This window comes from Aggregatilinea sp. (assembly GCF_036822615.1).
GTDB lineage: Bacteria > Chloroflexota > Anaerolineae > Aggregatilineales > Aggregatilineaceae > Aggregatilinea.
The window spans coordinates 63,851-120,028 of sequence record NZ_DAISHJ010000004.1 but is presented as its reverse complement, the minus strand read 5'-3'; the positions used below and the strand labels follow the sequence as shown (position 1 = coordinate 120,028).

Here is a 56,178-nt window from a genome sequence, read left to right as displayed (position 1 = left end):
CCATCCCCTGGCCCCTTCCCCCACGCAAGCGGAGGGAAGGGGAAACCACCCTGCGCAACCCTGTTGCGCGGGGACCCCGGGGGAAAAACGGGCGGAGCAAGCCCCGCCCCTACGGATCCCGGGATAATAAACGCACGAGAAACCCTTTTTCTCGCTCGAAAAGTGCATAACAGCCACCAGAGACGCATGCGCCCGCGTCGATGCTGGCGCGGGCGCTGCGAGTGTAAGGTTGTTCGGAACGTGCGAGGTGTGGAGCCAGTTACTGCGCGGCTTCCACCAATTCCTGCACGGCATCGATTACGATGTCCGGCTGCATGAGATAGACGTAGTGCGTGCTCTGATCCGCGACGACCAACTGGCTGTTGGTCGAGCGCGTCGCCAGATCTTCCTGCAGCCCGCGCCAGATTTCATCGAACGTGTCCATCGCCTCGACGGTGATGCCGTAGGCGTCCAGCACTTCGGCGGGGATCATTTCGCTGTTCTTCGCGCCGTGCGCCACGACGATCAGCGGGGTATCGCCCAGATCGTCGCTCTCGACCACCTGCGTCATGCTCTCATCGAGCGCGTCAAATTCTGCGACGGGCGCTAGCAGCGACTTGGGCTGGATGAACAGCGCGGCCCAATCGGCCTGCAAATCCTCGGCCAGATCCTCCGGCATCATCGGCAGCACGTCGTCCACGGTCAGCTCACCCGCTTCGGCCTGCTCCGCCAGCGTCGCGTACATGTCCATTTCCATCGCGTCGAGCGCCGTGATCTCGGGGATCTCGCTCATGGCGTCCATCTGCTCGGGGTGCGACGAATCGACCAGGACCACACCCGCGACCAGATCGGGGTGCTCGCTGGCGAACAGGTTCACGTTCAGGCCGCCGAAGGAGTGGCCGACGAGCACGAAGGGACCTTCCAACTCAGCGCCATCGAGCAGCAGGGCCAGCTCGTCCACGATCTGCTGGCTGGTGCGCGGTTCGGGACCGGCGTCGCTCCAGCCGTATCCGGCGCGGTCATAGGCGCACGCCTGCGTAAATTCGGAGATCGATTCTTGCAGCGCGCGGACGCGCAGCGAACTGTCGCCCAGGCCAGCATCGATCACGACCGTGGGGCTGCCCTCGCCAATGCAGTAGATGTGCAGCGAATACCCGCCGACATCGACCATCTCGCCGGGCGCAGCGGGAATTTCCGGCCCGTCTTGCGCCGACACCACACCGGCAACCATCAATAACGCCAACAGGATTACGAACGATTTGCGGAGCATGATACTTCCTCGATTTTGGTACGCACAGAAAAAAAACAGTGGCATCGATGTCTGTCCAAATGCACATTTACCAGATCACCCGGTGAGCACCGCGACCTCACCCCCGGCCCAGACAAGCACGGCCTCCACAGTTCGCAGGGGCGAGAGCTTGCTCCGCCCATTTTCTCCGGAGTTCCAGCGCAACATATGCTGCGTGGGGGAAGGGGTCAGGAGATGGGGCAGCACGGAGACTGCCGGATTTTAAAGTTAAGGTGCATGAAGGCAGAGAACAGCAGCGGGTCATTTCATTATAGACACGAATCGGGACTAAAAGACAGAGGTTCACTATGATAGTTTGTACAAATCTTGCAGCGCCGCGCGTGCACGTTGCAAAGCCGCAATCACGATCCGGTTGACAACGCGTAAGATCCGCCATTATAATAAAAGCAGTTCATGGAACCGTTTCCATAGAGTTTTGCGGAATACTTTTTATGCGGACCCCAACGATTCGTGATGTCGCCAAACACGCCGGAGTAGGCGTCGGCACGGTGTCGCGCGTGCTCAACGGCAGCGATCAGGTACGCGAAGACACCCGCAAACGCGTGCTTGAGGCGATCAATGCGCTGGGCTTCAGCCCCAACAGCGCGGCCCGCCAGCTTTCGGGCGGGAAGACCTTCACGATCGGCGTCGTCAGCCCCTTCTTTACATTCCCGTCGTTCGTCGAGCGCCTGGCCGGTATTCAGGACGTGCTCGACGGGACCGACTACGACCTGACCCTCTACAGCATCCGCTCAACGGCGCAGCTCCGGCGGCGGCTCGGCGCGCTGATGCTGCAAAACCGCGTCGATGGCCTGTTCATTCTGGCGCTGCCGATCTCCGAAGACGAAACCTTCAGCGCCAATCCTGCCCTGCCGATCGTGGTGGTAGACGACACGGTGCACGTGCGGCGCTACCCGCACCTGCTGATCGACAACGTGCGCGGCGGGCAGATGGCGACCGAATATTTGCTGCAACATGGACACACCCGCCTGGGCTTCCTCGGTGACCGGGTAGACGAATCGTTTGGCTTCACCAGCGCACAGGATCGCTTCAAGGGATTCCAGAACACGCTGGAAGCCGCCGGGCTGCCGGTCAACATGAACTGGTGCCAGTTCTGCCTGCACGGCGAGGACTATGCCCGCGATGCCGCCCGCGACATTCTCATCCAGCCGGACCGCCCCACCGCGATCTTCGCCGCGATCGATACGCTGGCGTTCGGGGTGCTCGACGCGGCGTCCGACCTGGGGCTGCGCGTACCCGAAGACCTGGCTGTGATCGGATTCGACGATATTCAAGCGGCGGGCTTTGCCAAGCTGACCACCGTGCGCCAGCACCTGTTCCAGAGCGGCCAGCGCAGCGCGGAATTGATGCTCGACTGGCTGCGCACGGGACATGTGCCGTCTGAAAACTGGTCCACGGTGATGCCGCTGGAAATCGTCGAGCGTTCGACTGTGTGAGAAATCCGCTGTGTTATTTTATCGACTCGTGGAACCGGTTCCACGACGTCATTTAGCCAGTAAAGAGAGCTATCGTGCTGTATCGACCGCCTGATCCGACATTGAGACTATGGGATACCTGGATCTACCGGGACAACGACACGGTTCACCTGTTCCACCTTCAGGGCCGAGAGGGTGACGTGGGCTGCACGTCGATTGGACACGCCACCACCCGCGATTGGGTGCATTGGGAGACGCTGCCGCCCGTGCTGGCGCAGGGTCACGGCACAGCCTGGGACGCCGGTCCGCTGATGACGGGCATGGTGGTGCGCCACGAGGACCGCTATTACCAGTTCTACGGCGCGATGATCGATCGCGTGCAGCGCATCGGCGTGGCCGTCTCGGACGACCTCGTGCACTGGACCAAAGTCGGCGACAGCCCGATCCTGGAAGCCGGAGGGCCGTGGTACGAAACCGATCCGGCGCAGGCGCTCAATTACGAAACGGCGTGGCGCGACCCGTACGTGTTTTATCACGCGCCCGATGACTGTTATTACGCCACCATCTGCGCGCGAGCGGCCCATCACGGCGACACGGGCGGCGGGTGCATTGCCGTGGCTCGCAGCGAGAACCTGCTCGACTGGTCGCTGCTGCCGCCCGCGTACGTGTCGGACGCGCACGTGTGCCTGGAAGTGCCGGAATATTTCGCGCTGGGCGGGAAACATTACCTGACGTACACCACCAGCTATCACTTCGGCATCCCCTACCCGGTGAACGACCCGTATCAGGCGGCGGGATCATTTTACGTCGTCTCGGACGACGCGCTGTCGGGCTATGAAGCGCCGAAAGACAGTAGCCGGTTGAATACCAGCATGCCGTTCGGCACGAAAAACTACGTGGGACGCAGCGTCCCCGATCCTGAAGACGACACGCGCCGGATCTTCTATTACCAGCACGTGCTGCCCTCCGCCCCGCAGGACCCGCCGCAGGGCGCGCTGAGCGCGATCAAATACCTGAAGGCGGACGACGGCGGCGAACTCGCGCTGCACTACGCGCCGATCCTGGATCCGTTCGCGGACGATGCGCAGCCGGTCGATCGGCCCGTGGAGCCGGACTGCGCGCTGGCGCTGCTGGCCGAGGACGCGCCGGAGGGAATTTTCGAGGCGACGGTGAGCGTGCCGTACGCCGGGATCTGCTTCCGCATGGCGACCCCGGCGGGCGGCATCCCCAGCGGGCTGGCCGTCTGGCTGGCACCGCGCCGGGAGGGGGATCCCGATCTGGTCCTGATGATGGGCGGCATCCGCTTCCCGCCCGGCCTGAGCGGCAACCGGCCTTACTTCGGCAACCCGCTGGCGATGGCGCAGATCGAGCGCGGCGCAGGGTTCCCGTACCGGCTGCGCGTCGTGTGCCGGGGGCCGTTTATAGATGTTTATGTCGACGACCGGCTGAGCGTCTCGTACACCTTCGACCCGGCGGATCTACCGGCGGGCCAGGGCGCGGGCGCGTTTTACGCCGGATACCCGAAAGAAGGCACGGTGGAAACGATCACCGTACGCCGGATCAACCCGTAATTTACATATCTCTACACGTCACTGCCGGCTTTGACACGCTTTAAAGGAGGTGATGCGATCGTTCAGCGTCAGAAAAACCGGTCTACCCAACAACTAGCAGCTTTTAAGATCTACTACTGGAGGAACAAGGATGAAAGCTAAGATTTTGGTCTTCCTTCTGATCGCGGCCCTGGTGCTCCCGGCGACCGTGATGGCGCAGGACAAAGCCGAAGTAACGCTGTGGTTCCACTCCGGCCAGGGCAGCGAGCGTGACGCGCTCTCCGCCCAGATCGACGCCTTCAACGCGTCGAGCGCCGACTACACCATCGTCCCGCTCGAAGTGCCCGAAGGCAGCTACAACGATCAGGTCCGCGCCGCCGCGCTGGCGGGCGACCTGCCGTGCGTGCTCGACTTCGACGGCCCGAACATCTACGCCTACGTGTCGTCGGGCGACCTGATCGCGATCGGCGACATGATGGACGCCGACATGGTCAGCGACGTGCTGCCCTCGATCATCGCGCAGGGCACGGTCGGCGACCAGCTCTACAGCCTGGGCCAGTTCGACAGCGGTCTGGCATTCTGGGGCAACCGCTCCATGCTCGAAGAAGCAGGCGTGCGCATCCCCGAAGGCATCGACGATCCGTGGACGCTGGATGAACTCAACGCCGCGATCGAAGCCCTGGCGGGCGTCGTGCCGGAAGACGGCTACGTGATCGACTTCCAGTTCACCAATACGGGTGAATGGTACTCCTACGCGTTCGGCCCCTGGATTCGCAGCTTCGGCGGCGACACCATCGACCGTTCCACCTACGAGACGGCTGAAGGCTTCCTGAACGGGCCGGAAGCGGTCGCGTTTGGCGAGTGGTTCCAGAGCCTGTTCGACAACGGGTACGCCACGGCGACCCCGGTCGATCCGAGCGCCGACTTCATGGAAGGCCGCGTGCCGCTGAGCTACGTCGGTCACTGGATGTACCCGAGCTACAGCGAAGCGCTGGGCGACAATCTGGTCCTGATCCCCTCGCCGGACTTCGGTAACGGCGCGGTGACGGGCATGGGTTCGTGGAACTGGGGCATCACCAGCTCGTGCGCAAGCCCCGAAGGTGCGGCGGCGTTCATCAACTTCCTGATGGAGCCGGATAACATCGTGGCGATGACCGAAGCCAACGGCGCGGTTCCGTCGCGCCTGTCAGTGCTTGCAGCCGACGAGCGTTACGCTGAAGGCGGCCCGCTGTACATCTACGTGCAGCAGCTCGAAAACGGGATTGCCATCCCGCGCGCGCAGACCCCGGTCTACCCCGCCATCTCCACCGCCATGGAAGACGCGATCAATGCCATCGCCCGTGGTGAGGACGTGCAGTCCACGCTCGACAGCGCCGTCGATACGATCGATTCGGCCATCGAGAACCTGGGCAGCTAGCGAGTAAGAACAGAGCACCATCGTTTGTGTCCGGGGAGAGCAATCTCCCCGGACGACCTCTCAGGAGAGACTCCGATGCACACGTTTTATCAACAGCATTTCGGGGGACAGCGTGGGCGCGACTTTCTGATTGCTATGTTCATGGGCGGCCCGGCCTTCCTGCTGTTGGGCCTGTTCATGATCTGGCCGGTCATCCGTGGCATCGACCTGAGCCGCACCAACCAGCGTTTCGACGGCGCGCAGGCGGCCAACGTCGGGTGGAGCAACTACGACAAGATCCTCAGCGTGAACGTGATCCGCCTGCCGGATATCCCCGATCCGCTGCCGGAAGAAGCGCCCGCCGCGGGCTGGTATCGCAGCAACGACGGCGAACTGATCTTCCGCTGGCGCGCGCGCGGCCTGGAGGAAATCGGGCTGGGCCAGTACGCCGACTACGAGATCGCGCGGCAGTTTTCCATCAGGGACAACCAATACGCCGTCATCGCTAAAGATCCGCTTTTTTGGAAAGCCCTGCTCAACAACTTTTATTTCGTGCTGATCGTCGTGCCGGTGCAGACGGCGCTGGCGCTGCTGCTGGCCCTTTTGATCAACCAGAAACTGCCCTATCGCAACGTCTTCCGCACGCTTTATTTCAGTCCTGTCGCCACAGCGATGGTCATCATCGCGGTCGTGTGGCTCTTTTTGTACAACCCGCAGTACGGCCTGATCAACCAGATGCTCGACACGCTCAGCGGCGGCCAGTTGGGGCCGTATAAGTGGCTGCAAAGCTCGAAGATGGCGATGCCCGCTATCATGATCATGTCGATCTGGCAGGGCGTGGGCTTCCAGATGATCATCTTCCTGGCCGGGCTGCAAGACATCCCTGAGGACCTGTACGAAGCGTCCGGCATCGACGGTGCGAACGCGTGGCAGAAGTTCCGCTTCGTGACGCTGCCCATGCTGCGCAACACGACGATTTTCGTCGTGCTGACGACCACCATTCTGGCCTTCCGCCTGTTCGATCAGGTGAACGTCATGACGCCGGACGGCGGCCCGAACGAGTCCACCGCGACGATGGTGTGGTATGCCATCCGGCGCGGCTGGGGCCAAAGCGAGGTCGGTTACGCCTCCGCGGTGTCGATCGTCTTCGTAGGCATCGTGCTGATCATCTCGCTGATCCAGCGCGGCGTGATCCGGTCCGGCGACGCGGCGGAATAGGAGGAGGATGTCATGACGACTGGCACGCTTTCCCAACAACAACGATCCGAGGCGGAGCGCCGCGCGACCCTCGCACGGATACGCAAAATCGCCCGGCGTACGCTGGTGTACGGCTTCATGCTGGCGCTGGGCTTCCTGTTCCTGTTCCCGATCATCTTCATGATCGTGGCCGCATTCAAGCCCAACGACCGGGTCATCGCGGATCTTTCCAGCATCCGCGCCTTCTTCCCGAACCCGTCGATCCTGACCACCGCCAACATCAAGGACGTGTTCGAGCGCGTCCCCTTCGGGCGGCTGGCGTTCAACTCGGTGTTCACCACATTCGTGACGGTCATTGCGGGACTGTTCGTCAACAGCATGGCCGCGTACGTGCTGTCGCGGCTGCGCTGGATCGGGCGAGGGCTGGTGCTGGGCATCATCGTCTCGCTGATCATCATCCCACTCGAAGCGATCGCCGTGCCGCTCATGATGGAAGTCAACGAGATGAATACCGCGCTGAACCTGATCATCACGGCGCTGATGGCGATACTGACCGGGCTGCTGTGGGCCGCGCTGTGGAACGCTTCGGGGACGTGGGTGGAGGACGCGGGCGGCGGCAGTCTGCCCGCCCCGGCAGCCTGGGGGCTGCAAGCCCTCTTTACGGCGATCGTCGCGCTGCCGCTGGAAATTCTGACCGTGATGATGATCCGGCAGACGATCGACGGCGGCACGTGGCTGAACACGTATCACGTGCAGATTCTGCCGTTCATCGCGGAGCCGTTTTCGATCTTCCTGTTCTACCAGTTCTTCGTGGGCATTCCGAAAGACTTCGACGAGGCCGCCTACGTGGACGGCGCAGGCCCGTTCCGCATCTACTGGCAGATCATGGTCCCGCTGTCGCGCCCGGTGTTCGCCACGGTCGCCATTTTGAAGTTCCTGCAATTCTGGGCCGCGTACCTGTGGCCGCTGATGGCGACGCGCAGTTCCGATTTCCGCCCGCTGATGGTGGGCATGGACTTCTTCCAGACGCAGGCCCCGATCCGCTGGGGCAGCATCATGGGCTACGCGGCGATGGTCACCATCCCGGTGCTGATCATCTTCCTGCTGTTCCAGAAGTGGTTCGTGCAGAGCGTCAGCAGCAGCGGCGTGAAGGGGTAAACAGCGGTTTTAAGTCGATCGTTTTTAATGGTCAGTCAAGGCAAAGACGTGCGAGCGCACGAGGGGGATTGTGCCGGGGCAGATCGTTGGTTATCCGCCCCGGCAACCTCACCCCCGGCCCCTCTCCAATCAAGTTGGAGAGGGGAGCAAACAGCACCAACGGGGGTTGTGGTGGGGCTAGCGCCCGGCGCTGGCCCCGACCAGCCGACGGTTGATCTCCTCGCCGCCCAGCAGGCGACCGTCGCGGACTTCCTGCACGCGCGGCACCTTGCCCGCCAGATCCTTGTCGTGCGTGACCATCACCATCGTCTTACCCTGCGCCACCAGATCTTCGAACAGGCTGAACATCAGGCCGGACGATACCGAGTCGAGGTTGCCGGTCGGTTCGTCGCCGACGATCAGCGGCGGGTCGTTCGCCAGGGCGCGGGCAATCGCGGCGCGCTGCTGCTGCCCGCCCGATACCTGGCTGGGATACTTGTCCGCGATATCGACCAGATCGACCAGCTCCAACAGCTCCATCGCGCGCTCGCGGCGACCGTTCTTGTACGTGCCTGCGTAGGTCATGGGCATGATCACGTTTTCGATCACGGTCAGCGACGGCAGCAGCTGGAAGAACTGGAAGACCACCCCCACGTTCTTACCGCGCCACTCCGCGACCTGATCCTCGTTCATGTGCGTCAGGCGCTGGCCCGCGACGTACACCTCACCGTTCGTCGGGCGGTCGATGCCGGTGATCATGTTGATCAGCGTGCTCTTGCCGCTGCCGGACGGCCCTACCAGCGCGACAAACTCGCCCTGCTCGACTTCAAAATCCACGCCGTTCAGCGCGCGGATCAACCCGCCTTTGATCTTATAGGTCTTGTGGACCTGCTGGAGCGAAATCAGCTTATCCATCGTGCAATCCCTTATCGATGAACGTGGGGGCCGCACCCGCGAGCACGGCCCCAACGCGGTTGGTTACTGGTAACGGAGAATGTCGGACACCGTCTTGCGCGCCGCCGACACCGACGGCCATACGCTGGAGATGGTGGCGATGATCAGGATTCCGACGAAGCCAACCGGCAGCATGACCGGCGGGTAGTCGAACTGGATGAACTCGCCGAAGGGCAGGATCTCGGTTATGCCCCAGGCCAGCCCGACGCTGACCGGCGCGGCAATGATCCAGGCGATGATGCCCACCAGCAAGCCTTCCACCAGGAACTGCATGATGATCGTCGGGGACTTGGCACCGACCGAACGCATCACGCCGATTTCCTTCTGGCGCTCGAAGACGGCGATGGACAGCGTGGTGATCAGACCAATCGCGCCGACCGCCGCCATGATGAACGAGGCCATGTTCAGCACGATGCCGATGCTCAGAATGGCGTCGGACGCCTGATCCGCGATCTCGACCATATTGGTATAGGACGCGGTGATGCCGTTGTCTACCAGCAGATCGTTGACGTTCTCGATGAGGCCGTCCACCTCACGCGCGGTCGGATCGGCGGCCTGCGTCAGCACGAAAAACGCGTTGGGGACCGGCTCGCCGTTCAGGTTAAGACCTTCCATCGTCGCCAGATCTTCCCAGTAGATCGCCATCATATCCTGCGGGATCTGCGAGGAGGCCATCTGCGACGGCGGCATGAAGATGCCGGTAATGGGCACGGTCGCCGTGCACACGGCAGGGTCCGCTGCGTCCGGGTCGCCGGTCGCCATGCAGTCCCCGGCGCGCACGGTGATCGTATCGCCTACCGCGTAGCCGCCCGCGTCCGCCGCAGCCTGCGTGAGCATGACGCCCGGCTGACCGGGGGTGATCGGAGATCCGTCGAGCATGGTGACGAAGCCCGCCGCCTGAGAATCGACGCCCCAGGCCGTGATCGCACCACCGGGCAGCGTGCCGGAATAGTCGTCAATCTGCACGCCGGTAAAGTACTGGTTCGGCGTGGGCGCGCCCAGCGTAAAGCCCGTCAGACGCGAGAGATCCTCCCAGGGCATGATGCCCATCGGGATCGGGTAGTTCACAACGCCGATGATCTCCTGCTCGAGACGCTGGCCGTTGGCGATGAGCGTGACCGTGTCACCCACACCCTTGCCGATGCTGTTCGTGATTTCGTTGGTCAGCACGATGCCTTCGCGTTCGGGATCGTTCTCCCAGGCCGTGCCCTCGACCAGCGTCGAATCCGTCATGGCCGTTTCGGGCACGATGCCCTGTACCAGCATCTGGCTCGACTGGTTGCTCTCGGAGATGTAGCCCTCAAGCTGCACGATGCCACCCGACCCCGGATAGACCTCCGCGATGCCGTCGATGTTGTCCATCAGCAGAGTCTGGATCGGCTCGAATTCCTGGCTTTGGGTGGTCTGGAAGATGATCTGGTAGCCGAACGTGTCGAGGATGTCTTGCAGCACGGAATTGATCTGCACGAAGACCGCCGAGACGCCCATAAACGCGGAGAGCGCCAGCGTCAGGGTGATGACCGTCAGCGCGAGACGCGCTTTCTTCTGCGTCAGGTTGTTCAGCGACTGCTTGATGTTCAGCGGAACGGGCAGCGCCTTGATCGTGCGGTTCAGCAGGCCGACGTTGTAGCCGCCGCCGATGCCCAGGTCGGTCATGGCGTCGAGGATGCTGACGCGCGTGCCGATGTAGACCGGGATCACCGCCGAGATGACCGGCACGGCCAATCCCAACACGATGCCCAGCGCAATGGCCGTGGTCGAAACGGCGAAGGTGTCGATCAGCGTGTTGGCGAAGTCGCCAATCAGCACGGCCATCTCGTAGCCGAGCGGGATGCCCAGCAGCACGCCGGGAATCACGCCGATCAGCCCGTACGAGACTGCGATGCCGCCGTAAATGACGAACATCTCACCGCGCGTGGTGCCCAACGACTTCATGACGCCGATCTGCCGCCGCTGCTCGGTGACGAGATTGTTGATCACGTTGAGCACCAGGAAGCCGGAGACCAGCATCGACACGATCGCCAGCACGCTCAGGATAAGGGCGAAATCTTCGCTGCTCTGGATGGCGGCGTTGTCCGCCGGATCGGTCGCCTGGACGATGAGCGCGGAATAGGGCGTGTTGTCGTTGACGAACGTCTGGAAGGCGTCTTTGTTCGCTTCCGCCTGCGCAAAATCGTCAAAGCGGGCCGAAATCGTGCTCAGGCCGGAGACGCCCGTCGCCGCCGGGGCCTCGTCGTAGAGCGCATACATGGACTGGTCGCTAAGCTGGTTGTAGGCGTGGAAGACGATGCCAGAGATCGTCCACGTCTCGGTGGGGAACTCGTCCTCGCCCAGCATGCGCACGTCGATCGCGTCGCCCACGCTCAGGTCGAAGTCGTCGGCCATGCGCTGCTCGACGACAAGCTGGTGCTGGCCCGGCTGGGGATAATCGCCCTCGACCAGCCGCATCGGCTCCACCGGCTTGTCGCTCATCGCGTCGGTGTAGGCGAACAGGCGCGCCTCGCGGAAGCGCCCTTCGTCGGGCAGCTTCCAGTAAAAAGGATTATTCGACGAGCCTTCGATGGCGGTGATGTCGGGGAAGGCTTCGGTGAGCGCGTCCAGGTAGGTCGCGTCGTCGAGCGTGACGTCGCCCTCGCTGGGCGGCACGACGACATTGGCGGCCAGCATCGGCAGCTCGCTTTCCTTCACGTCCGCCTTCAACTGGCGAACGAGCAGGTCGCCCGCGGTGATGAGCGTCACAACGCCCAGCACGCCGATAAAAATGCTGACCGATACCAGAATGGTGCGACTCTTGCGAGTCCATAAGTCGCCCCAAATTTTGCGGAATGTTGACCGATTCATGCGTTCCCTCGTTGTGCGATCCGGTAAGTATCCAGGTGAATGGCAGCCAGTGGCGGCAGGCGGGGCTAGGCCAGCGCGCGCCGGTCGGACTTGACCTCGTGCAGCACCCCGTGCTTCAACTCGTAGACGCGCGGCACGTTGGCGACGATTTCGCGGTCGTAGGTGGTGATGATCACCGCCGCGCCGCGTGCCGCCGCATCGCGGAAGATGTTGAAGACGTTTTCGGTGCTCATGCGGTCCAGGTTGGCGGTCGGCTCGTCACCGATGATCAGCGGCGGCTCGTTCGCCAGCGCGCGCGCAATCGCCACACGCTGCTGCTGGCCGCCGGAGAGCATATCGGGGCGCTTCACGGCCTGATCTTCGATGCCCAGCCGCGCCAGCAAGCTCAGCGCGTAATCGCGCCGCTGGGCAGGCTTATGCACGTTGGCGTAATCCATCGGGAAGACGATATTGTCCGCGACGGAAATGGTGGGCAGAAGCTGGAAAAACTGGAAGACGATGCCGATCGTCTGGGCGCGCCACTTCACGAGCTGCGGCTGGGGCGTATCCGTCACGCGGCGATCCCCGACCACCACCTCGCCACCGGTCGACTTATCGACCCCGGTGATCATGTTCAGCAGCGTCGTTTTGCCCGCACCGGAAGGGCCGATAATGGCGACGAAATCCCCGCTCTGGATCTCAAGGTTGACGCCCTTCAACACTTCCAGGCTGCCGGTCGGCGTTTCGTAGTTCTTCACCAGATTGCGACACGTCACGAATGGACTATTCATAGATTTCCCCTGTTCCCCTGGCTGTGAGCGCGGTGCTCACTTCCGTATTCAGTGCTCGTCGGGCGGTCCCGGCGCGGCGCGACAAACACGCGGGCATGGCCGGGCACTCTGCAACCCGGTACTCACTGTAGCCGATGAAGGGGGTCGGACCGTAGTAACGGCAATCACGATCCACCGGGGGCGGTGTCATGACCTGTGTCACCACTCCATGACACGTGTCACAAACGGACATGACAGCGGACAATGGGACTGGCACGGTGGACCGGGTAAGATCGGGGCATGAAGAACAAACCGGTCGAGCCAGGGCTTTTCTCCGTTTTCCGGCTGTTCACCGGCCTCCGGTTGGTGTTCGCCGTGCTGCGCTATGTCTCCCCGCCAGAGCGAGGCATGCTGGTCGAAATCATCGAGCCGAGCGTGCTGCTGCTCCTGCTGATGATCCCGGTCGTGCACACGCAGTACGAGTCGATCCTGCTGCCATTCATCCTGATCATCAGCGGCACCGGCCTGTTCGTCACCGAAGCCATGAGTTACGCAAACCGCCCCGACGAGATCTCGGTCGAAATGCTGCTGCTCGTTCACATGTGGGGCAGTATGATCATGCTGCTGATCCCGGTGGTGATCACCGCCGTACAGTACCGCTTCCGCACCGTGGCGATCTTCACCGTGACCATCACGATCATCAATATCAGCATGATGCAGCTCATGGTGGGGAACGTATGGCACGAGACGGCGCTGGTTACTGCGTCGCTGGCCTTCCGGCTGGTGCTGTTCCTGTTCGTGGGGGCGGTCGTCGCGCGGCTGATGCAGGGCCAGCGCGCGCAGCGGCAGGCGCTGACGGAAGCCAACCTCAAGCTCACCAATCACGCGGCGATGCTGGAACAACTGGCGACCACCCGCGAGCGCAACCGGCTGGCACGCGAGCTGCACGATACGCTGGCCCATACGCTGAGCGCGATGGCGGTGCAGCTCGAAGCGGTGGACGCGCTGTGGACCGCCAAACCCGAGCAGGCGCACGAGCGGCTGCAACGCTCGATCGAAACGACGCGATCGGGACTGACCGAAACGCGGCGCGTGCTGCAAGATCTGCGGGCCAGCCCGCTGGAAGATCTGGGACTGGCGCTAGCCGTGCGCAGCCTAGCACAATCTACGACGGCGCGCGCGGGCCTGACGTTGGATCTGCACGTCGAGGAGGTGGGCAGCTTGAGGCCGGACATCGAGCAGACGACGTACCGCATCGCGCAGGAAGCGCTCGCCAACGCGGCCAATCACGCCGACGCACATCACCTGACCGTCCAGTTGGGGCAGTTCGATTCGCGCCTGACGCTAACCGTCTCGGACGATGGCCGGGGATTCGACCCGAAGCAGATCGCCACCGCGAAACGGTTGGGCGTGAAGGGCATGCAGGAACGCGCGGACATGGTCGGCGGCACGCTGACCGTCGAGAGCCAGCCCGGCCAGGGCACTATCGTCATGTTTTCCGTCGAGGTCCAAAAATGATTCGTGTTTTGATTTGTGACGACCAAGCGATCGTATGCGACGGCCTGGAAGCCATCCTCAGCACCGATCCTGAAATCCAGGTCGTCGGCCTCGCGTCGGACGGCGCGCAGGCCATCGAGATGGCACTGGCCCTGCGCCCGGATCTGGTGCTGATGGACCTGAAGATGCCGGGGGTGAACGGCATCCAGGCCACGCACGCGATCCGCGAACAGCTTCCCGACACGCGCGTGCTGGTGCTGACCACGTACGACGCCGACGAGTGGGTGTTCGACGCGATCCGCAGCGGGGCCGCGGGGTATATGCTGAAGGATACCCCGCGCAGCAAGTTGATCCCGGCCATCAAGGACACCGTGCAGGGCAAAACGCACGTCGATCCGGCGGTGGCGGGCAAACTGTTCAATCGCATCGCGCAGGACAGCATGGGGCAGGTTCCGAGCACGCTGGCGCACGAACTGAGCGACCGCGAACGCGAGATTTTGCAGTTGATCGCAAGCGGGCTGTCGAATGTCGAGATCGCGGAACGGCTGCATCTTTCGGACGGAACCGTGCGGAATTATGTCAGCGCATTGTTAGGAAAGTTAGGAGTTGCAGACCGCACGCAAGCCGCCGTGTTGGCCCTGCGCTATGGGCTGGTTGATTAAGTATGTCCAATTACGAGGATCAGTAAGAGATAAAATAACTAATAGAATTTGTTAGGAAATTGTTTGGTGTGGCTTAAATCCAGGTAAAATCCCCCGCCACGAGCACGTCATTTCCTGTTCATTCCACGATTAAGGCGTCCCCAAAAGCGTAAAGTTGGACCGTCCAGGCCCATGATGAAACAATCTCCATATCCCAGTAATTTGACTGATAGTACATAAAAAAATATTCAGCCATAATGACACTAATTGCCTCCCCTCTTCAAAGTGCTTGAATTTGGTGTAAACTTGACTTCTTGTACTGTCGTCAAATTTTAAGTGGCGATGTACAAGCCCATCCGGATTCTAATTCATCATCGAACTCATAAGCCAGACGTTTATCTTTAATACACTATCTTTAGATCCATTAATTGGACTTTGATTCAGTCCTTGTATCTTTAACATGGGTATGCAGCGAGGCTGATCCGGATGCTTCTAACAGAACAAGCGGGGAAACATGTCTCATAGATCGTTCAAGCACTCATTCCTATCGTTACTCACTATCATCACCCTAAGCGTCACCACCTTTTCGCCATTGATCACGTATCGCAGTGTGGCATCGGCCAGCGCTGCATCGCGTGAAAACACCGTCTCAGACAGCCCTGCCGAACCAGAGCAGGCAGCGGCGCCCGATCCTGCCGCGCAGGTGGCGCAGTCTACCGCCGCGCCAACGGAGCCTGCTCCGACAAGCGATCCGACCGCAGCGGACCCCACGGCGACCGATCCCACCGATCCGCCGCCCACGGAGCCGACGGCAGAACCGACAACCGACACGCCTGCCCCCGCTCCCGAAGCCACACAACCCGCGCCAACGCAGGCCGCGACCGCCGAACCGTCGGTATCACCAAGCCCAGAAGCCACTGAAACGGCAACGCCGCTCGGCACGGAAGAACCCACCGCCCTGCCGACCGCATTGGCTACCGACCCGGCGGAATCGTTGAGCACGGACGTGCCGACGGAAGAACCCCTGAGCACCGAAGCGGCCCCCGAGCCGCTGGCAACGGAAGAACCTGAAATGATGCTGTTCGGCGCGATGGACGCCAGCGCCGCGGTGTCGTGCTCGATGGGCATCACCGCCGACACCGTCGCCCCGATCGATCCGTATACGTTCACGTTCTCCGCGACGGGAACCAACATCGATCATTACGAATGGGACTTCGGTGACACCACCACCGCCCTGGGCGCAACGATCGACCATACCTACGCCACCGACGGCACGTACAACATCATACTGACGTGCGTGCCCACCGATACCGGGAGCAACCTCACCGTGACCGGCACGGTTATGACCGGCATCACGATCATCCCGGTCGCCAGCTTCACGGTCGATAACGATTACGGCATCACGCCTCTGATCGTGCAGACGACGAACAGCAGCGTCGGCGAGAACCTCACCTACAGCTGGACCGTCACCGGACCGGAAAACTACACCAGCAGTGCGTTCGAGCCGTCCTTCACGCTGACCACCCCCGGCACGTACAGCATTTCGCTGACCATCACCGACACGGTCAACCACCTGAGCAGCACGGCGTGGCACGAGATCGAGGTGCTTCAGGTCCCGCCGGACGCCTATTTCACCGTCAGCCCGTCCAGCATCGGCGAAGTGCCGTTTACCGTTTCGGTCGAAGGACTGCTGCGCGCAGGCTCCGGCCCGGTCGTGACGTGGACGTGGGATTTCGGCGATGGCAGCCCCACCGTCAGCGGGCAGGGGCCGCACAGCCACACGTATAACGCCAAGGGCACGTACTGGATCTCGATGGATTACGTGGGCGAAAACGGCTCCGGCACGGAAGCCCACCAGGTATACGTCGACGAGCCGGGCGGCACCGTCGCAGCGGACTTCACGTACGTTTCCAACGGCAACGTTGCGGGCGGGGTGGAAATCTGTTTCACCAACACCAGCACAGGCGTCGTCACGCAGAGCGTATGGGACTTTGGCGACGGCTCCGCCCCGGTGAGCGATAACAGCAGCGTCGTCTGCCACGTCTACGCGACGACGACCCAGGACAACTATACGGTCGTACTGTCGATTCAGGGCGTGACCCCGGCGGTCACCTCGCAGGCCATCAAAACGGCAACCGTGATCGCGGGGCCGGTGGCGAGTTTTGCGTCCAGCGCCTCCACGATCACCTGGGGCGACGGGCCGATCGATTTCACCGACACGAGCACGGGTATCATCACGGACTGGCTGTGGGACTTCGGCAATGGGGCCACCAGCACGCAGCAAAACCCCAGCTACGAGTTCCCCGGACCGGGAACCTATACCGTCACGCTGACCGTCACCGGACCGGGCGGTAATTCCAGCGCGCAGGAAATCATCACCGTCAACGTGCTGCCGATTACGTGTACCTTCTCCGGCAGCCTGAACACCTATCCCGGGCAAACCATCGGTTATACCAGCGCCATCACCAATCTCGCGGGCCGTGACGTCACCTACCAGTGGCTGGTCGATGGCGTGGAAGTCGCCACGACGAAAGACCTTTCGCAGTTGTGGAGCACTGCCAGCGACGCAGACGGCTATACGCTGACGTTCAACGCGCTGACCGATGACGGCGCGGACTGCACGCATAGCGAACAGGTCGTGGTGGCGTATGCCGCGCTGGGATGCAGCCTGAGCGGCGACCCGGCCCCCGCGCCTAACGGCGAAGCGGCGGTTTATACGGCCAACGTCAGCAACCTGCAGGACCGCACGCCGGTCTATGCGTGGTACGTGGACGGCGTCTTGCAGTCCGGCGAAACGGGCAGCAGCCTCTCGCGCTCATGGACGGCGGAGGGAACTGAAACCATCAGTTACACCGTCACCGCCACGCCGGAAGGAACCTGCTCCGCTTCGCAGCCCGTCACGATCGATTGGCCGATCCTGACGTGCTCGATCTCCGGCGAACCGAGCCCGATCCCGCAGCTTCCCGATAATCCCAGCCGCAGCTACACCTATACGGCGAACGTCAACGGGCTGGCGAGCCGTGGGGTCACCTACGCATGGGTGGTCGACGGGATCACGCAGGCGGGAGAAACCGGCGACAGCATCACGCTGGACTGGGCATGGAACGAAACCGGCGCGCACACCGTCAGCTTCAACGCGACAACCACCAGCGGCGAGATCACAAGCTGCAATGTCGTGCCGCAGCAAAACCTGAACGTGCAAGTGCCGATGCTGCAATGCGACACGCCGCAGGGTGACAGCGACCCGGTCATCGGGGACAACGTTAGCTATCAGCCCGTGATCTCCAACCAGTATGGCCGCACGATCACGGATTACACCTGGGAACTGCTCGACGCCACCGGCACGACCGTGCTGGAGACGGGCCACGGCGGCACGTTCGACCGCGTTTTCACCGACCTGGACGCGGGCATGACGTACATCCTGCGCTATTCGGTCACGGTGACGCAGCCGGACCAGACCTGCGCGCCCGCGAGCAAGACGATCACCGTGGCGACGCCCGGCGAATCGTTCATGTGCGGCGACCAGGGGAACTTCTGGGACACCGCAGACTTCACGCCGGAATCGGCTTCCACCGACTATACCTATGGCATCCACGTCGATAACTACACCAACATCCCGCTGACCTATACGTGGTCGCTGGTGCCTGACGGCTGGACCGGGACGACCAACGTCCTGCAAACCACGCCCGGCATCACAACCGACGGACTGATCCAGGCCACGTTCAACGGCGCGAGCATGGCACCGATCGGCCCGTACACGCTGGTGGTGGATGTGGTCGATCCGAGCGGGACCGCCGTTCCGTCAAGCTGCCAACTGACACACGCGCTGGTCGTGGGCGCGATCACGGTCGATTACAGCTATACGGTCGATGCGAACGCCGTGCCGATCAATCAGGAAATCTGCCTGACGAACATCTCGGACACGAGCCACGGCACGATCGATGACATGACCTACGAATGGGATCTGGGCACGGATCAGAACAGCCTGGGCGTCCAGATCTACAGCGGCAAGACCCTGCCCTGCTTCACGTACAACAACCCCAACAGCAGCGGGTACGCCGTCAAGCTGACCGGGACGCAAAACACGCTGAGCGCCAGCAAGACCTATACCTTCAAGGTATACGGGCTGCAAAGCATCGCTATCAACAAGTCGAACCAGACCGTCGCTCCGGCCAACATAACCTTCTCGGCGGTGGGCGTCAACATCACGCCCGGCACGTACCAGTGGACGTTCTACGACGGCGCAACGGTAATCGGCACGCGCACCGGCCAGAACGTGAGCTACTACTTCGCCAATGCGGGCACGTACCGGGCCGTCGTCACGGGCCAGGGGCCGCTGGGCACAACGAGCGCCGATGTCCAGTTCGACCTGATCTCCAACGACGCCATCCGCGCCGCGTTCACGCCGTCGCAGTACGGCGGCATGGCCCCGCTGGAAGTGTGCTTTACCGACGAGAGCGTGGGCAGCACGATCACGTCGTGGGAATGGGACTTCGGCGACGGCTCGCCTCACCTGACCTATACCAAGAGCAACAAGCCCGGCTCGATCTGCCATACCTACACCACCGGCGGCCAGGGCTACCCGGTTACGCTGGTGGTCAAAAACTCGACGCTGACCGCTTCGGCAACCAATACCATCCACACCTACAGCCTGCTCGAAAGCCAGTCGTCCTTCAGCATCACGCCCAAGGGCAACGGCGAATACTGCTTCCAGGCAACCCTGCCCAGCGGCGTCAACATCGCGTACTGGGACTTCGGCGACGGCACGCACATCGACGGCGCGGGCGCGACGATCACGATCTGCCACAACTTCCAGGTGTCCGGCAACTACGTGATCCGCATGGGCATCCAGCAGGGATCCGAAACGGGCGAAGTCAGCCGCCCGCTGGTGGTGACGACAGGTCCCACTGCGAACCCGGTGCTCAACGTCTCGGCCACCTGCTCCGCGACGCGCATCGCCAGTTTCACGATCAGTAACACGGGCGACAGCATGCCCGCCGCAGACGAGATCCGCGTCCTGGACCGCTTCAACGCAGTGGTGTACGTCGGGACACTGAAGCTCAACAACGGCCAGAGCACGACCATCAGCGTGCCGAATATGTCCGGGCCGGTGACGATCATCGCCATGGACCACACGCTAACCGGCACCACGACGACCACCTGCGAATACCCGCCGGACATCAGCGTGGCGGGGAGCTGCGTGGCCGACCACGTCACCTTCACGGTCAGCAACCGGGTCGATCCTGAAGTCGGCCCGATGATCGCGCCGCAGAGCTACACGGTCACCGACAGTACGAGCGCGGTGGTGGCGTCCGGCAATTTCGAGATCGCACGCGGCGGGGCGGACGTGATCGTCACGATCCCGAACCCGTACGGCCCGTATACGTTCAACAGCAGCGGCGACGTGGGCAGCTTCACCGTCTCGCATACGTGCAACGCCCAGCCGACGCTGGCGGTCACGCACAGCGATTGCAGCAGCGCCACGGTGTCGTTCACGGTCGAAAACACCAGCGATAACCCGATGGTGGAGGCGCAGAACTACACCGTCACGAGCGGCAGCAGCACGGTCGCTTCCGGCTCGTTCACACTGGCCGCACACGCCACCACGACCATCACGCTGCCCGCAAGCAGCGACCCCTACGCGGCCTACGCGTTCAGCAGCAGCGGGTACGCGGGCACGATCAGCGACGCGCGCGACTGCGCCAACCCCAGCCTGAGCGTGACGAACAATACCTGCGGCGCGAGCAGCGTGATCTTCACGATCACCAACGCGGCGGGCGCGGGCGATATGGTACTGCCGCAGGACTACAGCGTCACGCGCGACGGGGCCGCGTTCAGTTCAGGCTCGTTCCAACTCGCGGCGGGCGCGTCCACCACGGTCAACCTTCCGCTTGGCACGACCGCCGAGCAGTACATGTCGTATATCTTCAGCACGAGCGGGCTGGCCGGAAGCGCAACCGGCACGCGCGCCTGCGCGCCCGCACTGACGGTCAACAGCACGTGCGGCGCAACGGTCGCGTTCACCGTGACCAACAACGGCGGCTCGATGCTGGAAGCGCAGTCCGTTTCCGTCACGCAGGGCGGCGTGCCGCTCACGGTGGATACGCCGACCATCCAACTGGCGGCGGGCGCGTCCACCACGGTTACGGTGACGGATCCTGACCTCGATCCGTACGCGGAATACGTCTTCACTGGCAGCGGCGGCGCGCTTCCCAACACGACCTACACGCGCGACTGCGCGGACCCGGTCATCAACGTGACGTTCACGTGCGGCGCGACGGTTACCGCGACCATCACCAACAGCGGCGGCGCGATGTATCTGCCGCAAAACGTGAGCATCATGCAGGGCGCGACGTCTATGCCGCTCAGCGCCAGCACGTTCCAGTTAGGCGCAGGCGGCACGACCACGATCTCGGTGACCGGCAGCCCGAACCCCTACCTGGCGTACGATTTCGAGGCCAGCGGCGGCCACCTGGCGACCGTCACCGAATCGCGCGACTGCGCGGACCCGGTGATCGAAGTCACCAGCACGTGCGCCTATCCAGTCGCGTTCACGGTGCGCAACACGGGCGGGCAGATGTTCGCCGCGCAGACCGTCTCCGTGAGCAGCGGCGGCAGCGCCGTCACGACCAACCCGACCTCGTTCACACTGGCGGCGGGCGCTTCGACGTCGATCGCCGTGTCGGGCATACACGATCCGTACGCGCAGTACGACTTCAGCGCGACGGGCGGCTTCTTGCCTGACGCGAGCTTTACGCATACGCCGTGCCCCATGCCCAACCTGAGCATCGTGACGAACACGTGCGGCGCGACGGTATCCTTCACGGTGAGCAACGCGGCAGGCGCGGGCAATATGCTCACGGGACAGGCGTTCACCGTCACGCGGGACGGCACAAACATCACCAGCAGCATGACGCCCACCAGCCCGTTCACGCTGGCTGCCGGGACGTCGCGGACGTTCAACGTGCCCAGCACCTCCAACCCCTACGCGGCATACGTGTTCAACAGCAGCGGCTTCGCGGGCACAATCAGCGAGACGCACGACTGTCCTAACCCGTCGCTGAGCATCGTGACCAATGCGTGCGGCGCGACGGTGTCCTTCACGGTCACCAACGCGGCGGGCGCGGGCAGCATGCTCATCTCGCAGGCATTCACGGTGACGCGGAACGGCACAAACATCACCGCCACAATGACGCCCACCAGCCCGTTCACGCTGGCCGCCGGAGCGTCGCAGACGTTCACCGTACCCGCCGCATCCTCACCTTACGCGACGTACCTGTTCAACACGAACGGCTTCGCAGGCACGGTGACCAGCACACACGACTGCACCGACCCGGTGATCGATGTGACGTTCACATGCGGCGCGACGGTCACGGCGACGATCACGAACACCGGCGGGGACATGTACCTGCCCCAGAACGTGACCATCATGCAGGGCACGACATTCATGCCGCTCGACGCGAGCAGCTTCACGCTGCTGCACAACCAGAGCATCACGATTGCGGTGACAGGCAGTCCGAACCCGTATCTGCCGTATACTTTCAGCGCCAGCGGCGGCAGCCTGACGACTATCACCCGGACGCGGAACTGCCCCGACCCGGTACTGAGCGTCACTACGAATACGTGCGGCGCGGCGGTAACCTTCACCGTGACGAACGCGGCAGGCGCGGGCGCTATGCTGCTCTCGCAGGCGTTCACCGTGACGCAGAACGGCACGGACATCACCGCAAGCGTCACGCCGACCAGCCCGTTCCAACTCGCTGCCGGAACGTCACAGACGTTCAGCGTGCCGACGACGGCCAACCCGTACGATACGTTCGTCTTCAGCAGCGGCGGCTTCGCGGCGACACTCAACCGGACCCATGACTGCGCCGAACCCGTGCTGAGTGTGGACTTCACGTGCGGCGCGGCGGTCACGGCGACGATCACCAACTCCGGCGGCGCGATGCTGATCCCGCAGGACGTGAGCATCATGCAGGGCGCGACGGCCATGCCGATCAGCCAGAGCACGATCCTGATCGGCGCGGGCGGCACGGCGACCGTCTCCGTGACGGGCGATCCCGACCCCTATCTGGCCTACACATTCGCATCGAGCGGCGGCTTCGTCGCGCCGCTGAACGCCTCGCGCGACTGCGCCGAACCGGTGATCCAGGTCACCAGCTCGTGCGCCTACCCGATCACGTTCACGGTAAGCAACACCGGCGGCGCGATGCTCATCGCGCAGAACGTCACAGTCACCAGCGGCGGCAGCGGCGTGACCGTCAGCCCGGCCTCGTACATGCTTGGCGCGGGCGCGAACACCAACATCGTCGTGTCGGGCACACACGATCCATATGCGCAGTACGACTTCAGCGCGACGGGCGGCCACCTGCCGGACGCAACCTATACGCATACACCCTGCCCCACGCCAACCCTGGAAATCGAAACCAACACGTGCGGCGCGACGGTGACCTTCACCGTGAGAAACACGGGCACGGGCGACATGCTGACCGGGCAGGCGTTCACCGTCACACAGGACGGCACGGACATCACCGACAGCATCACACCGGCCAGCCCGCTCCTGTTGGGCGCCGGAATCTCGCAGACGTTCAGCGTGCCGGGCACTTATGACCCGTACGCGGCGTACGTGTTCAGCAGCGGCGGTTATGCGGGCACGATCAGCGAGACGCACGACTGCGCCAACCCGTCGCTGAGCATCGTGACCAACACCTGCGGCGCGGCGGTGACGTTCACCGTGAGCAACGCGGCTGGCGCGGGCGACATGCTGATCTCGCAGGCGTTCACCGTCACGCAGAACGGCACGGACATCACCGCCAGCATCACGCCCACCAGCCCGTTCACACTGGCGGCGGGCACCTCGCAGACGTTCAGCGTGCCGACCACGGAAAGCCCGTACGCGACGTACGTCTTCAGCAGCAGCGATTTCGCGGGCACGATCAGCGAAACGCACGACTGCGGCAGCCCGGCGATTGACGTGACCTTCACCTGCGGTGCGACGGTCGAGGCGACGATCACCAACACCGGCAGCGACATGCAGACGCCGCAGAACGTGAGCATCATGCAGGGCGCAACGGCCATGCCGCTCAGCGCCAGCACGTTCCAACTGGCGCACAACGAAAGCACGACCATCTCGGTGACGGGCAGCCCGAACCCGTACCTGCCCTACACCTTCACGGCCAGCGGCGGCAGTCTGGCGACCATCACCCGGACGCGCGACTGCGCCGACCCGGCGTTGAGCATCGTGACCAATACCTGCGGCGCGGCGGTGACCTTCACCGTGAACAACGCGGCGGGCGCGGGTGACATGCTGCTCTCGCAGGCGTTCACCGTCACGCAGAACGGCACGGACATCACCAGCAGCATCACACCTACAAGCCCGTTCATGCTGGCGGCGGGAACCTCGCAGACGTTCAGCGTGCCGACCACGGCGAATCCGTACGACGCGTACGTGTTCAGCAGCGGCGGCTTCGCGGGCACGATCAGCGAAACGCACGACTGCGCCAACCCGGCGATCAACGTCAGCTTCACGTGCGGCGCGACGGTCACGGCCACCATCACCAACACGGGCGGCGCGATGCTGATCCCGCAGAACGCCAGCATCATGCAGGGCACGACAGCCATGCCGCTCAGCGCGACGGACTTCACGCTGGGCGCGGGCGGCTCGACCACCATCGCGGTGACGGGCGATCCGAACCCCTACCTGCCCTACACCTTCACGGCCAGCGGCGGCCATCTGGCGACTGTCACCGAATCGCGCGACTGCGCCGACCCGGTGATCCAGGTCACCAGCTCGTGCGCCTACCCGGTCACGTTCACCGTCACCAACACCGGCGGGCAGATGTTCGCCGCGCAGACGGTCGCTGTGACCAGCGGCGGCAGCAGCGTCCCGGCCTCCGTCTCCAGCTTCACGCTGGGCGCGGGCGCGTCGACCACCGTTTCGGTCACGGGGACGCACGATCCGTACGCGCAGTACGACTTCAGCGCGACGGGCGATCACCTGCCGGACGTGAGTTACACGCATACGGCCTGCCCCGCACCGGCCCTGAGCGTGGCGACCAATACGTGCGGCGCGGCGGTCACCTTCACCGTGAGCAACGCGGCGGGCGCGGGCGACATGCTGCTCTCGCAGACGTTCACGGTCACCCGCGACGGCACAGACATCACCGGGACCATCACGCCGGGCAGCACTTTCCAGCTTGATGCCGGAACCTCGCAGACGTTCAGCGTGCCGACGACGGAAAGCCCCTACGCGGCGTATGCGTTCAGCAGCAGCGGCTTCGCGGGTACGATCAGCGAAACGCACGACTGCGCCGAGCCGTCGCTGAGCATCACAACCAATACGTGCGGCGCGACGGTGTCCTTCACGGTGAGCAACGCGGCGGGCGCGGGTGACATGCTGCTCTCGCAGGCGTTCACGGTCACCCGCGACGGCACAGACATCACCGGCAGCATCACGCCTGCCAGCCCGTTCCAGCTTACTGCCGGAACCTCGCAGACATTCAGCGTGCCGGCCACGGAAAGCCCCTACGCGGCGTACGCGTTCAGCAGCACCGGACTGGCCGGAACGATCAACGAAACGCACGACTGCGCCGACCCGGTGATCAACGTCACCAGCTCGTGCGCCTCACCGATCACCTTCACCGTGACCAATACGGGCGGCGCTATGTTCGCCGCGCAGAACGTCACGGTGAGCAGCGGCGGCACACCGCAGACGATCTTGGCCAACACCTTCACGCTGGGCGCGGGCGGGTCGACCACCATCTCGATCACCGGCGCGCACGACCAGTACGCGCAGTACGACTTCAGCGCGACGGGCGGCAGCCTGCCGAATGTGAGCTATACGCATACGTCCTGCACGCTGCCTCACCTGGGCGTGACACACAACGCCTGCGGCCCGACGGTCGAGTTCACGATCACCAACACGGGCGGCCCGATGCTCGCCGCGCAGCCCTTCAGCATCATGCAGAACGGCACGACCGACGTCACACCGCCAGCGAGCGGCATCCTGCTCGCCAGCGGCGCGTCGCAGACCTTCAGCCTGCCCGCCACCAGCGATCCGTACGCGGCGTATGACTTCGCCAGCACGGGCTACGCGGGCACGGTGAGCGATACGAAGGACTGCGGCAACCCGGCGCTGAGCGTCACCACCAACACCTGCGGCGCGACGGTCGAGTTCACCATCACCAACAGCGGCGATCCGATGCTCGTGCCGCAGAGCTACACGATGACGCGCAACGGGACCAACATCAACGCGGAGGTGTCGCCCGCCAGCCCGTTCCAACTGGACAGCGGCGACAGCGTCACGCTGGCCCTGCCGAACACGGCCAGCCCCTACGCGAGCTACCTGCTCAGCAGCAGCGGCTTCGCGGGCGCGATCAGCGAAACGCACGACTGTGCCGACCCGGTCCTGCACGTCGCGGCGATGTGCGACAGCGGGAATGTCACGTTCACCGTGACCAACAGCGGGGCGGATATGCTCAGGCCGCACGACTTCAGCATCAAGCCGACGACCGGGTTCATCCTCAGCCCTAGCACGCTCAGCACGATCGAGCTGGCGAGCGGCGAAAGCCTTAAGCTGACGATCAGCAACATCAACAACGACACGACCTACACCTTCAACAGCGACGCGTTTAGCATCGCGGGCACGGCCTCGGCCATGTGCCAGACGCAGTACGTCGGATCGACGGGCGACGGCACGACGCCCACCCCGACGCCGACGTCTGAACTGTCCGCAACGCCCGCCGCTGTCGCCAGCGGGCAGACCTTCGGCTGGGGCGGCGTCCAGAACGGCGAGGGTTTGGACACCCTGCCGCTGTGGAGCAGCGTGCCGACCTGCCAGGTCGGGTGCCCGGACTGGCTGATCTACCACACCAACGAAACCGGCGACTGGGAGATCTTCCGCCTAGACGGGTTCGATCCCGAGGCGCGCGAGACGTATAACGTCAACCTGTCAAATGGTGAGGACGTCGAAGACATGGCCCCCAGCCGCTCGCCCAACAACGAGTGGGTGGTGTTCACCAGCAACCGCGACGGGAACTGGGAACTGTACGTCGCACCCTCGGACGGCGACGCGTCGCAGATCGAGCGGCTGACATACAACGCGATCGCAATCGATACCGACCCGATCTGGGGCCCCAACAACTACGTGGCGTTCGAAACGACGCGCGACGGCAACTGGGAAATCTACCTGATCGACATGACCACGGGCCGCGAATATCGCGTGACGGACGATCCCGAAAGCGACCTGAACCCATTCTGGTCGCCGGACGGGGCGAAGCTGGTGTTCCAGAGCAACCGCTCCGGCATGTGGCAGCTCTACGAACTGGATCTGCGCAGCATGCGGTTGACCTTGCTGAGCGATGGCAGCGGCGACGACGTCGATCCGCAGTACTCGTTCGACGGGCAGCACATCATCTTCCGGTCGTACCGCGACACGGGTGACAACGGCAACAGCGTGATCTACATGATGGACGCCGACGGCAGGAACCCGCACCCGATCTCCGATCCGAACGGGGACGCCACCAACCAGGTGTGGTCGCCGGACGATCAACTGATCGCGTACCAGTCGGATCTGGACGGCGACCTGGACATCTACGTTTACGACGTAGCGAGCGGCGAGACACGCAAGCTCACGGGGAACGACATTCCCGACTACGCGCCGATGTGGCGCTGCGACGCCGAAACGCTGGTGTTCACGTCTGACCTGCCGGGCAACCCCGACATCTACGAGGCGGACGCGCTGCCCATCAGCGCCGCGCCGGTCGATCTGAACGTCGATGGCGCGCAGATGACGTACGAAGAAGCGGACGATATCTATCCTGAGATCACGCCGTCGGAAGAAAACGCCAGCCGCGAGGGTCACCTGCCGCCGCTCACGCCGGACGAGGGCGATCCCGACATCACGATGGGCCTGCAGACGGACCTGCTGAAGCCGCAGGCGCCGCTCACCCCGATCGATCCGGCCCGCGACGGCCTGATCCGGGACGACTATCAGGCGGTCGAGGGCTGCCCGGTGCAGTAAGCCGGGTCCAGGCTCCGCACGAGAATCACCCAGCACGGGAGGACGGGATCAACCGCCCTCCCGTGTTTTTGTTTGAAGCGACGTTAAAAACAACGGCAAGGGCAAAAAGCAGACCTCACCCCCGGCCCCAAAAAGGCAGGGATCGGGGACCAGGAGTCAGGGAACAGGGAAAAGCAAGGGCAAAGGCAGACCTCACTCCCGTCCCCTCTCCAATCAAGTTGGAGAGGGGAGACAAGCGAAAAAACGGGCCGGAAGTAAATCGTGAATTGCACCGATGGGGAGAGGTGGGGATCCAGGATTGCAGGGGCGGATTGCGATACGGCAGGGCGCAGGCTCAGCCGCAGGTGAGGGCCTGGACGGGAATCACGGCGAAGGTGCCGTTTTCGTAGGCGGGATCGCCCCGGATGCCCCACGCGCGGACGGCGACGACGTGCGAGACGCCGTAACGCGCGGCGGCATCGCACAGGTGCGCCTGGGTCATGGGCGCAAAGGTGAACGACTCGGGGTCGAAACCGAGGTCCAGCATGCGCTCGTACCACTCGATCGCCCAGCCGTTGTGGAAGATCCCGACCGTGCCGTCCTTCCAGTCACCCACATAACCGCGCCGGGCCACCATGCGGAAGCCGTCATACTCCGGCGGGGTGAGGAAGTAGGCGTCCGGCGTGGTATTGGCCTCGATCCAGACCAGGGCGGCACGCCAATCGTCTGTGGTGCGCTGCTGCGCGGTGGGCAGCGCCGCGGGGATGAACGCGGGCAGCGCCAGCCCGATCAGGCCCGCCGCGAACCACCCGAACGTTCCGGCGGACGTCTCACGGCGCAGCACGTAGACAGCTCCCAGCAGCGCGACCAACGCGACGGCCAGGATCGCGGCGACCAGCACGCCGTGGGCGTCGATCCAGGGCGTGTCGAGGTCGATCACCAGCGGGTACGGTGTCGGCTGGCCGGGCGGGAAGAACTCGATGACCAGCCGGGGCAGCACGAACGCCAGCAGCAGCGCAAACGCGATGCCGCGCCGCCGGGCGTCGGACGATTCGAGCAGGTGGGCGAGCATGTGCGCGACGTAGGTCAGGATCAGCAAATTGATCAGCCACGTGCTGCGCACCAGCTGCAGCTCGATGATGAACTCGACCGGGACGATCTCCGCGAAAACGATGCCGACCGCGCACAGCAGCGCGATGCCGCCCACCATCGCTAAAATCTGCCTGTGCTGCGCGGGCCGTCCGGCGCGCCACGAGAGCCGCCACAGGAGCAGCATCGCGCCGAACCCGGCCCACAGCAGCGGCGAAAACGAAAACGGGAAGACCGCATACCACAGCCGCAGCCGCACGATGTCCACGAACTCGTCCAGCGACGCCTCGGTGAAGGGCAGCGTCAGCCGCCAGATCAGCACGGGCAGCGCAAAAACCAGCAGCAGCGCGTAAATGCGCACAATCTGTTTCAGCGAACGGTGCGGATCGGCCAGCAGCGCCATGCCCCACATCACCGCGACAAAAAAGCTCGTCATGGCGTTGATGTTGGCCGCGACGCCCAATACGACCGCCGCCAACAGGGGCCGCCGCCGGAAAAACAGGACCAGCGCCCACACCTGAAGCGCAGCGGCGAAGGTGGTGTGCGTCACGAAGGGGGAATGGATGAAGTCGCCGCCGGGGTTGGGCCAGTAGGCCATCCACAACAGCGCCGCGACCATCCCGGCCAGCGGCTCGCGGAAGATCGCCACGGTCAGCGCGCAGACGCCTGCCAGCGTCGCGGCGGAGGCCAGCACGTAGAGCGCCAGCATCAGCGGTTCGAGCGGAATCGTGCGCGAAAGATAGCCCAGCGCCGGGTAAAACAACGTCACGTAGCTGGCGCGGACCTCCAGCAGAAAATCGCCGGGGAACAGGGACGGATCGGCGTAGGAGTCGATGACGGGGATCTGCACGGCCTGATCGCGGAAATTATTGGGGTTGGCGTGCTCGATGCCCTGCACACCTAAAACAAGAAACAGCGCCGCCGAGACGAGGAACAATAGAAGGACGAGGGGGCGGTGATGCGCGTCAGCGAGTGCCTTCAAGAGAACATCCCATCTGTGCGGTGACCCGGCGCGACAAATCACCCCGCGCAGTATGGGTGCGCGGGGATCCCTGGAAAAGCAGAGGTGCGCGCCCGGCGCACCCCGGCAATACTGGCTCGATTGGATTTCAACCGCCCGGTGCGGCTGTGGTGATTAACGCGGGTGACAGGCCCGGGCACGGTCGCGCAGGTGCGCGTTGGCGTGCAGGATGCGCCCAAGATCGTAGCTTTGCAGCACCGAGCGCTGCGCTGCGTCCGCGCGAAGCTGCCACTTGATCAGCCGGATCTCGCCGCCCTCGATCTCGATGCCGGTGATGCCGTCGGAGTGCACGCACGCGCCATCGTTGAGGTAGGGCAGCGCCGCGCCCGACGCCGGAGTTGGGAAGTGAGGCCGGTGCGTGTGACCGCAGATCAGCAGCAGGCCGTTATCGCGCGCCCAGGCCGACAGGTGATGGTCGCGGGCGGAGAGCCGCGCGCTGTTTTCCGCGTCGTGGTTCAGCTCAAGGCCGGTGATGCGCTGGATGGGCCGCCAGCCGTAACGAACGGCTTTGCGGCTCAGCCACGCGTAACGATCGGAGTAAAAATCGCCCTGGTGACCGTGCGCAATGACGATCCGCCCGCCCAACACGATGGCGGGATGCACGCTCATCGCGCCGAAGACCGGGCCGAGATAGCGCCGGACCAGCAACGGATTCGCCAGCGCGTCGTCGTGGTTGCCGTAAACGCGCAGGTAGTGCGTGCTGCTCAGCGACGCGAACTCACGCTCGGCGGCGACCGCCGTGTCCGCGTAGACCCGCGACACCGTGCGGTAATTCGTCTTCCAGCCTTCCTCGACGTCGCCGTTCAGCACGAGGCGGTAGTCCTGCCCCAGATAGTGGGACAGGGCGTGGCAGTAGACGTCGCGGTTGTGCAGAAAGTCGTCGACGTTCTTCTGGCCAGAGCCGCGATGCAGGTCGCTGAAGATGATGTAGCGATCGCGCGACAGCGAAAAATCGGAGATATGAAGGCCGCGCCGGACCGCTTCGTCCAGGCCGCGATAGGTTTTGGTGCGCTCAATGCGCGCGCTCAAGGCTCTTGTTCGCGCCCGCAGCCCGCCCGTGAGCGGCAGCGCGGGCGCGGGCTGAGCACCGACGAGATCGCCGTATTGAGAAGCTATTTCCATGAGAGTCCCACACTCCCCTACATCCGCTAAAACCAAGTCCACTGTAACCAGTACACGTTAAGACCGGGGCGCGGTTATACCAACAAAAGGTTAGAAGAACATTAAAAGTTGTTCTGAGAGGACTTATTCGATGAATTTAAGTGGCAGGGACAATTCTATTTTACTCAAAACACAACGCCGAGGCGAATCGTAATGGTCGCCCCGGCGCTGCTTCCTGACAAACCCGAACAGGAATCGATCAATCCTGCGGCAAAAACTCCGGGCGGATGGGCGTGAAGGTATCCACCAGCCGCGCGTGAGCCGTTAGAATCTGCACGGTATGCGGCGCGTTGGCCGGGATCGTGATCAGGTCGCCGGGGCCGAGACGATGCGGCTCGCCGTCGATGAAAAACAGCAGCTCGCCTTCCGCGACGTAGGTCACCTGCCGGTGCGGGTGGCTGTGCGGCGGATCGGGCTCGGCGGCGGGGCCGTCGTCGAAGTCGATGACGGTCACCATCAGGTCGTCGGTGTAGGCCAGATAGCGCGTGCGGCGCGGCGCGATCGATTCTGGCTGCACCTCGTGCGCGTGTACAACAGTCATGAGATTTCCTTATTCTAAAGTTCCAACAAGTACAACTGCACCCGCCCGCCCCTATCGGAGGCGTAGAGGATGCGGCTGCCGTCCCAGTCCCAGGTCGGGTGGCAGTGGCTGCTCTGGGTGTGCCACGAGGTCCCGTGCGAGGCCAGCGGTTCGAGCGTGGCCTTCTCGCCGGAGATGTCGATCAGCACGAGCTGATCCACGTCGTCCCCGACCAGCACGGAATTATCCGGGTTGGCATGGTAATGGTTGCAGTAGAACGGCATGTCGATGCGCTTGATGAGATTGCCCTTGCGGTCCATCAGGCCGACGAAGGGGATCATCTCGTTTTCGTTGACGTGCACGTCGGTCACCACAGCCTGCGTACGGTCGGACGTGATCGTGCCATCGTGGCCGGGGCCGCGATCGTCGAAGAAGATGTAGCCGTCCTGGGTCCAGAACTCGTGGCCGATCGAGTCCTGCTCCACCTGACGGAAACACGGTTTCGCCTCGCGCGAGATGAAGTCGAGATACCAGATCCGCTGCGTGACGAGGTTCCACGGCCCTTCGTGGCAGAACGTGCCGAAGGTCGAGTCGTCGGGCGAGAACTGGAAATGACCGAGCTGGTGCGTGTCGCGGAAGACGTCAAACGCGCCAGAGCCGTCGATCATCGCCACGGTGATGCGGCCATCTTTGATCTCGTAGTAACGCTCCTTGAAGCCCGCGTAGTTCGCGCCGTGGTAGTGGATGGGCGACGCGTTTTCCTCGTTGCGGCAGAACGCGACGTAACGGCGGTTGGCGGCAATCGAAGGGACGCTGGAGATGGCAAACGGGCCGGTTTCCTCATACAACACGGTGGTCGTGCCCGTTTCCAGGTTCAGCGCTTTGACCTTGCCATCGAGCGCGGTGTAGCTGATCAGCGTGCCGTCGGGCGTCTTGGTCGCGGCGTGGGCGGAGCGCATGATGTCGTCGGTGAGGCGCTCGACCGCGCCCGTGTCCAGGTCCATGCGGTAGAGGCTGTATTCCGGGTCTTCGTGCGGGGCGCGATCCTTACCGGAATCGCGGTCGGACGAGAAGATGATCGCGTTCTGGCCTTGCACGAACGAGTTCTCGGTGAAATAAAGGTGGACGTTGTTGCCGGTCGCGGTCAACTGCGTGATGGTGCGCCCGGTTTGCTCGTCCTTGAACGTGCGCATTTCGGAACCTGCCATGATGGACTCTTTCGTACCTTTCGTAAAAAGGGTTAAGCGCCAGATCACCAGGTGCTGGCGCATGAGCAGCGAGCGAACAGCGGTTAGTTGTTAGCGAGTAGCGATTAGCAAAAGCAAAAGCAAGTGCGACCTCACCCCCGGCCCCTCTCTCCAGTCTGGGCTGGAGACAAACACGTCTCGATGAGGGTTTGTAGGGGCGGGTATGCAACTAGCCCTGTCTACGTATCCAAATTTCAAAGATAACGTCCGGTCAATCAAGCTCAGGCATTGAGCGGCGTCAGGCGCACGGTGAAACACGTGCTGCCCGGCGGCAGGGCGATCGCCAGACGCGACAGCACGCCGTCCAACTCGTTGACGCGGCAGGCCTCTTCGAACGACTCGACGGCCAGCGTCACGCCCGCCGGTTCGAGCACTTCCAGCGCGACCACTCCGCCCTCGCCCGTCACGCGCGCGGTGGTCCCGTCTACTTCGACCGGGAACCAGCTCACGAAGGCCTCTTCGATTTCGAGCGGTGCACCGTCGAAGGTGAAGTCGTCGCGCAGGGTGACGACGCCGCTGGCCGCGTCGAGTTCCGCCGTGCGGCGCGCACCGGTCAGGGCGGGCACGTCGTAGGCGGCGTGGAAATCGACCACGGCGAACTTGGTCGCGTCGTGCTGGCCGTACTCGACCAGATCGCCGTGAAACTGCTGCGTTCCGCCGAACTCCGGGCCGGGGGCCTGAAGCTGCCCCGCGATGCGCGGGACGTTGTGCCCCAGTGAGTTATTGAACGGGTTGGCGTAGCGCTGGCGGCGGAAATAGAACTTGCTGTATTTGCCGCGCCCGGCGTCGGGGATCAGGCTTTCGCCGCCCACATTATAGATAAACGACCCCACATCGGTGTGGCTATGGTGGCCGTCGTTGTGCCCGGCCTTGATCGCCAACACGACCGGATCGCCGCTCGCCGTCTGGCCGACCATCTTAACCACGCCGCAGACCGGCAGCGTGAAATCGGACAGTTCCAGCGACGGGACCGGCTGCGTGGCGTCCCACCACGCCATCGCGCGCATGTCGATCGCCAGCTTGGAATAATAGTTCGCGCTCTGGCGCACGACAACCCGCTCGGTGGCGCGCGTCTCGGCTTCCGCCAGATTGCCGTCTTCGCTCATCGCCAGCAGGCCGCGCAGCGACTCGACGCCGGTCCGCTCCGCGAGGCGATTGACGACGCCCGCCGAGACGGACAGCACTTCCGTCGCGTCACCGAAGTTGATGAAACGGTTCGGCGGGACGAGCACCATGCCCGGCGCGTATTCCGCGATGGCGCGCATCTCCGGCCCGGCCAGAATATCCAGCTCGCCGCCGGTGATGTCGCGCAGAAGCTCCGCGACGGAGGCGAAATACATCAGGCCGTAATTCCAGTAGCCGACGCCCTCGATCGAGCCGCCGTCGGACTCGAAGCCGGTCGCCACGTAGGCCGCGAAGCCTTCCAGCACCATCGAGAGCGCCTGCGCCAGCGTCTCAGGATCGGTTTCCAGGCGCAGGAACGCCAGCCCGATCGAGCCGTTGCACACGCCGTTCCAGTTCAGCGCGCCCTTAAACCACCAGTGATCGCGCCCGTGCGCGAGGTAGGGCTTAAAGATGCGGCGCTCGACTTCCTGGCGGATGCGCTGGCGCACTTCCGGCGCCATCTGATCGCCGACGAGGTAGACCGCTTCCGCGAGGGACGCGCCCGTCTCCGCCGCGAACAGATCGATTGAATCCGGCTCGCGGGTGAGCGCGGTGTGCGCGCCAAACGGCGTCGTGCGGACGTAGGGCGGGTTCAGCTCCCAAAAGGCGGGACCCTGCTCCTCGTGGGCGGGCATGACCCAACTGGTTTCCTCGCAGATGCTCCAGGCGAGATCGTGCACGGCGTCGCGCATCGAGTCGTCGCCGAGCATCAGTTCCAGCACGGCGCGGGTGAACATGGCGCGCTTGAGGAAGTAGGGCGTCTCGAAGCTGGGGCGCTCGCCCGTGCGCTCGAACTCACGGTAAAGGGTATAGGTCAGCGTGGGGATGGCGGTCACGTCCGGGATCACCTGGCGCAGCCCGGCCAGGAATACCGGCGTGGTCGGGGACTGCCGGACCGCCGCGCGCAGATCCTCCACGGGCCGGGGCGCGGAGACCCAGGCTTTCAACTGGTCTTTCGTTGGCTGCTGCACGTCAATTGACTCCTGTGAGTGAGAGTTCCTTTGCAAAGTGGCACGCCGCGCCGTGATCGCCGACGGTGACCCACGGCGGGGTCTCTTCGCGGCAGATGGCCTGCGCGTAGCGGCAGCGGGGATGGAACGCGCAGCCGCGCGGCGGGTTGGCGGGGTTAGGCACGTCGCCGGTGAGGATGATGCGCTCGCGGCTGACGTCGGGATCGGTGGACGGCACGGCAGACAGCAGCGCCTCGGTGTAGGGATGCAGCGGCGCGTCGTAGAGCGTGGTCGAATCGGCCAGCTCCACCACGCGGCCCAGGTACATCACCGCAACCCGGCTGCTGATGTGCTGCACGACCGACAGGTCATGCGCGATGAACAGGTAGGTCAGGCCAAACTCGGACTGCAAGTCTTGCAGGAGGTTGACGACCTGGGCCTGGACCGACACGTCCAGCGCGGACACCGGCTCGTCGCAGACGATCAGCTTGGGGCGCAGCGCCAGCGCGCGCGCGATGCCGATCCGCTGCCGCTGGCCGCCGCTGAAGGCGTTCGGATAGCGGTTCATGTATTCGGGGCGCAGGCCGACCCGCCGCAGCAGATCGCCCACTTCGGCTTTGAGCGCGTCGCCCTTGAAGCGGTTGTGGATCACCAGCGGCTCGCTGACGATGTCCAGCACCGTCATGCGCGGATTGAGCGACGAGTACGGATCCTGAAAGATCATCTGGATCTCGTGGCGGTAGCTGCTCAGCTCGCGGCTGCTCAACTGGGCAAAATCCACCAGCCCGTTCGAGGCTTCGCCCGTGACGTGCGGGCCGGACTGCTCCGTGTCGCTCGCCTCGGAATGGTACAGAATTTGCCCGTGCGTCGGCTTATAGGCGCGCACCACGCAGCGGCCCAACGTCGTTTTGCCGCAGCCGCTTTCGCCCACCAGCCCGAGCGTTTCGCCGCGCCGGATGGCAAACGACACGCCGTCCACGGCGCGCACGTAGCCGACGGTGCGCTTGAGCACGCCGCGCCGGATCGGGAAGTGCATCTTCAGATCGTGCAGTTCAACCAGCGTGTTAGGGTCAGTCATGGCCCGCCACTCCATCGGAATACAGGGTGCAGCGCACGAAGTGTCCCGGCTCCACTTCAACCAACGGCACTTCATCGATGCTGCTGCACGACGGCTTAGCCACCGGGCAGCGGGGGTGAAAACTGCACCCCTTAGGCACGTTGAACGGGTCGGGGATCATGCCGGGGATCGGGTGGAGGCGCTGGCGATCTTTCCGGCCCAACTCCGGCACGGACTGCATCAGGCCCACGGTGTAGGGATGGGCGGGCCGTTTGAACAGCGTCCTGCGGTCGGCCACCTCGACGATCTTGCCGAGGTACATCACGGCAACGCGGTCAGCCACTTCGTTGATGACGCCCAGGTTGTGCGTGATCATGATGATGGCCGATTCAAACTCGTCTTGCAGCCGCCGCATCAGGTCGAGGATCTGCGCCTGGATGGTCACGTCGAGCGCGGTGGTCGGCTCGTCCGCGATCAGCACCGAGGGGTTGCACGAGAGGGCCATCGCGATCATGGCGCGCTGGCGCATGCCGCCCGAATACTGGTGCGGGTAGGAGCGGATGAACTGGCGCGCGTTGCCGATACGCACCGCTTCGAGCATCTCGACGGCGCGATCTTCCGCGTCTTTGCCGCTTACGTTCTGGTGCAGCGTGATGGCTTCGATGATCTGCTCGCCGATGGTGTGCATCGGCGAGAGCGAGGTCATCGGCTCCTGGAAGATCATGGCGATCTCGTTGCCGCGAATGGCGCGGATAAGGCTGCCTTCGGGATCGACGGTGGTCAAATCGACCACATCGCCGTTGCGGCGGCGGAACCGGATCGCGCCCCGGCTGATCTTCGCCGTGCGTTTGGGCAGCAGGCGCATGATGCTGTGCGCGGTGACACTCTTGCCGCAGCCGCTTTCGCCCACCAAGCCGAGCGTTTCGCCGGGGCGGACGTGAAAGCTCACCCCGTCCACGCCGCGTACCAGGCCATCCAGCGTGCGGAACGTCACTTGCATGTTGTCGATTTCGAGAATGTGATCAGGATTCATGGCGGCCTCTACAGCGTGTACGGATCGGCGGCATCGCGCAGACCATCGCCCAGGAAGCTGAAGGCCAGGATGACGATGACGATCACGACTGCCGGAGCAAACACCCAGGGATACAGCGCCAGCGATTGCAGGTTCTGCGACTCCTGGAGCAGCACGCCCCAACTCGTCGTCGGCGGGCGCAGCCCCAGGCCGAGGAAGCTCAGCGAGGTTTCCGCCAGGATCATGGCGGGCAGCGAGAGCGTCGCCACGACGATGATCTGGCCGAAGGTCGCCGGGATCAGGTGCTTAAAGATGATGCGCGCGTCACTCGCCCCGGCCAGCTTGGCCGCGACCACATAGTCGCTCTGGCGCAGTGTGAGCACCTGCCCGCGCAACTGGCGCGCCAGCCACGTCCACCCGATCAGCGAGAGGATGATCGTGATGGCGAAGTACATCTTGACCTGGGACCAGCCCGGCGGCAGCGCCGCCGAGAGAGCCATCCACAGCGGAATGTTGGGGAAGGCGCGCACCAGCTCGATCAGGCGCTGGATCACTTCGTCCACCAGCCCGCCGTAGTAACCCGACACCAAACCCAGCACCGTGCCAAACACCAAACTGAGCAGCACGCCGAACAAACCTACCGTCAGCGAAATCTGGCTGCCGAGGACGATGCGCGAGAACATATCGCGGCCCTGGCGGTCGGTTCCCATAATGCTCACCAAGCCGCCCGGCGCGACGAACAGATGAATGTCGCTTTCAAACAGACCCAAAACGCTGTAGGAATCGCCCTTCGCAAAGAATTTCAGATAAATCTTTTCGTCCGTCTGCTCGTAAACACGCCGCAGATTCTCGTCATAGGTGGATTCGATGCCATACACGTAAGGGTGCAGCTTGCCGTCATCGATCAGGTGAATGGGCTGGGGCGGCAGATAAAGCTGTTTGGTGAAGCGTGTTTCCAGCGAATAGGGCGCGATGAAATTGCCAAACAGGGCCACGAGGTAATAAAAGATGACGATCACTCCGCCGATGATCGCGGCCTTGTTGCGCCGGAACCGCCGCCAGATGAGCGCCCACTGCGACGCGGCAAAGCGGGCTTCGTCCTGGCTCAGCCCCAGAACCTCGGCACTGCGCCCGGCCTGACCTTCGGCCAGACCCCGGTAGCGCTCACGGAGGATCTCGGACTGCTTATCGATTACGTTATCTGGTAGGTCACGCGCTGCATCGATCATGTGTACACAATCCTTGGATCCAGCCACGCCAGCAGCAAGTCAGCGATGAGGTTTGACACCAGAAGCATCAGCGACATGATCAGCAGGAACGCGCCCGCCACGTACATATCCTGGCTTTGCAGCGACCGGAGGAACAGCGGCCCCGTGGTGGGGACAGACATCACCACCCCGATCAGGATCGAGGAGGAGATAATTTTCGGCACTTCCATCGCCAGCACGCTGACCACAGGATTGAGGGCGGAACGCACCGCGTACTTGTTGATCACTTTGCGTTCCTTGAGGCCCTTGGCCCGCGCGGTGGTGATGTACTGCTTGTTCATCTCGTCCAGCATGCCGTTGCGCATGATGCGCATCAACTGCGCGGTGCTCGCCAGACCCAGGATGATCGCCGGGGGCCACAGGTGCAGGAAGTAGTCCCACGCTTTGCCCCAGCTAAACGCGGTGTTGATGTACTCCTTCGACTGCGCGCCGAGCACGTCGAGGTTTAACAGCACGCCGCCAATGTAGAGCCAAATCAGCGCAAGCAGGAACCCCGGCACTGACAGGCCCAAAAAGGCGATGATCGACATCAGCGTATCGCCCACGGAATATTGGTGCGTCGCGGAATAGATCCCGATGGGCACCGAGAGCACCACCATCACCAGGATCGAACAGGCCCCCAACAACAGGGTGTACCAGATGCGATCCTTGATCAGCGGCCAGACGCTGCTCGTCCACTCGTACGAATAGCCCAGGTCGCCTTTGGGAAACCCTTTAACCCACTTCCAGTACTGCGTCAGAAACGATTCATCCAACCCATACCGCTCGCGCAAAAGCTGCGCCTGCTCGTTCGACATCCCGCCGCCGCTGGTCCCCTGCACCGCCTGAAGCGTCGAGAGGTAGTCGCCGGGCGGAAGCTGGATGATCGCAAACGAGATGAAGGAAATGGCGATCAGCATGGGGATCATTGCCAACAGCCGTCTCACAATAAATGCAATCATGCGATGAACTCCTACTTCGTCGTCGGGCGATGGAGAAACCGGGCGCTGCCAAGCAGCGCCCGGGACCACACATCTCCAGACGGCTTACTCGCTGCCACCATCCGAGAAGTAGAACGTAGCCGGTTCCATCGTACCGGGGGTCATGATGATCCAGTCGGCGGTGTGGTGTTCTTCAACGTTCATGAAGTTGTTCTTCACCACAACGGGGTTCGGGACCATGCCGACCGTGCCCAGAGTCCACAGGTTTTCGGTGGACAGGCGGACGATTTCCTTGCCGATCTCAACCTGAGCGGCGGGATCGGTCGTGCCCTTGTACTGGTCGTAGAGGTCCATCGCCTGCTTGAACTCGTCGGTCGGCTCAAGGCCTTCCGCGCCGCCGGTCTTGTACCAGACACCGTAGGCGGGCGCCATCCACGAGCGCTCGTCGAACGGGAACTGGTAGATCGGGTCCACCATCGGAACCAGACCGCGGTCGGTCGACCACGTGGAGATCATGACTTCGTTCGCGCCGGCCTTCGGCCAGAAGACGTCACGCGTCTCGATGGTGTATTCGTTCTTGAGGCCGATGTCGTTCCAGTACTGGGAGATCAGGTCCAGGGTGTCTTCCATACCGGTCGCTGTCGCCGAGGTTTCGATGTACAGCAGCAGGTCGGAGCCATCTGCGAACTTGTAGTACCCGTCGTCGCCCTTCACGAGACCGATCTCGTCGAGGAGCTGGGTCGCCATCTCAGGATCGTACTGAGCGTAGACCGATTCGAGTTCGGGGATGTAGTACGGCGAGTCGGGGACAACCGTCTCGGTGCGCGGCACGCCCTGGCCCAAGAACGCGACTTCGTTGATCGCGTCGCGGTCGATGGCGACCGAGGCCGCCTGACGGAAGCGGATGTCCTGGAACAGATTGCGGTAGTTATCTTCCGCGTAGCTCATGTTGAAGAACAGGGTCGCAGCAGAAGCAGCCGCCTGCGGCCACATCAACATGTGATAGCCGTTGGCTTCGGCGTTTTCCTGGTAGACGGGATACTGCGCCAGGTCGATCGCGCGCGCCTGCATGTCCAGGTCACCCGCGACGCCCATGAGGTTCACACCCGCTACGTCTTCGACCATGTGGAAGTACACGTAGTCGATGTAGGGGAGCTGGTTGCCTTCGGTGTCCACCGCGAAGTAGTACGGGTTGCGCTCGGCGATCATGAGCGTCGTGCCCGGCTCGTACTCGGTGATCTTCCAGGCCGTCATCACGGGACGATCAACGTTGTAGTCGAACGCCTTTTCCTCGAACAGCTCGTAGGTGCCGGTTTCGCTGTAGGCCGGGTGGAACTGCTCCAGGTAGTGCTTGGGGGCGTAGAAGCCGAAGCGCTCGAAGCCCAGCGGCCACTCGTTGCCGTGGAAGGCCAGACCGACGGTTTCGGCCAGACCATTCGGGGCGGCGAAGTGCAGCGTGATGGTGCTGTCATCGACCTTTTCGAGGGTCATCGGCTCGCCGCCGACCAGCCACTCGCCGTGGATCGCCGCGGTGATGTTTTCGTCGGTCTCGATGGCTTCCCACCAGAAGATCACGTCATCGACCGAGAACGGCTCGCCGTCGGACCACTTCAGGCCCTTGCGGAAGTACAGCGTGAGGGCGGTTCCGTCTTCGCTGAATTCCCAGCTCTCGGCCAGACCCGGCTGCACCGGGTCGGAGGGGTCGCGCGGCCAACGCAGCACGGGATCGTAGGTGATGCGCCCGAAGGCGTGGAAGTCGTTCACACCGCGCCACGCACGGTTCCAGATGCCACCGTAGACGCCAACGCTGTCCAGCGGCTCCACGACGCGCGGATTTTCGGGCAGACGTTCCGCAACGGGCGGCAGTTCCCCGGCGGCCACTTTTTCGGCCAGCATCGGGGCTTCGTTATAGGTTTCATCGCCTTGAGCGGCAGCGGGCACAGCCGGTGACAAGGTAGGGAGCGCCAAAGCAAGGGCGAGAACCAGAGTGAGGAGGGTTAACAAATTGCGTTTATTCGACATGACTACTCCTTATTTTTGGCAAATCCTAAAGTTCTGACCTAACGGAGCACTGCGTTTAGGTAGCTGAGGACTCCTCTCCTTTCTTCGTGCTCGCACGCCTGGGTAGACGGTAAGCGTCCGTGTTACCCACTCACTTGTGAACCGGAATAAGTAGGACTGGGCCGGGGCGCGCTCGCGCGCACCATCAGCTCAGGCTGAACGACAATGTTTTCGCATTCTTCCAAACAACCGCAGATGTGCGCCAACAGCAGGTCCATCGCGTGCCGCCCCAGGGTATAGGTCGGCACGTGGCAGGTAGTCAGCGCGGGCGTGACGATGGCCGCCATCGGGATATCGTCGAAGCCGACGATGGCGACATCGCCGGGAACGTCGAGGCCCATCGCAGCGCAGGCTTGCAGCGCCCCTACGGCGGTCAGATCGTTGTAACAAAATAGGGCGGTCAATTCGGGATGCGCCGCCAACAACTGCCGGGCAGCAGTCTGCCCGCCCGCCACAGTCGGCGCGCCGCCCTGCTCCCACGACGTATTCTGGGGCAGCCCGGCATCCTTCAGCGTGGCGCGATAGGCGGCGGCACGCTGGTGGCCGCTGTAAGAATGCGGCGGCCCCGCGAGGAAGCCGATCGTGCGGTGACCGGCGCGGATCAGATGCTCTACCGCGCAGCGCGTGCCGTGGGCGTCGTTGACGAGGACGGTACCGAACGATCCCTGCGGCAGCACGCGGTTGACCAACACCGCCGCCGGATGCCGCCGGAGGCCCGCGTAGAGGGACGCGTCGTCCAGGCGCGATCCGCCCAGGATGACGCCATCCACGCGCTTTTCTTCCAGCGAGTGCAGCATCTCCGCTTCGCGCTCGATATCTTCATCGGTGTTGCACAGGAAAACCTTGTAGCCCGTCTCGTACGCGACCTGTTCCACGCCGCGCGCGATCTCGGAGAAAAAGGGGTTCGTATTGTCAAGGACCACAAGGCCAACGGTGGCGGTATGGTTGGTTGCAAGGCTGCGGGCGATGCCGCTGGGCCGGTAGCCCAGGCGCTTGATGACGGCCTGAATGCGCTCGCGCGTCTCGTCGCTGATCTCGCCTTTGCCATTCACCGCGCGAGATACGGTCATGAGCGACACACCGGCTTCGCGGGCGACATCTGCCATAGTGACGCGTTGGGGTGGTGGCATCGAAAAATATCTTTCTCGTTAGCGCTCACGAGAGCGTTAACTGGACCAAAATGATTCTTTTGTTAAGCCGACTGACTTACAACAACCCCGTGCAGTAGAAAACGAAAAATGGGACGTGTGAGATGAGATGGGTGATGATGGATTGGGCGATGTTAAGTTTTGAAAGACGTGCAATAATCCTGTATATTCATTGGAGTTAGCGTTAACTCACTTCGATTTCATAAGAGGTGCAACGTGTTAGCGCTAACTCATGTCTGCTATCAGTGTATGCAACTTTTTTTAACCTGTCAACTGGACCGTAGAAATGAACCAGCGGCGCGAACGAATCACTCTGCACGACGTCGCGCGTGAGGCCGGGGTCTCACCGATGACCGTCTCGCGGGTGATCAATAACACCGGGCGGATCAGCGCCGCCACGCGCGACCGCGTGCGCGACGTGATCGCCCGCCTCGATTACCGCCCCAGCCGCGCCGCCCGAACGCTGGTGACCAACCAGACCAACATGATCGCGGTTATCACGCCGGACATTACCAACCCGTACTTCGCGGAAATCGTGAAGGGCGTCGAGGATCTAGCCTGGAAGCGCGATTACAGCGTGCTGCTGGCCAACACCAACGAAAACCAGGCGCGCGAAAAAGCCGTACTGAGCCAGCTCGAAGACTCGACCGTGGACGGCATCATCATTTGCAGCTCGCGCCTGCCCGACGACGACCTGTACCCCCTGATCGCGCAGAACCAGGCGGTCGTCGTGGTCAACCGGCAGGTCCCCAAAAACCTCGCCAGCGTGGTCAAGGGACGCGACGCGCTCGGCGTGCGTGCGCTGCGCGGCGCGCGGCATCTGGCCGAAACGGGGCACAAGCGCATCGGCTATCTGCGCTTGCAGCGCAGCCAGTGGGCGGTCGAAATCGAGCAGTTTCTTGAGGAACTCAAAAGCTTCGGACTGGAAGCCAACCCCGATTGGTGCATGTTGTGTATGCCAACCTGGGAGGCGGGGCACGCGGCGGCGGCGGAGCTTCTGGCGACTCACCCGGAACTGGACGCGGTCATCGGCGGCAACGATCTGGTAGCCCTGGGCATCCTGCGCGCGGCGGTCGAGGCGGGGCGGCGCGTGCCGGACGATCTGGCGATCGTGGGCGGCGACGACATCATGCTCTCCAGCCAGGTCACGCCTTCGCTGACCACGTTCCATGTGCCCAAGTACGAGATCGGGAACATGGCCGCCGAGCTGTTGTTCAAGCGCATGGAAGGGGACGTGCAGTACCGGGAGTATATTTATACCGAGGAGCTGATCCGGCGCGGCAGCGCGCCGTAAGCGTGAGCCGTTAGTCGTTCGTCGTTAGTTTTTAGTTGTAAGTCAAAAGCAAGAGCAGACCTCACCCCCGGCCCCTCTCCAATCAAGTTGGAGAGGGGAGAAAAGCCATCTCACCCGGGTGTTGCTGGATTTAGAAGTTAAAGAGCATCACACGCACCAAGAAATATTTGCGCCAGAAGAACATTTTTTACGGAAGGGCAGCGTGAATTACAGACAGCTTGGAAAGTCCGATCTGGCCGTGACGCCCATCGTCATGGGGTGCTGGGGCATCAGCGACGAGGCCATGTGGGGCCCGCAAGATGACGCCGACACCCGCGCCACCATCCACGCCGCGCTCGATCACGGCATTACGTTCTTCGACACCGCCGAAGCGTACGGCAAAGGCCGCTCGGAAAGCATCCTCGGAGAAGCGCTCAAACCCTACCGCGACCGGGTGATCATCGCCACGAAAGTCCGCTCTGCGAACGTCTCCGCCCCGGAAATCCGCGCCGCGTGCGACGCCAGCCTGAAACGGCTGCAAACCGACACCATCGATGTGTACCAGATTCACTGGCCCAGCCACAGCGTGCCGTTCGAGGAGACGATGGGCGAGCTGATGCGCCTGCGCGACGAGGGCAAGATCCGGTACGTGGGGCTGTCGAATCACGGGTCACAGGACATGGCCGCGATGCTGGCGTTGGGGCCCGTGATCTCGAATCAAGTCCCCTATAACCTGCTGTGGCGCGCCATCGAAGACGCGGTGCTGCCCGCGTGCGGACAGTACGGGCTGGGCGTGCTGGCCTACAGCCCGCTGCTGCACGGGCTGTTGACGGGCAAGTATACGTCGGCGGAGCAGGTGACCGGGGGACGGGCGCGGACGCGCCACTTCGCCAGCCACCGTCCTGGCGCGCGGCACGGCGAGCCGGGCGCGGAAGACGAGCTGTTCGCCACGATCGAGCGCATACGCGGCATCGCGGCGGACTGCGGCCTGTCGATGCCGCTGCTGGCGACGGCGTGGGTGCTGCACCAGCCGGGCATCACGGCGGTGATCGCGGGGGCGCGCACGTCCGTACATCTGGCCGACGCGGTGCGGGCGACCGAGATCACGCTGAGCGCGGACGTGCTGGCGGCGCTGGACGCGGCGACGCTGCCGCTCAAGCAGCGCATGGGACCGAACCCGGATCTGTGGCAGTCGGACAGCCGGTTTCGGTGAAAAGCAGTTCAGAGTGGAAAGTTTTTAGTTGTTGGTTAAAGCAAAAAGCAGACCTCACCCCCGGCCCCTCTCCAATCAAGTTGGAGAGGGGAGACAAGCAAGGTCAACAGGGGGTGTGGGGACGGAGTAGGCTTTGAGCGGCAAGAGGAAAATCAGGAAGGGAGCGGGCAGGTTCAGGTAGTGATTTGCGATCGATATCGTGTTCGCTGACGTTTATGAGGGAAAAAATTTATGAAAGCCGGAATTTTGTACGACGCCAAAACTATTTCCGTCGGTGACGCGCCTATGCCACAGGTGCGCGCCGGGGAAGTCCTCATCCAGTCCGGGTACGCGGGCATCTGCGGCACGGACCTGCACATCTATCGCGGCGAGTTCCACGACCGGGTGAGTTATCCCGCCATCCAGGGGCACGAGTTCGGCGGCGTGGTGGTCGAGGTCGCGCCGGACGTGACCGGGATCGCAGTGGGCGATCGCGTCGCGGTCGATCCGATCCTGTCGTGCCACGCCTGCCCAGCCTGCCTGACCGGGCACATCAACGCCTGCCGCTCGCTGAAGCTGCTGGGCGTGGACCTGGACGGCGGCTACGGGCAATTCGTCGCCGCGCCTGCGAGCCACGTCTTCCATCTGCCGGACAGCGTGCCGATGGTCCACGCGCCGATGGTCGAGATGTACGGGCTGGGGCATCACATCTTGCAGCGCGGGCGCGTCCAGCCGGGCGAGACGGTCGTGCTGCTGGGCGCGGGCAAGCTCGGCCTGTCGATCCTCGACGTGCTGTGCCACACCGCCAGCCCCGGCCTGACGATTGCCGTGGATTTGCAGCCGTTCCGCCTGGACACGGCGCGCACGCTCGGCGCGGATTACGCGATCAACCCGGCGGAAGTCGATCCGGTCGCGTTCGTGAACGAACTGACGGACGGCGCGGGCGCGGACTGCGTGATCGAGGCGATCGGGCATTATCACCTTGTGGAGGGGCAGGAAGCGCCGCTGGCGCAGGCGGTGAAGATGATGCGCAACGGCGGGCGGATCGTTACCGCCGGGCTGGGCGAACAGCTCAGCGCGGTGCACTTCAAGACGCTGGTGATCAAGGAGGCGGAGATCATCGCCTCGCGCGTGACGCTGGGCGAGTTCCCACGCGCGATCCGCATGATGGCGAAAGGGCTGCTGCACCCGGATCTGCTGATCACGCACCAGATGCCCATGCGCGACGTGACAGACGCGTTCGCCATCGTGGACCGGGACGCGGCGGACACGATCAAAATCGTGCTCGACGTGCAGGACGCCTAGGGGATGGCCGCGATGAATTCACGCGAACGTATACTGACCACGCTCAACCACCAGGAGCCGGACCGCGTGCCGCTCGACCTGGGCAGCGTCCAGGTGACGGGCATTCACGCGGTGGCGTACCGCGCGCTGCGCGAGGCGCTCGCCCTGCCGCCCGAAGAGATCGCTCTGTGCGACACAATCCAGCAGCTTGCCGCCCCGTCCGAAGATCTGCTGGAGCGGCTGGGCGTCGATACGCGCGGGCTGTTCCCGCTCAACAGCCACAACTGGAACGTGGTCGAGGAGGAAGCGGGCGAGTACTGGATGTACCACGACGAGTGGGGCATCACGCACCGCCGCCCCTACCCCGACGGGCTGTATTACAGCATCCTCGACGTGCCGCTGCCGGGGCCGGAGGTGACCGCCGCCGACATCGAGCGGCTGCCCTGGCCGGACATGGCCGATCCGCGCCGGATCGACGGGCTGCGCGAACGCGCGGAGGCACAGCGCGCGGCAGGCCGCGCCGTCGTGATCAAAGACCCGTTCGCGGGCATCTTCGAGATGGCGCAGCGCATCGTCGGCATGCAGGAACTGTTGATGATGATGGCGACCGATCCCGTTCCGGCAGAAGCGTTGTTCGACAAAATGATCGAACTGAAACTGGCGTTCTGGGAGATGGCGCTGCCGCGCCTGGGCGACGTGGTGGACGTGGTGACCTACGCCGACGACTACGGCACGCAGCAGTCGCAGCTGATCTCGCCGCGCATGTTCCGCCAGATGCTGAAGCCGCGCATTCAAATGCTGTTCTCGCGGATCAAAACACTGGCCCCACACACGCGGCAGTTTTTCCACTCGTGCGGCAACGTGCGCCCGATCATCCCCGATTACATCGAGATCGGCGCGGAGATCTTGAACCCGATCCACGTACGCGCGGCAGGTATGGAGCCGGTGGCGCTCAAGCGCGATTTTGGGAGCAGCATCGTGTTTTGGGGCGGCGGGGTCGATACGCAGGAGGTGCTGCCCTACGGCACGCCGGAACAGGTCAAGGACGACGTGCGCCGCAACATCGAGGCGCTGGCGCCCGGCGGCGGCTACGTCTTCACCACCGTGCACAACATCCAGGCCGACGCGCCCGCCGCAAACCTCGTCGCGCTGTACGAGGCGTTCAGTGAATACGGCGCGTATGCGGGTCAGCCGCAGGAGGTCCAGCTATGACGACGGATTGGGAACGCTTCAAGATCGCGGCGCAGGGCGGCGAGCCGGATCGCGTGCCGGTCGCGCTGATCGTGGACAGCCCGTGGCTGCCAGGTTACGCGGGCATGGACACGCGCGACTTCTTCCTGTTCGACGAGCGCTGGCTGGCCGCGCATAAAGGGCTGCTGGATCGCTTCCCCGGCGCGGTGTGGCTGCCGGGCTTCTGGGTTGAGTATGGCATGGCAGGGGAACCGTCCGCGTTTGGCGTGAAGATGCGCTTCCACGACGACAGCCCGCCGTCCATCGAGCCGATTGTGACCGATCTCGAATTCTGGGCCGAGCACATTAGCGCCGCCGATCCGCAGACGGACGGCCTGATGCCGCTCGTGCTGCGCCAGTACCGCACGCTCGACGACCAACTGCGCGCGGAGGGCCTGGGCGTGAAGATGGTCGCCGCGCGCGGGCCGATGGCGGTGGCGTCGTGGCTGGCGGGGATCAGCCCGCTGATGCTCGACCTGGCGATGGAGCCGGAGCGCGTCACCAAAATTCTGGAAACGGTAACCACGACGATCATCCGCTGGCTGCACGCGCAGCTCGACGCGGTGCACGACCCGGAAGGCATCCTGGTGCTGGACGACATCGTGGGCATGGTCAGCGCGGCGACGTACGAAGAATGGGTGCAGCCGCACTTGCAGCGGCTGTTCGGGGAGTTCGAGGGGCTGATCCGCGTGTATCACAACGACACGCCGGTCAAGCACCTGCTGGACGTGCTGCCGAACGCGGGCTTCGATGTGTTCAACTTCAGCCACGAGCTGGACATCGCGCAGGTCAAGGTGCGGGTGAATGGCCGGGCCGCGCTGCTGGGCAACGTCGCGCCGCTGGATCTGGGCGTGCGCGGCACGCCGGAAGACGTGTATACGGCGGCGCAGGCCTGCCTGGACGCCGCCGCGCCGGGCGGTGGGATGATCCTGTCGTTCGGCGGCGGGATCTCGCCCGGCACGCCGCCGGAAAACATCGACGCGCTGCTGCAGGCCGCGCGCGACTGGTCGCCTGTGTAAGCGCGACCTCATCCCCTGCCCCCTTTCCAATCCAGGTTGGAGAGGGGGTAAAGACCACGCGATGGCGGTCAGGCGTGAGTGGGAGAAGGCGAGCCGGACCGGTAAAATCGGCAGAAGCGCGGGATAGAGCAGGAAAGTGAGCCAATGATGCCGGAGCAGCGTTCCCTCATCGAGCAGATCGAGAATACGCCGATCATCCCGAACAGCCTCGCCGTGTGGGGCCTGGGACAGATGGGCCTCGCCGTCAAAGGGCCGGACGCGGTGCTGGTGATCGACCCATACCTGAGCGATCTGGTCGGGGAGCGGTTCGGGGACTGGGGCACAAGGCTGTTTGCGCCGCCCGTGCAACCGGAGCAGGTCACCAACGCGGATTACTTTCTGATCTCGCACGAGCACCTCGACCACTTCGATCCAGCCACACTGGGGCCCGCCGCCGCGGCATCGCCGGAAGCGCGCTTCGTGACGACCGGCTGGTGCGCGGATCTGCTGGCGGATCTGGACATTCCGCAGGGGCGGGTAATCCTGCCGACCGCGTTGGAGCCGGTCACGCTTCCGGGCACCAGCGCCAGGGTGACCGTTTTGCCATCGGCGCACTACGAGAAGGAATACGACGAGGAAAAGGGCTACCGCTGGATCGGGTTCCTGATCGAGTGGAACGGCGTGACGTTTTACCACGCGGGCGACACGATCATCTATCCCGGCTACATAGAGATGCTCAAAGCGCTGCCGAAAGCCGATCTCGCCATGATCCCGGCCAACGGGCGCGATCACTTCCGCGAGACGGACGGCGACCTGACGGGGAACCTGCTGCCGATCGAGGCGGCGCGGCTGACACAGGAGATCGGGTGGGACGTGGTGATCCCCGGCCACAACGATCTGTTCGTCAAAAACGTGATCCCGGCGGCAGAACTGGTGAGCGCGTTCGAGCGGGTCGATCCGCGGCAGAAGGTGAAATTCTTGCAGCCCGGCGAGCTGTATTATTACGTCAAGGCGTAAGGGAAGGACGCGGGATTATGGATGCCGCCGATGTGATCGCGCAGTGGGTGGAGGATCTCGAACGCAGCGGGCGCAGCACGCACACGATCGCCGCGTACCGCCGCGCGCTGGTCCACTTCGCAGCGTGGAACCGGCGCGCCTATGACACGGCGTTCGACCCGGCGGCGATCATGCCGCGCGACGTGCGCGACTGGAAGGCCCACCAGCAAACGGTCGAAAAGGCCGCGCCCGCGACGATCAACCAGCGGCTGGTGGCGCTGTCGCGCTTCTTCGGCTGGGCGGTCGATCACGCGCTGGCGGCGGACGATCCCACGGCGGACGTCCCGGGCATCCGGCTCCCGGCGCGGCAGCCGAAGGGCCTTTCGGACCGGGACCTGCGTAAGCTGCTGCGCGCCGCCAAAACAAGCGGCAGCGCGCGCGACTACGCGATCATCGAGATACTGGCCGGGACGGGACTGCGCGTGGGGGAACTGCTGGACCTGTGCGTGGGCGATCTCGATTTGCACGAGCGGTCGGGCAGCGTCACGGTACGGCAGGGCAAACGCGGGAGCTTCCGCGTGATCCCGCTGACGCTGGACGTGCGCAAAGCCCTGGAAAGCTACCTGGACAGCTATACGAACGCGGCGGATCCCGCCGCGCCGCTGTGGGCCGGACCGCACGGAGAACTGAGCCACCGCAGCTCGGTGCTGCGCATCCTGGCGCGCGTCGCGCAGCAGGCGGGGATCACCGCGCCGGGGCCGCACGTGCTGCGGCATACCTTCGCCACGCGCTACCTCGCCGCGAACCCCGACGATCTGCGCGGGCTGGCGGCCTTGCTCGGTCACGCCAGCCTGAACACGGTCATGATTTACACCGAGCCGAGCCTCGACCGGCTGGCCGAGCGCATGGAGCGGCTCGACACGGACCTCTAGCGATAACACCGCCACGCGCGGGTAAAGCCGCACGACAACCCAGTTCAAACACCTTCACCGCGAAGATCAACACTCCGGAGTTCAAGCCGAGATTCATCGTGCCGGGCTGCTCCACCATCAGGCTGCGCAGACTGCTTATCTCGTACGAGAGCGGACTGATCCATGCCAGCAGCATGCCAGCATCTTGATCGCGGCGTTTGCCCGCCCGGTGCAACTGAGCAGCCCGAATATTTCACCGTCACCAATACAATGAGACCGCCTTCACGGCGGCGAACTCGCCAAATTACGGGCCTGTAATATCAGCCTAGAAGACATAATTCAGGCAGTACCGTTGAAATATCACCCTACCGGGTGATTACTCGCGGCGTTAAATAAACTAGACTTGTGATATAAAGCACAAAAATGAGGGAGGTGTCTTTTTAAATATAAGACGCAGTTTTATTCCTCACTACGTACTTAGGCAAGAGAAGGAGAATCGTCAAAGTGAGCACGAATAGTTTCCTCGCTAAAACGATGTCCGATGTTTTGCTGAACCGCCGCAGCTTCCTCAAGTGGAGTTCGGCCCTCAGCAGCACGGCTGTTTTGAGCGGGGGGCTTCACAATATTTCGGAGAACATGCCCCTCACCCCGGCGGCGAAAGCTGCTGAGAGCGCGGGCGAATGGGTCACGGCTGCATGCTGGCACAACTGCGGCGGGCAGCGCTGCGTGATCAAAGCACATGTCGTGGACGGTGTCGTCAAGAAGGTCAAGACCGACGACACGCACGACGATTCAACGGAACAACCCCAGATTCGCGGCTGCGCGCGTGGCCGTTCGCAGCAGCAGCAGTGCTTCGGCGCCGACCGCCTGAAGTACCCGATGAAGCGCAAGAACTGGGAACCGGGCGGCGGCAAGAAGGAACTGCGCGGCCAGGACGAGTGGGTGCGCATTTCGTGGGACGAGGCGCTCGATTACATCGCGGGCGAATTCAAGCGCATCATCGAGCAGTACGGCAACGAGGGCATCCTCGAAACCGGCAGCACGCTGGGCAGCCTGATCACCATGCTGGGCGGCGCAGACAAGCTGTGGGGCAGCACCTCGTGGGGCACGTGGCTCTATACCGGCCCGATCATCGGCCTGGGCGACGGCCTGTCGCTGACGTCGCACAACGACCGCCTCGAAATGCAGAATTCCGATCTGGTCGTGATGTGGGGCGGCAACTCCGCGTGGAGTTCCCAGGGCAACAACATGCACTATTACATCGAAGCCAAGAAGGCCGGTGTAAAGTTCATCTGCATTGACCCCTATTACAACGACACGCACATGATCCTGGCCGACGAGTGGATTCCGATCCGCCCGGCGACCGACCATGCGCTGGCGTTGGGCATTGCGTACACGCTGCTCGACGAAGACGATCCTGAGAACGGCCCGCTGATCGACTGGGACTTCCTGGATCGCTGCACGGTGGGCTTCGACGCGGATCACATGCCCGAAGACGCTGACCCGAAGAAGAACTTCAAGGATTACGTGCTGGGCACGTACGACGACACGCCCAAGACGCCGGAATGGGCGTCGGAGATCTGCGGCGTCGCGCCGTACAAGATCCGCCAGCTGGCCCGCACTATCGGCTCGACGCCGAAGGTGTCGCTGCTGACAGCCTGGTCGGTCGCGCGCGTCAACAACGCCGACACGTGGCCCCAGATGTTCATGACCCTGGGCGCGATGACCGGCAACATCGGCAAGCCGGGCTGCTGCACGGGCGTGAGCTGCTGGGAACGTACGGCAGACGGCGGTCCGTTCCTGATCAGCGCAGGCGGATCGGGCGCGCCGCGCGCGTCGAACGACAACGCGATCAGCGTGTCGATCAACAACAACGAAGCCTGGAGCGCCGTCCTCGACGGCAAGTACGTCGCCGGGTACGACGACGTGCGTGACATCAACATCCAGATGATCGTGCACGACAGCGGCCACGCCCTGAACCAGAAGGTCGGCATGACCAAGGGTATCGAGGCGCACCGCAAGGTCGAATTCGTGCTGTCGCTGAACCTGTTCCTGAACACCAACAGCAAGTACGCGGACATCGTGCTGCCCATCACGACGCAGTGGGAACGCTACGGCTTCCTGAAGGGCAACCGCGACCACCTGATCTGGGCACGCCAGGTCACCGAACCGCTGTTCGAGGCGAAGGACGACGACTGGGTTGCGCGCGAACTGGCGACCCGCCTGGACGTCGATCCCGACGTGGTCGATCCGATGCCGCTCAAGCAGCAGGTCTTCAACCAGCTCGCGGGCGCGACGGTCATCAAGGACAACGGCGTGGACTTCGAGCCGCTGCTGACGATCTCCGCCGATGACATCGCCGCGATGGAAGTCGAGGGCGAGCCGCAGGAAGGCCGCATCACGCTGGCGGAATTCAAGGAAAACGGCGTGTATACGGTCAGCCGCAAGAAGGGCGACAAGCTGGGCTACATCGCGCATCAGGCCTTCCGCGACGATCCTGAAGCCAACCCGCTGAAGTCTGCAACCGGCAAGCTGGAAATCTACAGCGAAGCCAACGCAGAAATGGTCAAGGGCCACGGCTTCAACGAGATCGACGCGATCCCGACCTACATGGACCCGATCGAAGGCTACAAAGACACCTTCGAGGACTGGGACAACAAGGTCAAGGGCGAATATCCGCTTCAGATGTTCACCATCCACTACCGCCGCCGCTCGCACTCGATCTTCGACAACATCCCGTGGCTGCGTGAGGCGTTCCCGCAGGAACTCATCATGAACCCGGTGGACGCGGAGCCGCTCGGCCTGAAGCACGGCGATACGGCACTGGTCACCAGCCGTCACGGTAAGGTGATCCGCCCGGTCTTCCTGACCGAGCGCATCATGCCGGGCGTGGTGTCGTTGGGTGAAGGCGCGTGGGCCGAAGTCGAGGAAGATACCGGCATCGACAAGGCAGGCGCAACCAACACGCTCAACGGCGCGATCCCGACCGGCCAGGGACACCAGGGATGGAATTCGCTGAACGTCAAGATCGAACGGTACGGTGGCCCAGACGCCCGCGAGCGGGACTACAAGTGGAGCCAGCGGATCCCCATTAAGGAAGCGTAACAAACATGGCAAAGCAACTAGCCTTTCACTTTGACTCGAGCGTCTGCAACGGCTGCAAGGCATGCGTGATCGCCTGTAAGTCGAAGAACGCGCTCCCGGTGGATGTCAACTACCGCCATGTCTATGAATACGGCGGCGGCGGTTGGGTCGCGGACCCGCTGGACCCGGCCTTCATCCAGCCCAATAACATTTTTGTCTATTCGCTGTCGATCGCATGCATGCACTGCGAAAATCCGGCGTGCGTCGATGTGTGCCCGGCGAAAGCCATCGAAAAGCGCGATGACGGCATCGTCGTGGTTGATTCCGACAAGTGCATCGGCTGCCACTACTGCTCGTGGGCCTGCCCTTACGGCGCGCCCCAGTTCGATCCTGATGAAGGCACGATGCAGAAGTGCGACATGTGCGCTGACGTCGTGGACGAAGGCGGCAAACCGTACTGTGTGGCGGCCTGCCCCATGCGTGCCCTGGACTTTGGCGAGCTTGAAGAGCTGCGCGCCCAGTACGGGACCGCGAACGAAGTCGCGCCGCTGCCGCCCGCCGACATCACCAATCCTTCCTTTGTGATGACGCCCCACCGCCATGCCCAGCCTGTCGGCTCGAAGGTCGGGCGCGTCTATGACGACGAGGTATAACGATGGAAACGCGTGAATGGGCACTCGTCACCTATACGATTTTGTCTCAGATGGCTATCGGCTCGTTCCTGGTGCTGGGCGCCATCCACTTCTGGGCACAGCGCCGCGCCGGTGAAGCCGAAGCCGATCGCTTGAGCGACCGCGCACTGCTGGCGATTGGGCCAGTGCTGGTGCTGGGCGTGCTCGCCTCGCTGCTGCACCTGGGCAACCCGATGAACGCATACCGCGCGATCACGAACTTTGGATCGTCGTGGCTGAGCCGTGAAATCTTCTTCACCATGGCCTTCACGGGCGTGGGCTTCGTGTTCGCCATCATGCAGTGGCGCAAGATCGCTACCCCGACCATCCGCATGGCGGTGGCCGCCGCGGCGGCGATCATCGGCGTGGCGTCGGTGTACAGCATGTCGCACATCTACATGCTGCCGAACCAACCGAGCTGGAACACGGCGGCAACCCCGCTGTCGTTCTTCGCCACCACCCTGCTGCTGGGATCGCTGGCGATCGGCGTGGCGCTGAGCGTGAACTACAGCTACATCAAGTCGCGCAAGGAAGCCGCGGTGGACGTTCAGGCGAACCTGCTGCGCGAGTCGCTGCGCTGGATCGCCGTGGCGGCGATCGTGGTGCTGGGCTTCGAACTCGTCGTGGTCTCGGCCAGCCTGGTGAACTTCGGCTCCGGCGACGCGGCGGACAGCCTGGTCAACATCGCCAACGACTACAACGTGCTGTTCATCCTGCGCATCGGGCTGGTCTTCCTGGGCGCGGGGGTGTTCGCGTTCTTCCTCTACCGCACCGCGTCGGTGCTGGGCCAGGAGCGCGTGCTCTTTGCCCTGATTTACGGCGCGTTTGCGCTGGTTCTGATTGCAGAAGTGATGGGACGCTATCTGTTCTACGCCTCGCACATCAAGATCGGCTTCTAGAGCGATCCGCACGATCATCGACCAGGGGAGCCGCCGTGGCTCCCCTGCTCTTGTTTACATTTATCCGGCGTTCTAATGCTTTTGTGCCCCGCCCGGCAGGTTATTCTCACTCTATACTCAGGTCAAAGTATGTCGCATCCGAGTCTGGATGTGTCGCTATATCATGGAGAGCGTTGTGGTCAACTTGACGTCCCAATCCACGAGCGATGAGCGCACGGAACAGCTTGTAGGCGAAGCCCTGCTGTTCGGCCTGCTCGGAAAAATACTGTATACGATCCCCTCGCGCGACTGGCTGAATCCCCTGCTGGCCGACAATCTGTTCGACTCGGTTCCGTTCGCGGAAGCGCAGCCGGATACGGTCGAAGGACTCGCGCTGCTGGCCGCCTGGACCCAGAGCTGCGCCGATGGCATCACCGACGCGATGCTCGTCGACCTGAAGGCCGATCACACCGCGCTGTTCGTTGGCTTGCGCGAAATGGCCGCGCCTGCGTGGGAGTCGGTGTATTTCAGTGAAGAACGGCTGCTGTTCCAGGATCGCACGGTGGACGTGCAGCGGCGCTACGAGCAGATGGGCGCGGAAGTGCAAACCCCCGACCGCGAACCGGCGGATCACATCGCGTTCGAGCTGAGCTTCGTCGCGCACTGCGCGCAGATGTCGCTGAACGCCCTGGAAAACGGCAATTCGCTGCAACTGGACGCGATCACCGCCGCCAAGCGCGAATTTTTGAGCGAACACCTGATGCAGTGGGGTCCCAAGTGGGCCGAGCTGGTCATCAAACACGCGCAGAGCGATTTCTACCGGGGACTGGCGTACCTCGTGCGCGGCGCGCTGGCCGAACTGAAGCAGATCGACGCCGTGAGCATCCCCGCCAAGATCAAATTCCTGGGCATTCCAGAGTAGACGACTTAGTCAAAGGAATCGAACGGTGATCATCCCCATCACGCCTGAAACCCATCACCAAATCAAAAATCCCCAATTCGCGGCGTATGCGGGCATTTACCTGCGGATCTACGAGAACTTCCTGAACCAACTGCGCGCCACCGGCATCGAGGTCGATGACGCGGGCGAAGGCGATCCGCCCGCGGAGATCTACGATCGCCTGGAGCAAAAGGGCGTGATCTTCCGCAACGGCGGGCGCAGCCTCGTCTCCGGCGCGATTTCCGAAGCGTGTGTCGCGTGCAAAAAGGGCGTGGGCAGCGCTACGTTTTTCGTCTCACTGCAATGCAACCGGAACTGCTATTACTGCTTCAACCCGAATCAGGTGGACTACGAGCACCACCGCGCGAACGAGCGCGATCTGGTTCAGGAACTGGACGAGATGGCGGCCACCGGGCAGCACTTGAGCTGTGTGGCGCT

General features: G+C 63.4%; 34 protein-coding genes and 1 pseudogene. 20 read left to right on the top strand and 15 right to left on the bottom strand.

Translation table 11 applies throughout. The features are described 5' to 3' along the window. Positions 1–259: 259 nt before the first annotated feature. A complete protein-coding gene (locus tag V7116_RS02960) occupies positions 260–1,249 on the bottom strand; it encodes an alpha/beta fold hydrolase (protein WP_324390262.1) in 990 nt (329 codons plus the stop codon). A 470-nt stretch (positions 1,250–1,719) separates the two neighbouring features. Here V7116_RS02960 and V7116_RS02955 point away from each other — a divergent pair, with 470 nt between their 5' ends. From V7116_RS02955 to V7116_RS02935, 5 genes are all read left to right on the top strand, one after another. Further along, on the top strand, positions 1,720–2,724 hold the full coding sequence (locus tag V7116_RS02955) for a LacI family DNA-binding transcriptional regulator (protein WP_324390260.1): 1,005 nt from the start codon (positions 1,720–1,722) through the stop codon (positions 2,722–2,724). 74 nt (positions 2,725–2,798) lie between these two features. After that, positions 2,799–4,274, top strand: a complete 1,476-nt coding sequence (locus tag V7116_RS02950; RefSeq protein ID WP_324390258.1) for a hypothetical protein — start codon at positions 2,799–2,801, stop codon at positions 4,272–4,274. A gap of 130 nt (positions 4,275–4,404) precedes the next feature. Next, positions 4,405–5,670: a sugar ABC transporter substrate-binding protein gene (locus V7116_RS02945; RefSeq protein WP_324390257.1), complete on the top strand. Its 1,266-nt coding sequence runs from the start codon at positions 4,405–4,407 to the stop codon at positions 5,668–5,670. A gap of 75 nt (positions 5,671–5,745) precedes the next feature. Continuing rightward, the gene (locus tag V7116_RS02940) at positions 5,746–6,867 is read left to right on the top strand and encodes a carbohydrate ABC transporter permease (RefSeq protein ID WP_324390255.1); all 1,122 of its coding nucleotides are present in this window, start codon (positions 5,746–5,748) and stop codon (positions 6,865–6,867) included. Positions 6,868–6,879: 12 nt separating this feature from the next. Beyond that, entirely contained in the window at positions 6,880–8,004 is a 1,125-nt protein-coding gene (locus V7116_RS02935; RefSeq protein WP_324390253.1) for a carbohydrate ABC transporter permease, read from the top strand. Between the two features lie 177 nt (positions 8,005–8,181). On the opposite strand, the gene V7116_RS02930 is transcribed toward V7116_RS02935, so the two are convergent. From V7116_RS02930 to V7116_RS02920, 3 genes are all read right to left on the bottom strand, one after another. Next, positions 8,182–8,898: an ABC transporter ATP-binding protein gene (locus V7116_RS02930; RefSeq protein ID WP_324390251.1), complete on the bottom strand. Its 717-nt coding sequence runs from the start codon at positions 8,896–8,898 to the stop codon at positions 8,182–8,184. A gap of 63 nt (positions 8,899–8,961) precedes the next feature. After that, entirely contained in the window at positions 8,962–11,778 is a 2,817-nt protein-coding gene (locus V7116_RS02925; protein WP_324390249.1) for an FtsX-like permease family protein, read from the bottom strand. Between the two features lie 65 nt (positions 11,779–11,843). Then, the gene (locus V7116_RS02920) at positions 11,844–12,548 is read right to left on the bottom strand and encodes an ABC transporter ATP-binding protein (RefSeq protein ID WP_324390247.1); all 705 of its coding nucleotides are present in this window, start codon (positions 12,546–12,548) and stop codon (positions 11,844–11,846) included. A 279-nt stretch (positions 12,549–12,827) separates the two neighbouring features. On the opposite strand from V7116_RS02920, the gene V7116_RS02915 reads away from it, so the two are divergent. From V7116_RS02915 to V7116_RS02905, 3 genes are all read left to right on the top strand, one after another. Beyond that, entirely contained in the window at positions 12,828–14,045 is a 1,218-nt protein-coding gene (locus V7116_RS02915) for a sensor histidine kinase (RefSeq protein WP_324390245.1), read from the top strand. Then, a complete protein-coding gene (locus V7116_RS02910; protein WP_324390243.1) occupies positions 14,042–14,686 on the top strand; it encodes a response regulator transcription factor in 645 nt (214 codons plus the stop codon). Before V7116_RS02915 ends, V7116_RS02910 begins: the two co-directional genes overlap by 4 nt. A gap of 589 nt (positions 14,687–15,275) precedes the next feature. Next, entirely contained in the window at positions 15,276–27,686 is a 12,411-nt protein-coding gene (locus V7116_RS02905; RefSeq protein ID WP_324390241.1) for a PKD domain-containing protein, read from the top strand. A 334-nt stretch (positions 27,687–28,020) separates the two neighbouring features. Here the strand turns inward: V7116_RS02905 and V7116_RS02900 are convergent, their stop codons facing one another. The 11 genes from V7116_RS02900 to V7116_RS02850 form a co-directional block, all read right to left on the bottom strand. Next, a complete protein-coding gene (locus V7116_RS02900) occupies positions 28,021–29,736 on the bottom strand; it encodes a DUF6798 domain-containing protein (RefSeq protein WP_324390239.1) in 1,716 nt (571 codons plus the stop codon). Positions 29,737–29,889: 153 nt separating this feature from the next. Next, positions 29,890–30,897: a metallophosphoesterase gene (locus V7116_RS02895; protein ID WP_324390237.1), complete on the bottom strand. Its 1,008-nt coding sequence runs from the start codon at positions 30,895–30,897 to the stop codon at positions 29,890–29,892. Between the two features lie 238 nt (positions 30,898–31,135). Beyond that, positions 31,136–31,477: a cupin domain-containing protein gene (locus V7116_RS02890; protein ID WP_324390235.1), complete on the bottom strand. Its 342-nt coding sequence runs from the start codon at positions 31,475–31,477 to the stop codon at positions 31,136–31,138. Positions 31,478–31,491: 14 nt separating this feature from the next. Next, positions 31,492–32,664, bottom strand: a complete 1,173-nt coding sequence (locus tag V7116_RS02885) for an oligogalacturonate lyase family protein (RefSeq protein ID WP_324390233.1) — start codon at positions 32,662–32,664, stop codon at positions 31,492–31,494. Between the two features lie 260 nt (positions 32,665–32,924). Further along, on the bottom strand, positions 32,925–34,838 hold the full coding sequence (locus tag V7116_RS02880; protein WP_324390231.1) for a heparinase II/III domain-containing protein: 1,914 nt from the start codon (positions 34,836–34,838) through the stop codon (positions 32,925–32,927). A 1-nt stretch (position 34,839) separates the two neighbouring features. Next, positions 34,840–35,895, bottom strand: coding sequence for an ABC transporter ATP-binding protein (locus tag V7116_RS02875; RefSeq protein WP_324390229.1), 1,056 nt, complete (start codon positions 35,893–35,895; stop codon positions 34,840–34,842). Continuing rightward, a complete protein-coding gene (locus tag V7116_RS02870; RefSeq protein ID WP_324390227.1) occupies positions 35,888–36,907 on the bottom strand; it encodes an ABC transporter ATP-binding protein in 1,020 nt (339 codons plus the stop codon). Before V7116_RS02870 ends, V7116_RS02875 begins: the two co-directional genes overlap by 8 nt. A gap of 8 nt (positions 36,908–36,915) precedes the next feature. Next, entirely contained in the window at positions 36,916–38,115 is a 1,200-nt protein-coding gene (locus V7116_RS02865; protein ID WP_324390225.1) for an ABC transporter permease, read from the bottom strand. After that, the gene (locus tag V7116_RS02860; protein ID WP_324390223.1) at positions 38,112–39,095 is read right to left on the bottom strand and encodes an ABC transporter permease; all 984 of its coding nucleotides are present in this window, start codon (positions 39,093–39,095) and stop codon (positions 38,112–38,114) included. The genes V7116_RS02865 and V7116_RS02860 overlap by 4 nt, the downstream gene beginning before the upstream one ends. 84 nt (positions 39,096–39,179) lie before the next feature. Then, positions 39,180–41,096 (bottom strand): ABC transporter substrate-binding protein, encoded by a 1,917-nt coding sequence (locus V7116_RS02855; protein WP_324390220.1) that lies wholly within the window; start codon positions 41,094–41,096, stop codon positions 39,180–39,182. A 122-nt stretch (positions 41,097–41,218) separates the two neighbouring features. Next, positions 41,219–42,241 (bottom strand): LacI family DNA-binding transcriptional regulator, encoded by a 1,023-nt coding sequence (locus V7116_RS02850; protein ID WP_324390218.1) that lies wholly within the window; start codon positions 42,239–42,241, stop codon positions 41,219–41,221. Between the two features lie 328 nt (positions 42,242–42,569). On the opposite strand from V7116_RS02850, the gene V7116_RS02845 reads away from it, so the two are divergent. From V7116_RS02845 to V7116_RS02790, 12 genes and pseudogenes are all read left to right on the top strand, one after another. Further along, positions 42,570–43,577: a LacI family DNA-binding transcriptional regulator gene (locus tag V7116_RS02845; RefSeq protein WP_324390216.1), complete on the top strand. Its 1,008-nt coding sequence runs from the start codon at positions 42,570–42,572 to the stop codon at positions 43,575–43,577. Positions 43,578–43,779: 202 nt separating this feature from the next. Next, a complete protein-coding gene (locus V7116_RS02840) occupies positions 43,780–44,769 on the top strand; it encodes an aldo/keto reductase (protein ID WP_324390214.1) in 990 nt (329 codons plus the stop codon). A 231-nt stretch (positions 44,770–45,000) separates the two neighbouring features. After that, a complete protein-coding gene (locus V7116_RS02835; RefSeq protein ID WP_324390212.1) occupies positions 45,001–46,053 on the top strand; it encodes a zinc-dependent alcohol dehydrogenase in 1,053 nt (350 codons plus the stop codon). A 12-nt stretch (positions 46,054–46,065) separates the two neighbouring features. After that, positions 46,066–47,244 carry a uroporphyrinogen decarboxylase family protein gene (locus V7116_RS02830; protein ID WP_324390210.1) on the top strand — a complete coding sequence of 393 codons (1,179 nt, stop codon included), beginning with the start codon at positions 46,066–46,068 and terminating at the stop codon, positions 47,242–47,244. Next, entirely contained in the window at positions 47,241–48,281 is a 1,041-nt protein-coding gene (locus tag V7116_RS02825) for a uroporphyrinogen decarboxylase family protein (protein ID WP_324390208.1), read from the top strand. Before V7116_RS02830 ends, V7116_RS02825 begins: the two co-directional genes overlap by 4 nt. Before the next feature lie 147 nt (positions 48,282–48,428). Further along, entirely contained in the window at positions 48,429–49,277 is an 849-nt protein-coding gene (locus tag V7116_RS02820; protein ID WP_324390206.1) for an MBL fold metallo-hydrolase, read from the top strand. Between the two features lie 17 nt (positions 49,278–49,294). Continuing rightward, a complete protein-coding gene (locus tag V7116_RS02815; RefSeq protein ID WP_324390204.1) occupies positions 49,295–50,188 on the top strand; it encodes a tyrosine-type recombinase/integrase in 894 nt (297 codons plus the stop codon). Positions 50,189–50,701: 513 nt separating this feature from the next. After that, positions 50,702–53,272 carry a molybdopterin-dependent oxidoreductase gene (locus tag V7116_RS02810; protein WP_349258407.1) on the top strand — a complete coding sequence of 857 codons (2,571 nt, stop codon included), beginning with the start codon at positions 50,702–50,704 and terminating at the stop codon, positions 53,270–53,272. A gap of 5 nt (positions 53,273–53,277) precedes the next feature. Continuing rightward, entirely contained in the window at positions 53,278–53,904 is a 627-nt protein-coding gene (locus tag V7116_RS02805) for a DMSO/selenate family reductase complex B subunit (protein WP_324390200.1), read from the top strand. 2 nt (positions 53,905–53,906) lie between these two features. After that, positions 53,907–54,821, top strand: a complete 915-nt coding sequence (locus tag V7116_RS02800; protein ID WP_324390198.1) for a dimethyl sulfoxide reductase anchor subunit family protein — start codon at positions 53,907–53,909, stop codon at positions 54,819–54,821. A gap of 175 nt (positions 54,822–54,996) precedes the next feature. Then, complete coding sequence (locus V7116_RS02795; protein ID WP_324390197.1) at positions 54,997–55,722, top strand: TorD/DmsD family molecular chaperone; 726 nt, start codon at positions 54,997–54,999, stop codon at positions 55,720–55,722. A gap of 25 nt (positions 55,723–55,747) precedes the next feature. Next, positions 55,748–56,178 (top strand): annotated as a pseudogene (locus tag V7116_RS02790) (radical SAM protein); the annotation flags it as partial.

Coding starts and splice junctions, on each gene's coding strand:
- V7116_RS02930 (WP_324390251.1), bottom strand. CDS start 8,898: ATGGATAAGCTGATTTCGCTCCAGCAGGTCCACAAGACCTATAAGATC.
- V7116_RS02810 (WP_349258407.1), top strand. CDS start 50,702: ATGTCCGATGTTTTGCTGAACCGCCGCAGCTTCCTCAAGTGGAGTTCG.
- V7116_RS02940 (WP_324390255.1), top strand. CDS start 5,746: ATGCACACGTTTTATCAACAGCATTTCGGGGGACAGCGTGGGCGCGAC.
- V7116_RS02835 (WP_324390212.1), top strand. CDS start 45,001: ATGAAAGCCGGAATTTTGTACGACGCCAAAACTATTTCCGTCGGTGAC.
- V7116_RS02910 (WP_324390243.1), top strand. CDS start 14,042: ATGATTCGTGTTTTGATTTGTGACGACCAAGCGATCGTATGCGACGGC.
- V7116_RS02845 (WP_324390216.1), top strand. CDS start 42,570: ATGAACCAGCGGCGCGAACGAATCACTCTGCACGACGTCGCGCGTGAG.
- V7116_RS02920 (WP_324390247.1), bottom strand. CDS start 12,548: ATGAATAGTCCATTCGTGACGTGTCGCAATCTGGTGAAGAACTACGAA.
- V7116_RS02825 (WP_324390208.1), top strand. CDS start 47,241: ATGACGACGGATTGGGAACGCTTCAAGATCGCGGCGCAGGGCGGCGAG.
- V7116_RS02850 (WP_324390218.1), bottom strand. CDS start 42,241: ATGGCAGATGTCGCCCGCGAAGCCGGTGTGTCGCTCATGACCGTATCT.
- V7116_RS02895 (WP_324390237.1), bottom strand. CDS start 30,897: ATGGAAATAGCTTCTCAATACGGCGATCTCGTCGGTGCTCAGCCCGCG.
- V7116_RS02800 (WP_324390198.1), top strand. CDS start 53,907: ATGGAAACGCGTGAATGGGCACTCGTCACCTATACGATTTTGTCTCAG.
- V7116_RS02925 (WP_324390249.1), bottom strand. CDS start 11,778: ATGAATCGGTCAACATTCCGCAAAATTTGGGGCGACTTATGGACTCGC.
- V7116_RS02945 (WP_324390257.1), top strand. CDS start 4,405: ATGAAAGCTAAGATTTTGGTCTTCCTTCTGATCGCGGCCCTGGTGCTC.
- V7116_RS02875 (WP_324390229.1), bottom strand. CDS start 35,895: ATGACTGACCCTAACACGCTGGTTGAACTGCACGATCTGAAGATGCAC.
- V7116_RS02935 (WP_324390253.1), top strand. CDS start 6,880: ATGACGACTGGCACGCTTTCCCAACAACAACGATCCGAGGCGGAGCGC.
- V7116_RS02830 (WP_324390210.1), top strand. CDS start 46,066: ATGAATTCACGCGAACGTATACTGACCACGCTCAACCACCAGGAGCCG.
- V7116_RS02855 (WP_324390220.1), bottom strand. CDS start 41,096: ATGTCGAATAAACGCAATTTGTTAACCCTCCTCACTCTGGTTCTCGCC.
- V7116_RS02870 (WP_324390227.1), bottom strand. CDS start 36,907: ATGAATCCTGATCACATTCTCGAAATCGACAACATGCAAGTGACGTTC.
- V7116_RS02815 (WP_324390204.1), top strand. CDS start 49,295: ATGGATGCCGCCGATGTGATCGCGCAGTGGGTGGAGGATCTCGAACGC.
- V7116_RS02860 (WP_324390223.1), bottom strand. CDS start 39,095: ATGATTGCATTTATTGTGAGACGGCTGTTGGCAATGATCCCCATGCTG.
- V7116_RS02820 (WP_324390206.1), top strand. CDS start 48,429: ATGCCGGAGCAGCGTTCCCTCATCGAGCAGATCGAGAATACGCCGATC.
- V7116_RS02955 (WP_324390260.1), top strand. CDS start 1,720: ATGCGGACCCCAACGATTCGTGATGTCGCCAAACACGCCGGAGTAGGC.
- V7116_RS02890 (WP_324390235.1), bottom strand. CDS start 31,477: ATGACTGTTGTACACGCGCACGAGGTGCAGCCAGAATCGATCGCGCCG.
- V7116_RS02960 (WP_324390262.1), bottom strand. CDS start 1,249: ATGCTCCGCAAATCGTTCGTAATCCTGTTGGCGTTATTGATGGTTGCC.
- V7116_RS02885 (WP_324390233.1), bottom strand. CDS start 32,664: ATGGCAGGTTCCGAAATGCGCACGTTCAAGGACGAGCAAACCGGGCGC.
- V7116_RS02865 (WP_324390225.1), bottom strand. CDS start 38,115: ATGATCGATGCAGCGCGTGACCTACCAGATAACGTAATCGATAAGCAG.
- V7116_RS02915 (WP_324390245.1), top strand. CDS start 12,828: ATGAAGAACAAACCGGTCGAGCCAGGGCTTTTCTCCGTTTTCCGGCTG.
- V7116_RS02805 (WP_324390200.1), top strand. CDS start 53,278: ATGGCAAAGCAACTAGCCTTTCACTTTGACTCGAGCGTCTGCAACGGC.